Here is a 56,667-nt window from a genome sequence, read left to right on the forward strand (position 1 = left end):
TGCATTGTGTGAAAATTTTAAAAAAGCAGTCGGTTTACTGAATCTTCCAAAGAATAAACCCGTCGCAATTGCAAAACTCAATAATCCAATTAAAGCCTCTGCTGCAGATAAGGCACTTGTTAGAAAGCCGGTTGGACTAATATGTCCGTAGCCTACCGTGGTAAAGGTTTGCGCGCTAAAAAAATAAGCTTGCCCAAATTGGTCCAAAAGGCCGCCAGATGTTGTAATTCCGTCCAGGTGTTCTATGCCGATTGCATAATAAAGAACGGCGAAAACAAAATTGATTGCGATATAAAAACTAAACAAAATAGACAGGAATCTCCAGTTAGGCATGTCGATCATGGTATGGTACCAGCTAATGCGACGCAATAAATGCATGCCTCTTTTTTCTATATTGGCAGTACCGTTTTTGTTTACGAATCTTCCGCCATAACTGTTTGCATTGGTTCCAAAACCGGAGTTTTGATCTGTTTTAGCTTTGTTGTTTATTTTTTTAAGAAGTACCATTGCTGTTTTGTTTGAGGACAAATGTAAGGATAACTTTTAGATGAAATTAAGAGCCCTGTAAAATGAAAAAGCAATCTGCGGTACTTGATGACCACAGATTGCTTAGTGTATTGTTAGAGTGCTGTTAGATACTATTTACAAAAAGTAGCTTTGTTTTTTATAGCGCTTTGGCTGCCTAGCTCAATCGCTTTTGAGAAATCTTTGCAGCAGTTCTTTTTATCTCCAATTTTATTATAAGCCAGACCTCTTAGGTTGTAAGCAATATAATCTTTAGGATTTAAGCCAAGAGAAGCAGTACAGTCCTCTATAGTGCCTTGATAATTTTGTAATTTGTAATTTACATTGGCTCTACCTGTAAAGGCATCTGCATTCATGCTGTCTAAATCAATTGTTTTACTGAAATCGGCTGAAGCTCCTTTTAAGTCATTCAACTTTAGTTTCGCAACACCTCTGTTTTGGTAAGCTTCAACAAATTTGGAGTTCATACTAATTGCTTTGGTGTAATCTGCAATGGCGCCTTTTGTGTTTCCGGCTTCTGCTTTCTTTAGGGCTTTGTCAAAATAACCGGTTGCAGATTGTGCAAAACTCGAAAACGTAATCATCATAAATGATAGAAAAAATAAATGTTTCATAAACTAATTTGGGATTAGTAGGTTAATTAATTAGGAACGAATTTAGGAAAGATTTATTTCTAACAGAAGTGCTTTTGTAAAATTATGGTTAGCAAATGAAAATTTTTTGTGCGTGTAGTTTGTGTGATCTGTTTTACAGTCTGTTCTGGGATCAAATCTAAAAGTTGTGGGGATGTAAAAATCTCGCAAAGTCGCAAAACCGCAAAGTTTTAATGAAAAAGTAGAAAAAACTTGGCGGCTTGACGACTTTGCGAGATCATCAAAGCAAGAAGTTGGGAAATTAGAGCCTTAAAAAGCTGTGGTAAAAAAGTATAAGATCTGCTATTTCTAACAAAAGGAAATTTCTAAAAATTATTCCACAACTTTTGAACTTGATTCTTGTCGTCGCAAAGTTGTTCTTATATGGTTTGGGATTTTAATAGTAAGAGTGTCTCTCCAAAATAGCAGAAATAAAAAAAGGTCAAGTAAAATAAATTACTTGACCTTTTGTGACCCGACTGGGGCTCGAACCCAGGACCCCATCATTAAAAGTGATGTGCTCTACCAACTGAGCTATCGAGTCATTCATTTGCTTTCTGAACGCGGGTGCAAATATAAGGACTTTTTATTGAAGTTTCCAAGTGTTTAGGTGTACTTAATTTTGCATTAGTTCATATCTTTTTTTATTTTTCTGAAAACGTGTGGTTTGGAGTTTTATTTTTTTTGCTTTTTTATTTTAAGATAGGTTCAGATGTAGTTCAATTCTTATTGTTTGCTAGGGTTTAGGAGAATTAGCTTTGTAAGATCGGGAGTTTATGAGCGAAGATTTTAATCTTAAAGTTTAAAAATGAAATTCCAGAGATAAGTTCAGAACTTATTTTCTGAAATCATTTAGCTTTAAAATGAAGTCATACTTTAAAAAAGGGAATAAAAAAGATTAAACCATATAAGTAATATAAGTTCATGTCATTTTAAGCGCTGACACTTTAATGAACTTATATTACTTATATGGTTTAAAAACGATAAGTGTGGAATTGTATTTGGAGAGTAAAAAATTATATTACATAAGAGATGTAAATTTGTCTTTGATTTTCCTTTGCATTCCTTATAGTTAAAAATACTAGTGAATTTAAAGCTGACAGGTTTCAAAAACCAGTCAGCTTTAAATTCGCAAAAGCGAATGGAAATAATTTTGGAGTATAATGTTGTTTTCTGGCGAAGAGGAATTACGAGCGTCTGACCTTTTTTAAACTTCGCGGCTTTGCGACTTTGCGAGATTTTTCATCTCGACACAACTTTTGTACCTTATTTGTTTTTTAATAGTACAAAAAAAAGCTAAACACCTAAAATATTGTTAGTGTTTAGCTTTTTCTAATTTAATGAAGTGACCACGGTGGGAACACGAATTTGTACTAGATTTGCACGAAAACAAATAAAAACTAATGTAAACTGATATTATTAGTATAAAATAATTATATTTGCAGTGCAATATATTTGTATTCGCTTAGCGATGTCGGGATATTGTCGGGATGGATTGCCTTGGGAAAAGCAATTCTATTTATTAAACAAACGAAAAAATGGCTACAGTTAAATACCGAATTGTTGGTAAAAAAAATCCGTCTGAAATCAGATTAAGATATCTTAGTGGAAGAGCTATTGATATTGATGCTGGAATTAAAGTTTCTGTAAATCCTGACTTTTGGGATCAAAAAAATCAGAAAATCAAAAATGTTATTGCTGTACCGGATCGCGATAAAATCAATAGAAAATTAGTTGAATTAAAATTGCATGTTGAAAGTGCTGCTAATTTAGATTTTATGGAAGGTGAAATTTTAAATAAAATTTGGCTTGAAAAATCAATCGCTAAATTTTATAAAAGACCTTCAGGAGAACTTAAAAAAGTAGTTGATTTACATAAAATATATTTAAGCGATTTTGCTGATTGGTGGATGAAAGAAAAAGCACCAAAATTTAAAGTAGCTGCTAATAAATATATGTCTACTGAAACGATACAGCATTATTCTATTTTAAATGACCAGGTTAAACTTTTTGAAGGAAAGGACAAAATCAGGTTTATCCAGATTAATGAACTTTTATTAGATAAATTTTCGGAATTTCTTTCCGGAAAAGGGTACGCTTCAAAAACAGCAAAAAGAATGGTTGGAAGATTTAAGTTTTTTTGTGGTAGGGCAGAAGCAGAAAATATAGTCATTGATCAATCATATAAAAATAGAGTTTTTGTTGAACAATCTACAGTTGATTATAAAGAGCCATATTTCGATGAATTTGAAATAAGTAAAATTTATGCTCATGATTTTTCAAAAAATTCTGTTTTAGATAATGCGAGAGATAATTTAATTATTGGATTATGGACCGGATTACGTGTTTCAGATTTCTTATCAAAATTAAAAATTGATAATTTTGACGACGATTACATAGAAATTCAGACGGAAAAAACAAAAACTTTTGTTTCTATTCCTATTCACTGGATGATAAAGGAAATTTTAAAGAAACGTGAAGGTAAATTACCTGAGAAGGTCTCAGATCAGAAATTTAATAAGCATATTAAAAAAATAGCTGAAGTTTTGGAGTTCAATAAAATGATGATGGGTGGAGTAATGAAAATCGACCCTAATACTGATATAAAAAGAAAAGTAGTAGATTTATATCCGAAACATGAGCTTATCACTTCGCATATTTGTCGCCGAAGTTTTGCAACTAATACTTTTGGTACTGTTTCAAATGCAACGTTAATGTCTATTTGTGGATGGAAATCAGAAGAACAGATGCTGGACTATATTAAGAAAACGAATAGAGAGCATGCTGAGGTATTGAAAAAAGTTTGGGATAACAAATATTTAAAAGAAGCTAATTAGTAAGCATATGGAAGCAAAATATTATACTCCTGAATTTCAAGAATTTCACGAAGGTTTTGAATATGTAGATAATTTATTTCATGTTGACACAGTAAAAATGTTTACTTATAAAGAAGTTGACGGATGGAGGAAAAGTTTCTTTTTAAAAGGTATCGACAATAAACAAATCAGAGTGAAATGCCTTGATAGGGAAGATATTGAAAGTTTAGGTTGGAGCCAAATAGGTCACGACACATATGCTTTATCAGGAAATTTAGAGAATTATGAATTAGAGTTTGATCCTGATTATAAAACATATATTTACGAAACAAGTTTCAGAAAGGAGAATTTTTTTAAAGGAGAGATTAAAAATAAATCTGAACTTAGAAAAATAATGTTACAAACGGGAATTTTACAAAAATAATATAGGGAAATTAAATACAACGAAAATGTCAAAAAACGATTTAAAAGAAAGACCAGATTCAGAAATAATGAAGAGTCTTTTAGCGGAATTAAGATTTTCTGCATTAGCTTTTGCAAATGAATTAGGCTATAAAAGCCATTCAACTATTGCTCATATTTTAAATGACAGGAACAATATAAGCGACGATTTGATTGATAAAATCATTAAGAAGTTTCCAACGGTAAGTTATTGGTATTTAAAGAAAGGTAAGCTTCCAATTATTCAGGAAAACGCAAAACTAGTACAAAGCCAGGCTAATTTATTTGGAACTGCTTTACCAAAGGATGGTATTGATTATAGTCTGGAATCATTTCTAACGCTTAAGAACATCGAAAAAGCTATTAATGAACAGAATGAGCTGACAAGGGAATTGATCGATTTAATGAAACAAAAAAAAGCCGATAATCAATAAAGATTATCGGCTTTTAAGTTCTATAGTTCATTGTATCTTAATTCAGTATTTAAAGCTTTAAGAATCTTTTCCATCATGTCGATAGTGATACCTTTTCTAGATCCTTTTTCTAGATCATACAAGTATTTATTTTTGCGGTTTCCAAAAATAGTTTCAGATAAATCAGCAGTAGAAATTCCTAATGCAGTTCGTTTATCTGTAACAAACTTTGCGAATTTTTGCATTTCAGTAGGCATGATAGTTTACTTTTTATTATATTCTATTAAAGTTTCATCGTAAAATTCTAGTAATTGTTTTGAAAGAACCTTCTTCCAACTTTCAAAAGTTTTTTCTTTAAAAATATCATTTGACCACATCTTTCTTATCATTAACGTAACACTCCCATCTTCATTAAAAACGGGATTTAAGCTTCTAAGTCCATATGCTGATCTTCTCTTAAAGCAATTATGCCATTTTTTCTTAAACGCAAATTGCTTATCAGTCCATTGCCATTCTGGAAACTTGTCTGTTTGTTCTAAAGGTAAATGCCATATTCCGACATTTGACCACCAACACCTTGTTCCGTCTTCAATACTTTCTATTAAAAACTGAGTTGAAAACCTACTTTCAGATGCCTTTATATCTCTTAACCAGCCTAAGTAATATACACTTGTTGGAGCTGATTGCAACATGCACAAACTTCCAATGGGTGGATCTTGTTTGTTAAAATGACTTCCATGAAAAGAGGTTTTTTCCTCACCAAATGAAAATGAATTTGGACCAAAACATTTAACTGTGCAAAACTGGATTATAAAATTTAGTATTTCAATTCTGGCTTGATTTCTTGTTTCTTTTGATTTCATTTTATTTTCTTTTTTAGACTATTAATTACAGTATGTAAGTGTTTAATTTCGGCTTGCATATCTGCAATAGATTCGTTTTTCTGTTTCAGGACAGCATTATATCTCTCTTTTTGAAAATGATGCTCTGTTAAGGGATCAGGACAATGACAGTCAGTTATATCCTTGGTGTCAACCGTGCCATAACACATAGGAATGAAAACTTTTTTAGCCGTTTTTGGATCGAATGTGTAATGGCATTTCATAATTTTTAAAGTTTACTTAATGCTAAAATTACATATCCTTCTTCCAGTCCAAATTGACCACCATGCAATATATAATCTATTCTACGGTGTAAAATTCTGCCTGTATATTCTCTCTTAAAGGCGTCATATTCTTTTAAAAGGACTTCATCGCCAACTTTGAAATCACGATCATTTTTTCGTAATTCAAAGTTTTTCAATCCGCAGAAAATATCAACAAAATATTTCTGCCATGTTTTCAACTCATGAATTTTTACCATGATTTTATTACGTATTTATGTAATAAATTGCTTTATTACGAATTAGTGTAATGAACTACTCTAATTTCTCGAGTAGTTCGCCAGTCTCAACATTAAAAGTTACTTCGTCGCCATGAAAATATAAATTACCTTTATTTTTACATTTTCCACGTCCTGATTTTGATTCATAAGCAGAACATAACGATTTTTTACAATCGCATTTTGATACTGCATCATAGATATTGCACCAGATATGATCTGCTGTATCATTATCCGGATCAGCTTCTAAAACTGTAATTTCAGTTAATTCATCAAGTTTTGCATCGTGTAGAATGTCTTCAATAGTTTCGCAATTTGTAGAATCTACATTTCTGAAATATAATTTTGTCTCTTCTTTTTTCATGACCTTAAATATTAAATTCAACTTTATGAAACTCACAAACAAATTTGAGTTGGCCTTCGAAATCCGGATATTTAAAATGCTCATACTCATAAATTTCAGAATGATGTATTGACATAATTCGAATATATTCTTCTCTTATTGTTTCTTGAAAAGCTTCGTCAGTTACTCCATAGCCATCATCATGATCAAACATTTTTAAATGACTGGCAATATTTTCGCAATGAGTGTGATTCTTCCAAGTATAAGTGTCTCCGTCCTGAACACAAAAGCTACTTTCGTAAACAGTTCCTTTATTTATTTTGCAATTGCACCAATCGCAAATATGATTTTTGAGTGCTTTTGGCTTCGTTCTGCTAATAATTTCCATAAGCTTAGTGAAGCGGTAAAGGCTCCGGTTTTAATGGTTTATAGTGCGTGAAATCATTTTTGTAATGATTAACATCTTCCTTAGAAAGTGGCAAACTCAAATAAAATGTGTGCTGAATGTTTTTAGCGCACAGAAAAATATAAATGCCTGTTTTCTTTGGTAGTCCATCTTTTTTTGGTTTTGACCAACCTAAATTGTCATCAATTCCTCGAAGGGTTCTTGGTCGCAATTCGTTATCATTGTATCGACCATCAAACATGAAAAGTAACTGCGGTGGTATTGGTTTAATCCAATCTTTTAGCCAACCATTTTCATCGATATATTCTTTTATCTGTTGATAAATAGTGTTTCCTACTACTTGAATCCATTGCTTTTCTATAGTTTCTTCTTTCATTGTGCTAAACGGTTTTTAGTTTTTCTAATTCGTGATAAAGAAACTTCTCAATAGCAACACAATCTCTCGTTCCTCTTAAGTTCAGTCTGTTGACAATTTTGTCAATAGTTTTATTTCTTTTTTCTTTCCATTCGGTTTCTTGTTTCTCATTAAACTTATATGGGTATGCCATGAATAGTTCTTTTTCAAACATAGTTCCCAGTTGAGCGAAAGCTTCCGAATAGTGATGATATTTAGGATTCATACAATGAAAAGCTTTTTGCCAATTCATTTTTGAAACATTAGAAACTCCTGCTAATAATTCATTCATTTTAAATCTAACCCTAGTTTCAATTTCTTTTTCAATTTCTTCTTCTGTGTATTCCATTTTTAAAATAATTGTAGTTGTTGATCATTTTCTTTATTAGCTTCCTGACTGAATATTTCAAACTTTTCAGGAGAAGCTGACATATATCTGTTCATGTAGTTTATGGCATCAACTGATAGTTTTGTAAAATCAGGTAAGTAAGAATTGAATTTGAGTACCTGAATACCATTTTCGTCGTAAACAATGCTCGCTGTACGACTGTAAGTTTTATTAGGATCTAACATGATTTTTGTTTTTAACCTCGACACCAGCCAGATTTACAACCTTCAGCGCCAGTGCCGAAATTAAAATCCATCTGTATGCCTATTGTTTTTACATCAAGTAATGACATTTCTTTTTTGAACGTTGCATCTTTTAATACTTCCTGAACGGCTCCCCAATGCATTATTTGCGGGTTTTTATCGAAGTTCTTGCGTAGTTGTTGAACATCTTTCCAAAAGCACATTTGACAATTAGTATCTTCGGCAAAAATGACATCATTCTCATTAGTCCAAAATTTGTTAACATGATAATTTGTAGTAAAGGATTCTATTAATGGATATTCGACGTTTCGCCATTCAACTTCTTTCCAATTTTGCCTTTTTTGTCCGTAATTATTACATGAAAAAGGAAATTCAAATTTGTTGTTTATGGTTTCTCGGCGTTCTTCTTCATCATGTCTAATCCCTAAACGCATTAAGACATCTTCACCAAAATTTATATAGCAATATTCAAAAATGGGAATTAGCTTTAAGTACGTTGTGCAAAACCTCCAGTATTGATTTGGTAAAACCGAAGTTTTATTGATCATGTTTTCAAAAGATAAACCTCGTACCCACTTTATTTCTCTACCAAGTTTTTGCTCTAATTGCATCATGGTGTAGATAATAATTGGATCTTCTGCAGTAGCTCGGAATTCACCGTAATATGGAATGAAACTTTCAAGCTTATCATTAGCGTACTGCAATGCTTTTTTATCTCTCCTTAGCCATCCTGCTGCATTATGATCATCAACACAAACCATAGCAAACATTTCAACGTCTGCCGGATGATGTACTGCTAAATAAGAGCTCGTCGGTCCTCCTGAAAGACTATTGATTGTTGTCATGTTTTATGAATTATGTTTTGTATCTAAATCCCTGAAATCCTTTTCTTTGTTCGTATGGAAATGGTAGTTTCTCAAAATCAATTAACTGTGCAAAATGCTTTGATTTAAGCTCTTTTGAATCGTTATTTACTAAAATAGTATGTCGATCATCCCAACCAATAAAACGAGCACGCCAGCGCACCTTATTTCCTATTACGATATAAACCCAAACAAATTCCCGTTGAGGTTTTAAGTTCATTGACCATACAAAAAAGAAAGGCAGACCGTTACATTTTAAGAAATTCTTAATCTGTTCGCGGTACGGCTTTTCTTTTAATTGGTTACCGCCTAATGTCACATAGATAGCTTCTGAATCTTTCATCACTTTTTAGGTTTACGATTAGATTTTCTTCGTTCTCGTCTTAAATCTCTGCCTGACTTTGGTTCGCCATAGGGAAGCATTGGTTCGATTTCATAAGGCTTGAAAGGAATTGGCGGAGGTTCATTTGATATTATGGTTGGAGAAGCCGTTAAAGCGTTAAATAAATGGGTAGCGACTAAGCCACTACCCGATATTAAAACACGCCTAGAATTAGACACCTTCTACCGTGTTTTCGTTCTCCAAATCGACCTCAATTTCTTCCGTGTACAGCTTCTCAACAATTTTAATGTGTTGTTGAACAGTTTCAAGGTTTTCGGCTATATCATCAGAAATGACAATATTGAATTCCTTTTCAATCTCCATAATGACTTCAACCGTGTCCAGACTGTCAGCACCTAAATGATCGCCTAATAACGAATCGTTTGTTACTTCTTCCAAGTCAACTCCAAGTTTGTCAGAGATTAAAAATTTTACTCTTTCTTCAATTGTTTGTTTTGAATTTCCCATTTTTACGTTTTTGGTATTTAATTAATAGTTGTTTTTAAATTGTAATTGAATTTTCGATTTCGTTTCCGAATACATCCCAGCCTTCATGCTGTTTTCTTGCAAAAACTTCTAAATATGGACCAGAAGAAACCTTTTCTATTAATTCGGAAAAAAACTTAGGTTTTCTAGAATGACAAGGAGCGCCATTCTCATATTCACGTTTAACATTGAACCAAGTGCCAGTATGTTTTTCTTTCGCTTTAAGGCTTCCTTTTGTAGCGAAAATCAGAAACTCAGTAGTAATTCTATAGTTACCGCCTAAACCTCCGCCCATTGCATTTTTCGCCCACACAAGAGTTGTCGAATAATTAAATCCCCATGCCTTAATAACTTTTTCCGCTTGCATTAAATACTGGTTAGTTACCCACATATATAAATGCGCATTGTCTTCGGCAAGTTTCCCAATTGGAAGAGAGCATATTTCATCAACAGTCATTGTTTGATAGCTAAGTTGTCGGCTTGAATTATCTATAGAATTGAAAATTTGTTTACCATCAACGACCTTGTAGCCGTTCATTGCTCGACCCGCTTTTGTTTGCCATGGTGGATCTGCATAAATAGTTTTATATTTCTCCATGGTAAACTATTCGTTGTTCTGTTCTTGGGCAATTTCTGCAAGAGAATCACTTAATTGAGTATAATCACCTTCAACATTATTAATGATGATTTGTAGAGCTTCTGATTTGCTCATTTTCCTTAAATACTCGTTGTACATCGTGATTTCAAAAGCATCTAAGCTTTCAACGTCCACGTTTTCGAGTTTTTTAATAATGTCCATTTTGCTTAAATTTGTGATTGTACATTTCTTTAATCCGTTGTGCATTTGCTTTCAAGGTACTTCCAACTTGAAGCGGAACTTTGTGCAAATTTTCATTAAGCTTTTCAGGTTCTTTCGTAATCATATTACCGCCCATTTCTTTAAACCAATTATAAAAATCATCGGTCTTTGCTAGTGCTTTTGCTGTCATAATTTCTAATAATTAGATAATTGATACTAAAATTGTCAATACGATTAAAATGATAATCGTAATTATCTCTTTTTTCTTTTCCTGCATGATATTTGGAGTTTTCAAATTTATACTAATAGTATAAATAATTGATACTAATTTTAATAAAAGTTTAATTGTTTAAAAAAGTGAAATCCGATTTCAAAAATTATGTAGAGAATAAGAAGCACTCTAAGAGTATCTTGTAAAACACTTACGAGTTTTCTTCTTTCAACTTGCTTTCGTGCTTTTGAACGATCTAATTTTGAAGATTTAAAATCGCTTAAACCTTCTACAATCGTGTCCTTAAGACAATAAAAGGTAGCGGTAAAAATGATAATTCCGATAATTGATAATGTGCTTGTCATGATAATAGATTTTAGATTGGTTAAAAGAATAATTTAGGCAGCTGCTTTTAGTAAATGTTTCTTAAGTGTATCATAGCTACACTTCGAAAGTGCCGTGGCCTGCCAAACATCGACAGCATTTCCAATTTGCTTTTTCTGCTGGGCTTGGTTGCCCATTAATTTATAATGCTTAGAAAATCCCTGAATTTGTTTTAATTCCGGAATCTTAACCATACGCATTTTAATATCAATAATTCCGTATTCTTCCATCAATACATTGATTAAGTAAAGCGGTGCTTTATCTTGTCTTGCAATGATTGTTGGACTTGGTTTATTTATTGACTGCGTGTGTCCTCCGTGAGAAGGATTTAAAATAAAAGTTAATACGTTTTGCTTTGGATTGGTTGTTAATGCTCCAGAAGGTTTATTAATAGAGCTAATTGTACCAGTTTTATATTGGTTAAAAATCAGCTGAATTTTAGCAAATCGATCTTTAGTCGTTACAGTTCCGCAAGGTTTATTTATTGAGCTGTAATTGTCGCCATTACCATAATATTTAAAAAGAAAAAGGTCTTCGCCTTCTTTCATAGCTTTAACAATTCCTTTTCCAATAACGTCCAAAGTATTATCAGCAAGTGGTTTTTTTCTTTCGAAAATGCTTTTTCCTTCATCTTCCAAATCAAGCACATCTTTTACGGCTTTCCATTTTTCCATTGGAAACATTGAACTCTCAACAGGATCTTTAGTATGTGTTTGTTCTGGCCATGCAATTGGATAACCTTTTGAAACAAATTGAATAAAAAGCCTTTCTCGTGATTGATAAGAACCAAAATTTGCTGAGTTTAATATTCTAGGATCTGTTTTAAAACCATATGTTTCAATAACTTTTAACCAACGTAAATAATCTTTTCCAGCATTCCTGGACTCTGGCTTTCCTTTGTCGTCAAGCGGACCCCAAGACATAAATTCACGTACATTTTCAATCCAGAATGAAACTAAATTTAAATGCTCTAAATACATTGGCATGTGATCAGCTAAACTTCTGCTGTCTGCATTTCTGGCCTGACCTCCTTTAGCTTTGCTGTAATTAGTACATTCTAAACTCGCCCAAAGCTGAAGTTTTGAATTAGGAAAAGCCCTTTCTAATTTTTCTGCAAAATATCTTAGTTTGATCACAACTTTAAAATCTGTGATATCTTCTAAGAAATGTAATGAATGAGGGTGATTTCTTTCATGTGATGCCAGTGCGTAAAAGTCATGATTTACACAAGAAGCGACAAAAGAATTAGTTCCTGAATGGTGTATTCCTGAGGATGTACCACCAGCGCCACAAAATAAATCAAACCAGAATAATATAAAATCATTTGGATCGTGTAACGTTTTGACATGAGTTATAAACGTTGCAATTTGCATGTTTAAAACTGCGCGTTCTTTATAAGATAAATGCATTTCCAGTAAATGCTTAGTGCGGTCTTTGTGCCTCTTTTTTTGTAAAGGAGTTCTTCTTTTAACTTGTCTTTTTGCTATCATTTTAAAATCGTATCGTAACGTTATACTCTTGTTTTAAATCCTGTTCAACATGCTTAAAATGTCTCCAATTAGGAGTTAATTTTTTAGGAACATTTCCATATATGTCGACCGCATTGCAAGCAATTTCCTTTAGGACATTAGTTGCAATTAGAATGATAAAATTGTTTTGTTGAATAGAATATTCAATTTTGAATTTATCTTTCTTCCTGCCTTCATTTAGCATTTCCAGCAGATCAATTGCTCTGTCTGTTACCAATCGACTGTGATCAATTGGTACTGCATCAAAAAGGTTTAATTGGTTTGCTGGAATTTGCTGTGTTCTCATTATCTATGCTTTTTAATACTATTTATATCGTGGTTTACTATCGTAATACGATCACGGGTTTTGATTTCTAAGGGTGGAGATGAAATATTATTATTGTCCTTATCTTTTCTCATGTCAATAAGTCCAATCACATTTTTACTGGATTTTTCTCTAATTTCAATTAGCATTAGATGGTAAGGTTTTGTGCTTAAATCATATTCAAACGTGTAGCCTATTTTTTCAAGTTCAACAACCATTTTTTCACAGTCGTCAAAGCTCACTGCGGACAAATCATATTGATCAAAAATTTCGACTACTTCTTGTGGTAATCCGTCAGGGTATTGAAATAAATCTCTCATGATATTTTTAGGTATTAAAAAACCCGAACTTTTTAATTCGGGTTTAGGTTATAAGTTGCTTTTGAAATTTTAGTATAATGAGTTTGCAATACTTGTCGGATTTTGGCTTTGTAATGTTTGTTTGATTTAATGCGATTTGGCGCAAGTCTTACAACCGTTTCGTAAATCTCAGAAAGAGAAGCTTCTTTTTCTAATTCTTCCAGCGCTTCGCCCACTATTACGCGCCAAACTTTATTATTGTCCAATGAAATACCAGCAATAAAAATCCTTTGCTTTAAATAAACGTGATGCCCTTTTAAACCTGATTGCTCGATCATTTGCGAATTAAATTCATCATGACCAATTAAAACAGATGGTGCGCCAGCATTTGAACCCGCTTTTTTGCCCTCAACGTTGTAAAAGGTTAATCTGCCTTCAATAAAAAAAATACTTTCGGCAAATGGGAAAATGTAATTTTGAAAAGCTTGTGTTTCTGTTCTGGCAAAAATTAAAGAAATACCGTTTTGGTGTAATGCCATTTTATGCAAAAACTTTTCCATGTATTTACCGTAAGGAGGATTTAACCAAACCCGACCTTCCCACGGATGCAAAAGGCTTTCATCTTCAATAGTTAAATGATTCTTTGCGGTGTTCCATGGTCGGTTAATAGGTGAGCAGGGGTCTAAGTCAAATTCCCCTAAAGATTTGATCAATTCAGGAGGCGTTAACCACGTTTCATTATTTTCTGTATTGACGTTGAATTTTTGTGTCTTCATTATCTTCTATACTCGTTTTTATCATTAACCGTTACCGGTATGAAAGTGTTATTTTCAGAATCTACTCGAGCATGATTTAAATCATCTATAAAGGTGTCAATGTGATAACTACCTTTAAACTCAATGTCGTAACTCTTCACGGCTTTTTCAAGCTTCTTATAACTTTTGAAGTTCTGACCGAATAATTCCGTTGTCGCTAAGACCGCTTTTTCTGCGGTCTTAGGAATGAAAATAATATATTGCGTGTTCATGATGTTAGTTATTAAATAGATCAGGATTTAATTTAAAAGTTCTTAATACTGTTGGCTTTACTTTTGGACTGTATGCCGTTGGTCGTGGCTGAGATTTTGCTTTCTCTTTTTGTTTCTCCGTGCGTTTGTCGGGTGCTTTTTCATACAACGGATAGCCTTTAATTTTGGCAACCCTTTGATTGAATCTTCCCCATATTTCACGGTCTAAAAATTCAAAATGAATTGTTCCTTTTTTAAAGCATTTAATTCTGAAGTAGTTCCAGTTTATCCATTCTCCCCATTCAACCTTTGATTGCTCAACAGTTGAGCTTTTACCTTCATTTTTTCGATTCATATCATAATCGCAAGCCTTATTTAAACAATCAAACATGGTGTTATAATCTCCGTACTCGTCGTTTATTTTTACTTTAAAAGGATAGCGTATGTGTTGATATAGATCAATCATTTTATCATAGTTATCGCCAGTCAAATAACATAAGGCTTTTAGTAAATCCTCAATTTTATCAAAATTTGAATAACTACTTTTAGAAACTTGACCAGACCAACCAGATTCTACCATGTTTGGTATAATGAATTTTTGATTTAGTAGATAATGACTGTTAGTTTTCCATCCTTCAACACTAAAGCGGTTTTCGTGGTAGTGCATTGTTACTTTGTCAAAAACTTCTAAAATAGCTTTATCCATTCTCTGCTCAGTAGTTGCAACAACAATTTCGAGCATTTTATAAATGTTACGCATTGTAAAAGGTATATGTGATTGAGTTTCCACAAATTTATTTATGTCCTCTTCAAGGCCTTTTGTTGCGAATTTTTTCATGTTCATTTTATTAAAAATGAATTTCCAACCGCTTTTTTGCATTTCCTTTTTAAAATCGGCTCTTTTTACTGGTTTGTCTTTATCAGTTATTGACATACCAATGTTTACAGAAAAATAACCTGTAGTAAGTTTATTCATTCTTTCGGCTTCTTCTAATTGGCAATCAAATATTTTAATACTCTCAACATATCTATTAACCAAATCACGAACTAAGTTATAACTCATTATTCCGTTGCCTTGTGGCTCTTCTTCATCTTCTAAGAAAAAACCTTCGAATTCTGTCGAATAATTTTCACCTGGCTTTTGTAAAACAACCAATCCAATTTCAACGCCTGTTGATCTCTCAGAATCTGCAAAGCAATCGCCAAGGTTTTGAAAGTGTCCATATAAATCAATGGTCTTTTTAAATTCTCTTCTGCTTAAACTATATGTATTTAAGACTGTCTGAGCGTTGCACAGTGCGATAATTTTACAGCCAGCAGGGGCAATATTAAAAGCGTGTGAAATATGCTGTTCGTCTGCGCTAAATGGCGGATTCATTACAATCATATCAATGTGTGAAATGTGCGACGATTCAAGCGTAAGAAAATCAGCCAACATAAATTTTGCTTTATGCTGGCTGATTTTTTGTAAGTCTTCGTTAATCTCACAGAAAAGAACTTCTTTCGCTCCGTTGTCATTCAAATAGTCGATAATATCGCCTTTACCCGCTGACGGTTCTAAAACTATTTTATCTTCAATTGTAACGCCTTCAAGCATTGAAAATATAACATCTTTGGGCGTTGGGTAAAAGTCAGGATTAAACATATTATTATGATTTATTTATTAATGATTATGCAGTTAGTAAAGTTTCTATTTCTGCTAGTTTTGTTTTTGGAAAAATCCAGCCAGCGCCACAAGACAAACGGAAATTAAACTTTCCGCCTAATTCCTTAAGCTTGTCTTTGATTGGTTTTGTATCGCCTATAATTGCTATAGCCTTTTCGCTGTAATCAATGATTTGTATCTCTCCTTCAGCAACCTCTACTTTTTCAAATTCTGCCTTTACGGCTTCGGCTTTAGGTTCTGAAACATTTGACAAATCAAAGCCTAAACAAAATGTATCTTCAATTGCTCCGCTTTTGTTTGTTTCTTGTAACCCCGTAACAACTGCACCAACGGGAATTGGTGACTTTTCAATAATTCTGTATTTGTATTGATTAATTTCGTGGTCGGTAACATCTTCATGAAAATACTTTCTTAGAGCATCAAAAACCACTTTGTTAACGTTGTCGCCTATTTCTCTGCGTGTTTGAACATATTTCGCCTGCGGTAAGGCGTCATTAATAACAGAATAAGAAAGATCTTGCATGCTATCAAAACGACCGTAAGCGTACTTTCTTGAAATGCCCTCGATTTGTTCAGTTGTCGGACCATCTGCCCAAGTAATACTAACACTATCACCGCCAGCAAAATTTGAAGACTTAACCGAAAATTTAACGTTAGGAAAATCTTTCTTTAATTCTTCACGTATTGCAGTAGCGCAGTTTGCCGAACTGGATTTAGTGGGGTTATTTTTAAGATCAGCTTTATAAGCTTTGTTTCTGTCGTGCGAGGCTTTCAACTCTTTTACTTTTTCGTTTGATTGCTCTACGGTTTTGTATCTTTTGTAAACGATTTCTTTTGTTGCTGTGCCTCTAAAAACTTTCAACCAAGTACTAATTTCATCAGTCATGGTGAAAATGTTTAAATCGTCGTATTTTTCAAGCTTATAACCTTTTTGAATCAATCTTTCAAATTCTGCTTGCTGTAATGCTACTCTATTTGCTTTAAGTCCTAATGTTCTCATGTGGAAGTATATTTGTATTATTAGTATCAATTGTTTGTATTAAATAAGGCGCAATTAAGCGCCTCTTTTTAATCTTCTATCAAAGAATTATATTCTTTATCCATTGGAATAAATCCAGCCTCTACAGCGCCTATTTTACGGGCAGATTCCCAAGAGTAACCCTCTTCATCGTGTAAATACTTAATGTGTGCGTTCATTCGCTCTAAACGCTGTTCAAAGTTTAAATCTTGAATCTCACGGACAACAAAACCTAATGCGATAACACCAACCGCAAATGCAACAATTAAAATCTTTTTCATAACAGATAAGTTTAAATTATTTATACATGTAATATTCGTTAGTCATTGAATGAACCTTGTTATAGTGGTTCATTGCATCAATGTATTTTTTAGCTTTGATTTTGCTTTTGAAATCCTTCTCACTAACCACTTTGCTAACCGTGTTCGTGATTAAAATAGTTGTTGGTATCATAACCTAATTAATTTAAAACAGTTAAAACATCGTAGTTGTAAAGCTTCTTAGCTTGCTCTTGTAATCCTACTAATGAATAGCAGGACAAATCGAAACCAACGCCCAACAGGACATAAAGTTTATGTGTTTCGCAATAGTGTACCATAATTGAAAGGATTAAACCATGTTAATAATAAGTGCAGGCTCGGCAGAATCAAACGCATTGTATAAATCACTGAACAACTGCCCCGATTCCGTAGCCAAAGCAGATAAACGGGCGACAGCTTCATTAATTGATACTACACCCGATTTAAAATTAGATTGAAGCGTTTGTACTTCTTTTAATAATTGAGGATTGCTCATGATACATACATGTTAGATTAACTGTTTCGGCTGTTTTCAGCCATCGTCAGACAGCGCACACACGCTGTTACAGTTTTTACGCCTTATACCTATTTAGTTAAGACGAGTACTGCCGTATTACCGGAGAGTGTACCGAACCCGCTTTATCCTGTTTTCCAGTCCGCAACTTTGTTAACTGGCTGTTGTCTCGCCATTGGAACCGCCCGACCCGATTTCCTACATTTCCTACAAACTGAAAGAAGTAAACTACCTCCCTTTTGTGTACTACAAATATAGTACATTGTACTAATAGTACAAACAATTGATACCAGTATTTGCACTATGTTTTAATACTAAATATCGATAGTAACACCTGAATCAATAGGTTTTACTTATAGTTATTTTTCAACACAATCAAATGATCTTTTTTTTTCGACAAAGTGAAATCTTTTTTTTTTTTTTTTCGGCATGCTATATCTATAAAGAATATCACTTTTTTTTTTCGTCAAAGTATATCACCAATCAAAACAACTAATCAATTGACACAATCAAATCAGTATAATATACTCAATCAATAAACCAACAGTCAAACAATTATGACAGTTCAATACTTCAACTCAATTGATCAATACTTTTATTTATATACGATTATATTTTTTTGATTTTGCTGTAAGAGTAACGAGGGCAGACGTAAACGCACTTTTACGCTGTGATGGTGTTCGATATTCCGGACAATGTTAAGATTGTTTTCAAATATCGAAAGCTCAGAGGCCAGGACTTTCGAAATAGTATAATTATAGATCAGTTTCGTAGTGGTCGTGTGTATTGTCGGGATAAAATAGTATAGATTTAAAACTTTCCTTTGATAGTAAGGGTTCGCACAGTATTAGTGTGACCTAAGTAGGAACACAGTAAGATAGTAAAACCTTAAACAGATGGACAGGCGATACAAAACAAAAAGCCAAAAAATTATTTAACGACTGACCAAAATCGACCCCCATACCCCAAATGAATCGAGTTTCCGAAACGCCCAGACCGCGACTTTACCCCTATACCCTCCTAACAAAGAGAATATATAATAAATTTTTATAATTTTTAATGGATTATCAAATAAAGATCAAATAAGATTTATGAGTGCTGCTGTATGATTCTTCCTTGATTGAATTAATATCCGGATTAATAATCAAATAAGAACTATAAGAAGTGGATTACAAAATGATTGTTTTCGATATTAATTGATGTTAAAATCGATTAAAAGTTTGGAATATCCGAAAACTAAAAGTTACTCAAAGTAATTACTATATGATTTATTCGTTGTTTTTAAGGGTTAACTTGTTTAAAAACAAAGCGTTATGATTTTTTATTTGATTTGAAGTTACCACTCAGTGATAACTTTGATGTCGGTAGCTGGTAATTTGGTGTAATATTTTGATACTATTAGTACAAATTAATTATATTTGTGATATCAAAACGAAAGAATAATGGAAAGAATTACTAAAGAGGCTTTTGTTGCGCTAATAGAAGCCATTAGATTGCAAACTCTTAAAGATAGATCAAATGCTATCACTATTTCAGAAGTATTCAATTCTGACGGAATTAATACCTATGACAACAGCATTCTTATAAATGCAATCGTTTCATTTCTACAGTTACATTTTCCTAGAGTACACGGTCATTGTGACATTGAGCATTACATGTTCTGCTTAAACTTTGGTAAGATGGGAGAGCAGGAAGTAATCACTATTGATGATTTATGGGATCAATTGACTAAGGATAAAGTAATATCATGGGAAGAAGCAGTTGCGGCATCTTACAACGGAAATAAACATTTGACTTCTACGCATCCATTGATTGACGATCAAAAGAAATCATTTGTAATGTAATATCAAACCTATGGCATGCTCTACCAGATTTATTAAAAGCTGTGCCGGGAAGGTTCAGCATAAAACACTTCTTGGAGCTGAATATTCATTAGAGCATGATACTAATAATAAGAATGCACAAATATATCCATGCGACCAATGTGGTTTCTTTCACATAGGTACTATTGCATCAAAGAAGTCAAAGAAAGTAAAATTAGATCACAAAAAACAAAAGGGAAAAAATGAACACAAACGAAAGTATCAATCAGTTAGAAAATTCAAATACTGATAACGAAATTATTAAAACGCATGAATGGAAGATTGAAGATCTGCTTCATGGTGTTGTGGGCCATCCAAATGGCTTCTTTTATAAAGTGCTGCCGAAAGACTTGGCGAACGTTTATTTATCGCTTTGCGGTAGAGAACAGCTTACTACCATTCCAATCATTCAATTGCTTCAGCAAGTAAACGACTGTTCGTTTCATTTCTATGAAGCAGGAAACGATTCATGGAAAGAAGTTCCATTGCCTTCGCATATCTTGGAATATCAAAGTAAGGTCTTAAACGCAATGATTTTGAATCAACTTGCACTGGAAGCCAATGATCTTTTGAAAGGTACTCCGGAATACGATAACTATCTGGACAATTTAATCAAAAAAACAAATAAGGCGCTTGAAAGAAAAGCTAAGAAACTTTTAAGTAAGGCTTATGGTGCCGAACAGGAAATGCTGATTAATGTCTTCAATTCGATTGACAACTTCACTAAAAAGTTCGCGATGAAAATGCCGAGTTCTTCATTTTACTTGAATCAGATTATTGACGAGTACGATGCGGACCCGACGAAGTTTTTGAATCGCCAGGTTGAGTTAGATAAATTAGATTCCTAGATATGCCTAATTACACCGTAAGAGTTGGAAACCATGCAGAAACTCCTAAAAGTTACGGTGTTTTAGTTGATTTTCATATTGACAAAGAAAAAGGAATGCATTCCGCTGGCCGACTTGAATGGTTTACAAAGTCGCTCTGTACGCTTGAAAAAGTAGAAGTTAAGGATCGTCTTCCTGAATATTATTTGACTGCTCCTGAGTGGTTATTGAAACAGAAAAAAGTAAAATACGAATTATGAAATATTATCTAGGAATTGATCCAGGCAAACAAGGTGCGTTCGTAGTAATCGACGAAAACTCAAATGTTGTTGAAAAAATTGGTACGCCGCTCATTGGTAAAGAATATGATCGTCAAGGAATAGTTTCTATCCTGACAAAATATCCATATCATAAAATTGGCTTGGAGAATCCGGATATCATTTTTGGTATTGGTAAAAGTGCGGTTGCTTCATTATCACATTGCGTTGGTTTGATTGAAGGAATGATGCTTGGATTGAAAGTTCCATTTATTTTGATTAAACCAAAGGAATGGCAAAAGGAATGTTGGAAACATGTCAAAACTCAAAAGAAAGTTGACGGAAAAACTAACGATACAAAAGCTACTTCAATTATGGCTGCAGTTAATCTTTGGCCGGCGGAGAACTTTAAAGTCACAAACAAAGGTGGATCCTCAATAAACCACAACGAAGGAATGGTAGATGCTGTTTTGGTTGCAGAATATGTTCGTAGAATGTTTAAATAAAAATTTATGTCAAATAAAAAACCAAACCTTCAGGCTGTTAGAGATCAGTTCTCCAGCGCCAAAACCGTAACATGTATTACAAATCAAATCAATATTGATGTTACAGGAATTACTGAATTTGAATACGACAAAGAGGCTGAGATATGGACTTCTGTAGGCGGAGCGATCACATTTTGGAAGAACGGTCAATATGCTGAAATTGTAAATTCAGTGAGTAAGAAGCCTTGCAAATGCGAGAATTGTAATTGTAATAAAGGAAAAACTGTAAAACGTAATCTTAAGAAATAATGAAATATCTAATAAGATTTTCGACTCATGAAGGACGTGATATTTATTTTGAATCAGATAGTCTCTTTTCTTCTTTAAAAAAAGCAATTTTAGAAAAATCAAAGTATTACTACATTACATTGTTTTACACAGTACAAGGAAAAATAAAATTAAAACTTTTGTTTAGTAATGGTTTAAAGGTTAAGCCTAAAGAAAGTAAATTAAGTGGTAGACCTATAGATATTTCTTTATTGAATATCGCTTTGTATGGACACCCATCGCCGGATGATCAATATATTGATTATTCAAAATTACCTGATAACTGTAAACCAATACTTGAAAATAAGTCATTGGGAAAGATGGTTATTATGGGCACTGGTTTGCCTAACCATAACCATTTTTTTGATGTTTTTGAAAAAGGTCATGAAAAATGGGTCAAAGGATTAAGCAGTTTATTTATTCCAGCAAATAAACCATTGTTAGATGAATTTGGTTTTAACGTAACAAACGAATTATGAAATATTTCATAGACACCGAATTTTTAGAAGGACCACAACAGGAGGTTTTTCCAATATCATTATTCAGAAAACAAACTCCACCTACAATTGATTTAATTTCGATTGGAATTGTCGCCGAAGATCGCCGAGAGTATTACGCTATTTCAAAGGATTTTAATTTGAATGAGGCGTGGAATAGATCAGATGGTGCCAAATTAGAGAAAGGTAGTTATATATGGCTTGACGGAGTAGTTGACAATGGAGAGGTTGTTTGGCAACCAGATCCGGAAGGATTCTTTACTATTGAAAAGAAAAACTATTGGATTCGTGAAAACGTATTGCTACCAATTTGGAGAGAATTGTTTTTTAAAGCAGATGATTGCTCAGGACTGTCCAATAAGCAAACAGAGCAGTTTTTCCAAGATGTAAATGCTGGAGGATATGATCATTATTTTTCTTTCAAAAGTTTAAAAGCTTTAATTAGTAAATACGGAAAAACTAATAAGGAAATTGCTGAAGAAATATTAAAATTTTGCAGTGATGAAGTATTCGTTACACAAATAGATGGAAATCTTGTTGCAGGAATTGATTCTGTAAGAGGAAATCCCGAATTCTATGCTTACTACGCGGATTACGATTGGGTTGCTTTCTGTTGGATTTTCGGAAAGATGATGGACTTACCAGATGGTTTTCCAATGTATTGCCGGGATCTTAAACAGATGCTTGATGAAATTCAAGAAAAGAGATTCGGACTATCAATTTTTCAAGGAAATTTAGCGAATGACATTAAAAAACTTCCTAACTATCCAAATCAAGAAAATGAGCATAATGCTTTAGATGATGCCCGTTGGAATAAAAAGCTTTTTGAATTTTTAAGTAAGTTATGAGATTGTCCAATAAACTAAATAATCTACAGGAAACTACTAATTTTTTGTCTTGGCAAGACTTGTCTGCTGACTTGGTATTATGCCTATGCGGTGAAAGACTTGGTGAAGGTGCAAGTAGAACAACATTTGTTTACAATTTAGATCCAAAATACGTGATTAAGGTGGAACCCGGTAATGATGGACATAACATGGTTGAATATTTGCTATGGGATGAAGTAAAAGGGCTTACTGGTCCGTTAGCGTGGGTAAAGGATTGGTTTGCTCCGGTAAAATGGATTAGTCCAAACGGTAGGCTTTTGGTCATGGAGCGCACCTACGATAAGCCGGAAAAAGTAAGGCCACGATATGTTCCGGATTTTTTCACGGATTTGAAAAGAGATAATTTCGGTTGGATTGGAAATAAGTTTGTTTGCCACGATTATGCATTCATTTACAGATTCATAAAATACGGCAAAAAGATGCGGAAAATAAGTAAGGATAAATGGTGGTAATTTAAAGGCAGAATTATGTGTACAATAAGACGAGCTCGTATAAAAAAGTTGATCAAGTATCAAAAGAAAGGTAAAAATAAAGGACATATATTTATTCTCGATTTAGAATGTTTTCCACATAGAGAAATAGATCAAAATAGATGTAAACAAGCATTAGAGTTCTTAAACACAAAAGGTGTTGTGTGGGTAGACAATAGTCCTTCAATTGAAAAAGTTAGAATAAAGCCAAGAATCCTATAATGAAAAAAAAAAGGTAATATCATACTTAAGAAAAGACGTTTCAAGAAGCTACAATGAAAATTTGGAGCTTCTTAAATTTTCGTCTGTATCTATTGAAGCTGCTTTTACCAAAAGGTATTACAATTCTTTGCCATTGCTTATGCGACTTTCAAAATCGGAAAGGATATTTTTAGATTTTGTTACTGAGGAAATGGATGATTACAATTATATTTCCAATAGCGCACTTACCAGGAATAAATTCAATGGACTGTTAAAGAAAATAGGTCAGGATACTTATTCTGAAACTACAATTCACAGATGTTTTTCAAACCTGGCCAAACATCATTTAATTTCAAAGGTTAAAGGTCGTGGTTTATATCAGGTTAGTCCGGTTTTCTTTTTCAGAGGATCAGAGGAACAGCGCGCGAAGGTTTTGCGTGAGATTTTAGAACGAATAAATAAAGAACCAATCAATAAGTTGCGCCATGGCTTACTTAGCGGTATAAAGCCTTCTTCTTTTCAGGAGCCGGAAGTTGATTAAGCGCAGCGATTAAATCCATTTTCTTTTTATCGAATGGTGTTCTTGTTTTCTTTCGGGCCAATGGATTGTTATAATCTTCAGGTATTTTCTTTTCTCCGGAAAGTATTTCATAGAAATGTCGAACTAATTCAGAGCCTTGTCTGTTTACATGATAAATATGCTTACTTAGATTTTCTCCTTTTTGCAAAATTCCTATAAAGCCGGTATCCATTAAATTCTTTATTGAGCAATACTTAAATTGCTTAGGCATTTCTGCATAATCTTTTTGGGTAAAAAACTGTTTTGGAGATAAATAAAGCAAAAGTTCCAATAGTCCTTGATCAATATTATATCTTTTTTGGATGTATGGCCTAGCTACAATTAGAATTTCAAGTAGATCATATCCAGTAAAAAACTCAACATGCAGCACTTTACAATACTTTGGATTTCGTGATTTTCCATTATAGGCGTGCTTGACTTTTATATTTTGCTCCTTCATTGTGTCAACAGTGTCTTTTGACAGCAATTCTTTTACCGGTTTTCGTTTCATTTGGTATCATTTATTTATACTACAAATATAAAAAACTTGTACTAATATAAATATTTTCTATTATCTTTGTTTTTCAATAGATTTCAATTATAGATTCGCTATGGCAAAGATTAATAATAAACTCATTTATGCATTAGAGAATTTACCTTCTCTACTTGATTACCTTATTGGTAGTAAAGACATTAATGGGAAAACTAAAAATTTCTCTTTGCAGTCCATTATTAATCTTATAAATGGAGTAAATGGAGTAAATGTAATTCAATATCAGTTCTTTAGTGAACCAACACCTGATGTAGATTTTACTACTCCAGGTGCAATGTTTACCAATAATAATGAAACTAATGTTAATAATTTTTCTAGTTTAATTTTTAACAAAAGAACTTTAGGTAATTATGATTTGACAGTTCTATTCGAGTTTTTAATTGATCTTGATAACTTATATCTTGGAGTAGCTAATCCAAGTGATCCAAACAATTTCTTTACTTTTAAAGTAACTTCAATAGATGATCAAGGTGATTATTTTATTTTTGAAGTTGAACCTTACAATGATCTATATATTGGAGAATTTGCAGATGAATTAGTTTATAGTATCTATTGGGAAACAAAAGAATGGATGTCTGAAATTACAGATATCGAAGCAGAATTAGATACAAAATTAAATCATGGTGGTTACTCGGGAACCGGCCAAGATCTAAAAAACGAAATCGATGCTGTAGTTACGGACTTAGATACAAATTATTATACAAAACCTGAAGTTGATAGCAAGGTTTCATCTGTTTATAAGTACAAAGGAAATGTAAATACTTATGCAGACCTACCAACATCTGGAAGAGTTGTTGGTGATGTATGGAATGCGTTAGATACTGATATAAACTGGGCATGGACGGGAACTGTTTGGGATAATCTCGGAGGAATGTTTGACGTTTCCGGAAAAGAGGATAAAACCAATAAACAAAATTCTTTAGTTCCTGATGGTACAGGACAAAAATACTTAACTGTTGATGCTGCAATTGTTGGATTAAATGGAAAACTTGACAAAGGAACCTATACTGGAAACGCAGGAGATCTAAAAACTGATATTGATAATATTTTTCAACCAGACACATTAATTTCTGCTGTTCCTCCAACGCGTGTTGTTAATACATTTACGTATCCAGCAGCACAATATCAGGCTTTAATTTCTAAAACAATTAGAACAAATCCTGCTCAACTTGTAACTACTATTGATGTAGCTACTACAGATTATAAAAGGGTGGATTTGATTTATTTTAGATCAGATAATGTACTTGTAAAACTTGTAGGAACTGAAAGTTTAACCGTTGCTCAAAGACCAGATATTCCAGTAGGAACAATTGGTGTTCCTGTTTCTTTTATTAATGTTTTCGGAAATGTTGTTAGCGATCCAACACCAATTGATAAAGAAATATCTATTCAGGATATTTTTGGAACTGAAAGATTCAAAATTAAAGATTATGTTAGGTTTGAAGGTGTTTCATTTAATCCAACACAAAAGCTTTTATCTATAGATCCATTGGTGCCGTTATCAGCGTTTTTGGATATTACAAATGGAAATGATGTGACAGCTGTTATAGAAAACAGTAAAAAGCCATTTAAAACAATAGAAAAATTATTAAGTTCCTTACCTGTTACAACAGGTGAAACTTACACAATTTATATAACTGGAGGTACTGTTCCAGTCAGAAGAAAAATATTAGTTCGAAACTTAAGATTTGTGGCTTATAAGCCTGTAACGTTAGATTTTACAAATTGCATGGAATCTGACGGTGTAACTCACGTAACACAGGTTTTTGATTTAACTGGCGGAATAGCAAGTTTTTGGTATTTCGATAATAAAAACATATCAATACTTTGCACTTATGTAGGTAATAAAGAGTTTAATGGAACCCTTATATCTCTAATTGGGTATATAAATACTCTTGAATGGAGATCAAGAACTACTCAAACATTTTTTTCGTCTTGTGTTGCTAGGCCTGGATCTATTATAGAATTCGGAACTATTTATGATACCGCTCAACTAACACAAGGTTTCGCTATCCCCGGAGTAGCTAACGTTACGGTTAATACTTATATCTGTAATAACAGTCAGACTTTAGTAGGTCCGAGTTTGGCAGGGTCATTTATGGAAATTAAAAACATAGTAGGAAATTCGGCAGGAACTTCGGCGGGAACATCTAGCTTAGGTTATTTAAAAATAGGAAATATAAGTTCTGCTACAAATTTTTTACCATTTTGTGTAAAAGTAGAGTTCTACGGATCAATAAATAGTACATGTGTAATTAACTTATCAAATACCGCTAGAATAACTGGAACTCTCGATACTGTTTTGTTTGCCGTGGCTACAAATGTGGCTACAAAAAGAACTTTTGAAAGTTTTAACGGAAAAATAAATGATATTCAAATCATAAAAGGTGGTTCTCTTGAATTTATAAACTCAAATGTAACTGTATCTACAAATCTATTCAAAAAATATGTTGGAGCTAATGTAGCAGCACAAGTAACTGATCCTAATTTACTATTCTTAAAAGGGTCTAATAATTTTACTCAGGAAATTACAACGAATGATCTAATTACTTACGAAGGCGTCACTAATCCTGATAGATCGGTTATTATACATGATTATGGTTTAGCAGTTACTAACGCAACTTCTTTTGGTACTTATTGTAAATACATTAAGGAATCATTAAGTTTTAAAGAAAAGTCGAAAGAGGTTGTAATACGATCAAAGAAAGACCTATTGAATAGAACATTAGATTCGTTAACTACATATATAATCGATGGATCAATAATTCTTTTAACTGGTGAGTTTATAGAAGTGCCATCTGGAGGTTTGACAATAGTTGGTTATGGATTCAATGCATCATCTATTAGCAAAAATGTTGCAGGACAAAGTATTTTTTCAAGTCCAGCGGGTAATAGTGGATATTTTGTCACAAGAGATATAAGCTATATGCCAGGAGTAGGAACAGTTTTTAATCTTACAGATTCCACAGGAACTCATGCAATAGAATTAAATGATGTTAATTTTCAAGGAGTAACTGGATCTTCATTAGGCACTTTATCTGGCTATAGACAGTTTACTGGAACAACATGTGGCTTGTACGGATTATCAGATGGTTTGATATTAGAAGGCAACTGGAGTGGATTTAAACTAACAAATAGTAATGTTATTGGATTTGGTGGAGCTGGAACTTTATTTAAAAAAGGCACTGCTACTGTATTCTCAAATAGATTTTATATTGATCTAAATTTACAAGTTGCGACTGGCTCTAAAATATGTGATTTCGCACCAGCAAATTTCACCAATGATAAATCATTACAAGTTGTAAACTGTTATGCTAAAGTAAATGGTGTAATTGATGCAACAACTACTTCTGTAACATTCCCTAATATCACTGAAACATCTTCAAAAGCTTATTTCGTAAACAATATTGGTATTAAAAACAGCAATATTACTCCTTTCGGAATATCTACGGCAAACTTACTAACCTATGCGAATGATGCTGCAGCAGCTGCCGGTGGAATTGTGCAGATAGGCGAAACATATATTGAATCAGTTACTGGTTACCATAAAACAAGACTTACATAATCTCATAAATAATTAAAAAAATGAAAAACCTACTAACATTCGCGTTCCCAAAATTTTCTCTCATGGTTTTATTTTTTAAAAAGCCTGTTGTCATATTTACTGCAGTTCCAGTAATCGCTTTATCTCCCGTTGTAGATTTTTATGACGTGGTTTGGATTTTGGTTTGGCTTTTTACTGCAGATTTATTTTCGGGTCTATCTGCTTCATATTTTGAATGGAAAAAAACTGCTCCAGATGGAAAATATTTTTTTGGACAATCACAAGGATTTTCGAGTGATAAATTTAAGAAGTGTTTTGTTAAAGGTATCGTGTATGCTGGTTTTCCAATATTAGTATTAAAATTCCAGCAAACTTTTATGTTGAAAAATATTTCTGTTAAATCGGTAACAGACGCACAGATAGATATAACTACAGTATTCTTACTTCTTTTTTGTGCAAATGAAATATTCTCGATTTTCTGGGAAAACTTGCCAAAGTGCGGTTTGAATATACCGAAAGGAATAAGGAATTTATTTGTTGGAGTAAAAGATATCGCTAAAGAAACTAAAAAAGAAGAATAGTCATGGCAAATATTTATAGTTGGTTAAAAAACGAGAAATCTCCAAAAGTAATTGTTGAGGCACTTAAACTTTTGGGGATAAAAGAAGTTCCTGGACAGGGAGATAATATTACAATCCTTAAATGGGCCGAAGCATTAGGTTTAGAAAAAACCTATCGTAAAGATGATATTCCATGGTGTGGTTTATTTGTGGCTTATGTATGTAAAGTTGCAGGAGTAGACGGAGTGAAAGATCCTTTGTGGGCTAGAAACTGGACAAATTTCGGTACAAAACAAACAGTTGCCATGTTAGGTGATATTTTGGTTTTTGTTAGAGATGGAGGCGGTCATGTTGGATTTTATGTTGGCGAAGACAGTAGTTCCTATCATGTTTTGGGAGGAAATCAATCAGATATGGTATGTATTACCAGAATAAGAAAAGAACGATGTATTGGGATCAGGAGAACCAAGTGGAAAGTTGCTCAACCTGATAATGTACGAGTAATAAAATTAGCTGCATCCGGAGCTATTTCAGAAAACGAATCTTAAAAATAATATTATGCAAATCAATTTATTAAACCCGGGAATAAAAGAGTTTTTCAAACTTTTAGGCTGGCCGTTATTTATTTTGCTATTATGGTTTAACGGATGCTCAAATGATGTAACTACCGTTAAAGTCATGGTTCCTGCAGTTGTTGGAAAACTGGAATCTAAAAAACCGGAATCAAAACCGCTTGAAATAAAACAGACACCAATTTCTGAAGTAAAAAAAGACGGACTGGTTTATGTAGAAAATCCTTTAAATAAAAAATTGCTTGCTGAAAATGTGCAACTAAAAGCTGATTTCGAAAAATTAAAAAGTGATTCGCTCAAATCAAAAGCATATGGCAAGGCAATTGAAATAAATTCATTTTCATATAAGTCAGAGGACAAATATTTAAAACTGAAGATTGACGGATTAGTCCGCGGAGAAGTCCAGGAACTTACGCCAACTTACGAGTTAAAAGAGCGAGAGGTTGAAGCTGCTGCTAAAGAAACATACTTAAGAGTTTTGATTGGTGCTTCACTTGGAATTAATACCGATTTAGATCGTGGAGTATATAAGTTCGATATTGATTTTCAGAATAAGAAAGGAGATATATTTTCTGCAGAGTACATGAGGGTCAATGGTCTTGATTTTGGTGTCGTCGGTATAAAAAAATCTATTTTAAACTTAAAACGATAGATTTCTTATGTCTAATTCAGTACAAATAAATGATACTATTAGTAAAAGCGTTATGGATGAAAATGCAAAATTACAGGCAAGCAGGAGAAAATCTATTCCTGATTTAGTAGCTAAATATCAAAAATTGGTTGACCTAATTTTTGATGCAGTAGCCAAACCTTTACCGGTCTTTGTTGATAAACAACTAGACAATGAAGGAAACGAAAAAACAATTATAACTGCCGAACAACAGATGTTTTCATTTATAAATGTGAGAAATCACGCTCTTGATAATGCAGATGCAATGATGATCAAGATTAATATGCTTGAAATGGAGTTGAACGCTCCAGAATTATTTGCATTACAGTCAAAAGTAGAAGAGGAAGTAAAAGATGATAAGCCAATAATTAATAGAAATCCAACTAAAAAATACGCCCAAAAAGACAAACAATGATATTTTACTTAGGAGATAAAGTTGATGATTTAATAGACAACAAAGTTCGTCTAGCCAGAAACAAGGCAAAGTCTTGGGATTATGGCTATGATGCATCTATTGATGTTGTTATTATTTCAAAAGATGGAACTCTGGGAGAAATTTATAATATCAGTGGAATTAATATTGGATTGCCTCAGCAACCCGAAAAAGAATTCATTTTAAATAATGATAAAACAGCGGAAAATCAAAAATTCAGGCGAGAAGAATTGGTTGAAGAGCTTACTGATTTATCTATTTCAAATTGGAACAGAAAACAAACGGGAACCGAAAAAGAGAAATCTGATAAGGCAGCCAGATACCTAAATTCTCTTTATGAAAAACATGCTGATTATATAGAGACTGAATACGATAGAAGGGAAAAAGGATTGTGGATTTATGTAAAAGGTTTTCCGGTTTATATTCCTGGTACTTACTATTATGGTGTTCAGTGGGTACGTGAAGAAACTGAATATCCAAATTTCAGGGTTATTCAAAACGAATTAATGATTTTTTGGGAAGCATGTAAAGCAGACGACAGATGCTTCGGCATGCAATACGTTAAAAACAGACGTATTGGAGCTTCTTATTTGGCGGTTGTCGAATTGCTTGAATCCGGAACTATAAATGAAGATAAAATTCTTGGAATAGTTTCAAAGAAAGGAGACGATTCAAAAAAGATTTTCAATCGTTTAATCAAAGGATTTAAACGTTTGCCTTGTTTCTTTCAGCCATTATGGGATGGAACCAATACACCTAAAAAAGAATTGATTTTAGATGTTCCAACTAAGCGAAGAGCGAAGAATGAAATTGTTAGTGATGATGGTTTAGGTTCGTCTATTTCTTGGCATAATACGGAAATAAACGCCATGGATGGTGATGCTATTTTCAGATCTCTTTTGGATGAAAGTGGTAAATATCCACCGGATGTTCCATTTGATAAGTACTGGTACATTGTAAAAACTTCACATACAAAAGGTATTAGAATCACAGGGAAATCAATGGTTGTTTCTACAGTGAATGCTAAAAACAAAGGTGGAGATGCTTACGAATCAATTTGGAATGATAGTGATGTAGAAAAAAGAGACGGAAACGGACAAACAACTTCCGGGTTATATAGAATTTTTATTGCAGCTGAATATTGTTTAGAAGGGATGTTTGATGAATATGGATTTACAATTATTGAAGATCCAACGACTGAGGTTAGAACTGATGAAGGTAAAATAACAAAAGTTGGTTCTCGAACTTTCCTAAAAAATAAAGCAGAATCATTAAGTGGCGATCCGGAAAAATTGAACGAGCACAAACGTCAGTTTCCAGATACCGTTTATGATGCTTTTCGTGATGAATCCGGGAACTGTGCTTTTAACTCTATAAAATTGGCAGAGCAGGTTTTTCACAATGAACATGAGATGATGCCGGATGAAATAGAAACTGGAAATTTTTCATGGGAAAATGGAATTGCTGACGGAAATGTAAAATGGAATCCGGACCCGAATGGTCGTTTTTGGATAAAAAAAGGATGCCATCCACCTGAAGAATTCAGAAATAAAAAAGAAAAGAAATATATAAATGGAGTTTTAGCCTGGGCACCAATAGCAACACATATTGGATGCTTTGGAGTTGACCCTTATAACGTTACAAAATCTGCAACAAAAGGATCAAGGGGTGCTATTCATTTAAGCACAAAAATGAATACAAGTGCTTTACCAAATAACACTTTTATTCTGGAATACTTAGATAGAGCACCAAAAATAGAAATGTTTTTTGAAGATGTTTTGATGGCTATGGTGTATTTCTCCATGCCAATGCTTTGTGAATTATCGAATTACGAGTTTTTAAGAATGATTAAAAACAGGGGATATCGACATTTCAGCATGAATAACCCTTTTAAAAACTTTGCCGATTTAATTCCTACTGAATTAGAATTTGGCGGCTGTCCAGCTCAAAATGCAAAAATTGGTACAGCGCAGGCTAATGTTGTGAATTCTTATATAGAGGATCATGTTGGAATTGCAATGGAAGATACTAATCGACCAAAAGGTACAATTGGAAATATGGTTTTTACCAGAACTGTTACTCAATGGCAAAAAGTGGATTTAGATAACAGGACAAATTTCGATGCATACATTAGTTCGTCATTGTCATTAGTAGGAAATCAGAAAATAGAAACAAAACCGATACCACCAAAACGAAGAGGTAATCCGTTCACAAAATATAACAATTCAGGTAATCTATCAACCGCAAAAAATTAAAAGACATGAGTACTGTAAAGAAACTATCCGTATTTAAAATACCTGATCCTCTGGCACCTGATTCAGAAAAAATAACTGATGCTTATGGATTGTCCATGGCGAAATTCATCGATCAGGAATGGTTCAATGGAGGTATCTCCAGCACTTCATGTCAATTTATGACAAGAAGACAATGGATTAGAAATAAAAGATTGTTTGTCCGTGCTAAAGGTGATACTCAGGAATATAAAAATTTGTTTGCCAGAAATAAAGGCGAATTGGATTATATCAATCTTGACTGGACTATGCTTAATATTCCTCAGAAATTTTGCAAAATCGTATCAAATGGAATTCAGGATAGATATTATAATTTGGATATACGTGCTTTTGATGCAACTGCCATTAAGCTAAAACAAGACAGATTAAACGCGTTTAAAACGGCCATGTACGCTAAGCCAATGCTTGAAAAAGCCAATGCAATTTTAGGTATCGATTTAATGCCAAAAGGTTTTGTTCCGGAAGACGAAGAGGAATTGAATCTATACATGGAAATTAAAGATCGTCCTCGCATTGAAATCGCGGAAGAAATCATGATTGATTATGTAAAAAAATCCAGTGATTGGGAGTCAACTGAGAAATCTAAAAATTCTGATTTAGTAGAAATTGGAATTGCAGTTGGAAGAGTATATACTGATAAGAATGATGGTGTCCGAGTAGATTATGTTGATCCGGAAAACTATGGACATAGCTATGTTAGAAAAAACAACTTTAAGGATAAAACTTATGATTTTGTTGTTGATACAATTTCTATAAATGATATTAAGAGAGAGAGTGGTTTTGATGATGAAACATTGAGAAAGATTGCAAGATCAGCAAATTCGACAACATCCACTTCAGCTTATTCTAGCATCAATTTTAAAACTTGTGCAATGAGCAGCATTTTGGATTTACGTATCCATGTTATGCGTTTTGCTTATAAGTCTACCAAAACAATTGCTTATAAAACTTCGGTAAATAAAAAAGGCCAGGTTACAAAAATTAGTCGCAGAAATGACGAGTTTAATACTGCAGAGAACACAAGCGAATTAAAATCTTCAAAAGTATTGGATACTTGGTATGAAGGAAATTATGTTGTAGGAACTGAGCAAATTTATGGATATAAAGAATGTGAGAACTTGGTTCGTGACGATCAAAACAAAGCACAGTCTCCTTTTATTACAGTTGCGACAAATATTTATGATAATGAATTGCATTCGTTTTTAGGGGATATTGAACCTATGTGTAAGCAATTACAACGTGAGCACTTAAAAATCCAACAATTAGTTGCTGAATTAAAACCGGATTTGATTAATATCGATTTGGACCAATTAGCTGATTTAGGTACGGGTGAAGGTGATGCTAAAAAAGAAAATTGGCAGGAAGCTTTAAATTTATTAAGTGCAAAAGGTGTTATCATTTCTCAAAGAATTGATATGGGTGATATGGGTATGAAGGATGGAGCTGGAGCAAGACCTATTGCAAACTCACAAGGAAGCGCATTAACTCCTTTATTAAATACCTGGGCGTTCTATTATAATTTAATCCGTGATGTAACCGGTATAAATCCCGCACGTGATGGTTCTTTGCCTGCAGATGCATTACTTGGAGTTAATCAAATGGCACAATTGGCAAGTAATACCGCTACTCAACATATCGTTGATGCAGCAACTTATTTCAATAAACGTGTGGCTGAGGTAATTTCATCAAGATTACATTCTATTTTCAAATATGATAAATCAGGATATCTTAGAAGAATTTACGAAAATGCAGTTGGAAAACAACATGTTGATGCAATTGAAGTTTTGGCTGATCGAAGCTTGCATGAATTTGGATTTTCTGTAGAAATGGTTCCGGCTCAAAAAGAATTAGAGGAATTGGCAATTGATTTAGGAATTGCTATGAAGGAAGGTACTATTGATGTAGAGGATAAAATGGAAGCTCAACGAATCGCGAGAACCAATATTAAATTGGCTAATGAATATTTGAAATATCGTCGCAGAAAACGTATCAAACAAAGATTGGAAGAACAATCTATTATGGCAAAAGAAAAAAGCCAAAATGATATTGCGGCAGCACAGGCTGCTTCGCAGGCAAAAACACAGGAATATGTTGTTAAATCTCAAATTGATATTGACAAGGAAGCAAAATTATCTTCGATTCGCTTGAATGAAGCTCAACAACTTCAATCTATCGAAGCTCCTGTAAAAGATAAAGAATTTCAACAGGATGTTTATTTAGAACAAATGAAAGTTAATAATAAACTTGATTCTGATAAATATAAAGAAGAGGCAAAAGATATTCGGTTAGATCGCCAGGCTACGCAAAATTCTAAGATGATTTCGCAGAGAAAAGATGATTCTGGTCCTATAGATTTCGAAAATGAATTTAATGTTGAAAATTTATTTCCAAATTAGTATCAATTATTGATACTAATAATGTAAATTTGATTTCAATTAAATATTAATCTAATTTTTTATCAAAATGAAAAAACTATTGACGTTGTTATTGGTGTTTAGTTTTGCTTTTTCTGCTACCGCTTTTAGCGTGGCACATAAATCGAAACCCGAGAAGCCAGCTATTGAGAAATCAATTGTAAAGGTAAATTTCGAAATTGTTGCTGTTGAAGTCCTTTTAAATAAGGATGTTTTGTCGCCACAAGCTACAGAGTCCATATATCAGCATCGGTTTAAACAGGAGTCGTACTTATATAATTTTAAAAGTAAAAACATCCAAAAGGAGCTGCCCAAGAACTCTACTTATTGTTCCAAACTCCCGGATAAAATTACGTAACGAAATACAGAAAACTATATTAAAAGAGTCAGACTTAAAATCTGACTCTTTTTTTTATGATTTTTTTATACTATTAGTGTAAATTATTTGTATTAAATAAATATTATTTATTACATTTGCTTTGACTATAACGAAAATCTATATTATGAGTACTGAAGCAAATAATGAAGAAGTAATTGAGGAAGTAATTAACACTGAAAATCTTGGTGGAGAAGGAAGTTCTAACCCTGAAGAGGTTGTTATTCCTGCTGAAGTAGTTACTCCTGAATTGAATGATGATTTAGTTACAAATTATTTAAAAACTAGATCTGGAGGTAAAGAATTCGGTTCAATTGATGATTTGTTTGTCGAAAAAACTGTTGAGGTTAATCCTTATAAAGATATTCTTGAAGATGCTGAAGCCAGAAGCTTTTTAGATTTCAAAAAAGAAACTGGGCGAGGACTTCAGGATTATTTGAAGCTTCAGGAAAACATTAATGATATTCCTGTAAAAAATTTAGCAATTGCGAAAGCAGAGCACGAATTAGGTGCGGGGTTATCAAGAGAAGATTTAGTCTCTTATATCGAAGAAAAAACGGGTGTTGATATTGATGGTTTGGATGATTTAACTGAACTGGAAATTAGAAAAGTCAACTTATTTACAAAAGATTATAAAGCCAATCTTTTGGCTGAGCAGGAGAAATACAAAACTCCAGTTGTAAAAGAAAAACCAACTACTGAAGAAGTCGAAACGATCACTTTAGATAATGGTGTTAAAATAGATAAAACGGTTTATGAAAACCATTTAAAAATACATCAAGCTTACCAAGAAGACATAAAAGTTGCAGTGAACAGTGTTGCTCCAACTTCTTTGAGTATCAAGATTGATAACGCGGGTCAAGAAGAGGTTTTGACTTTTGAATATGAACATGATGCAGACGATAAAAAGGGCATGGTCTCTTTGGCATCTGATTTAGATCAAACAGTCGCAAATCTATTTAGATCCGAAAAAGGATTTGATCACCAAGCTTTTGCAAAGGCTGTGTGGCGAATGAATCCGGAAAACTGGGAAAAAGAAGTTGGCGCCATTGCCCACAAGGTAAGAGCGCAGGCAGTCGAAGAAATAATGAAAGTTGGTAATAATGTGAACTTAGACACTACTCTAATTCCGGGTCAAACTGGAAAACCAGGTGTGAAAATAGTTCCTATCAAAGAATTATTCAACAGATAAAACCTTAGAAATTATGGCCTTCGATTTAAAAACCAATAATCTTACTGGTGTTGCGGTAATTGATCAACCAGGTGGAGTATTAGCTACTAATGCTAATTTCATCACGTTGTATGATTATGCCATGCAATACATGCCTGAACTTATTAAAGAACTTCACTATGCCAATGGCAAGGGAAGTATCACAGGCTTACTTTCTCTTTTAGCAGGAGAAAAAACCTATGCTTCTGACGTTGTTCAGCACATGGAAATGAATCGCTTACATAACAAACTTAAAAATGTTGCTGTAGTAGGTAATGTTTTTACTTCACCAACTGCTCACAATTTGAGACCAAATATGGTTATCAAAATTTCTGATGGTGTAAAAGAAGCTCAGGCTTATGTTCAATCAATCACGTCTTCTACGGTTTTCGTTGCATTGAATGATAAGGCAGGAGTTTACAATTTCGCCGGAACGGTTGATATTGTAGCTGACTTTGCTAACAGATGGGATAAAGGATCTAAATCTTTTGTAAAAGGAAGAACTTGGAACCCTAAGAAATTCGAAAATTTCTCACACATCACAAAAGAACGTTATGACGTTTCTGAAAGTGATATGGCTCATACAATTTGGTTAGATACGCCAGATGGTCCAAGATGGTGTAATACTGAAATGGAAAGAACTAATACATTGTTTGACAACATTGTTGAGTTAACTCAGTTTTTCCACGAAAGAGCAGATGCCGGTGCCGATTCTACTGTTGCGGGTGTAACTCAGGGTATGAGTGGTATTATTCCAACTTGCGAGAAGTTTGGTAATATCTCTAATAACTATATTGATACTTTGGCAGCTTTACAAAGCATTGCAAAAAGAATCAAGTTACAAACTGATTGTACTGAATATACATTCTGGTGTAACCACGAGCAAATGAATTATTTCAACGCAATCTGCGCTGGAGTAAATGCATCTTTCCTTAATGGAGCAAATTACGGTACGTTTAACAATGATAAAGAAATGGCTTTGGCCTTAGACTTTACTTCAATTTATGTAAGCGGAATCACTTTCCACTTTACATCTTGGAGATTATTGGATGATCCTACTTTAATGTCTGGCGGTAAATTTGATACTACTGGTATCGCTTACTTCGGTGTTCCAATGGGTAAAATGACAGTTCAAAATCCGGAAGATGAAAGTACATCACAAAAACCTTACTTGTCTATTTACAATAGAGTAAAAGCTAATGTAAACAGAAAAAGAAGAGTTAAGATTTTTGGCCTTGGTGGAACTGAGCAAGAAGATGATAAAATGACTATGCAACTTTTGAACGAAAGTACAAACCAAGTTGTTGGTGCTAATGCCTTCTTCGTAGGACGTAGAGGTGCTTACTATACTGGCGCATAAACCTAGAAAGCTAGAGGGTGCAAACTCTCTAGCTTTTTTTTAAATAAAAACGAAATGAGTAATCAAAAAACAGTTATTTTTAGACTAACAGAAGGCAGAACTCCTGCTTCATGGTCTATTAGCGGAGGTTTCTCCGTTAAACCAGGTAAGGGAAGAAAATTAATTAATTATTTCCCGGGTTCGGATAGTTATTTTGTGGAAGATCAAACTTCAGATATTAAAGCTGAGGAAGTTATTTTTATGTATAATGACATTCTAACTGATCCTGCTACAGAAATTGAAGTAAGTGTTGATAATACTGCCTTAATTGGATATTTGAAAGCACATCCTTTTTTCAATTTGCATTATAAAATTCACAACGAAGATATGTTGTCTGAAGAGAAGTTACAAGCACTTGACAAAGTTGAAAGAGCTTTTGAATTGATCAAAGAAACAGATGATCTTAAAATTAAAGCAATGGCTTTAGTTGTTTTCAAAATTGATGCTCACGGATGGTCGGCTGTTAAAGCAAAAGCTGAATTAAAAGAAAAAGCAACTAAGGATCCAGAAGTAATTATTAAAGCTCTTGAAGCAGATAATTACCAGACAAAATATTTAGCAGCTTTAGCATTTTATTCAGGAATTGTAACTGATAATGCTACAAGAACAGCAGTGGTTTGGAATGATGATAATCAATTTGAAATTCTTAAACTTGCAGTTGGCGAAAACGGTATTCAAAAATTAACCGAAAAGCTTTGTGTTAGTGACGATGAAAGTAATTTAATTTTGCAACAAATAGGAACAAAATTAGATGCTTTGAATACTCCAAAAGCGGAAGCAACTAACATTACTCCTGTAACAACTTCGAATGCTGCTCCAACTAAATCAGAAGCAGAAATTGCCGAAGAAGCAATTGAAAGATATAAAGCTTCACTTACTCCAGTAAAATCAGAAGCGGAAATCCGTGCTGAAATTGAAAAAGAGTATGGTGCTAAAAACTTAGGATCTGGAACTTCAGATGCAGAACTTGAAGGTAATGATTTGTCAAGAGCGCAGGCGCAGTATAAAGAATTGTTTGGAAAAGATGTAGCAAATCTTAAGAAGAACGATTTGAAATGGATCAACGAGCAAATTGCTTTAAAAAATAAATAAAATACCATTTTCGTTTGGTTCGACTTTCCCAGTCGCGAAGAAGCCTACTTTTGAGTAGGCTTTTTTGATTTATAAGGTTTTCTTAAAAATTAGTTTTCCGTTCAATCCTTCACGGACTTTTATGTATTTGTCGTCATACAATTTACGTAGTATTACCTTTAAATCTTCATTGGATATATTGGATTCTATCTGAAGATCCGGAATAGGTAAACCACACCGACCTTCAGACGAAATATGTTTTTTGTCAACTATAGACCTCACTTTTTCTACGTTATCCACCATTTCCTTCTTTTTATCAAAAGTATCAATTATTTATACTAATAGTAAAAGTAAATGATACCAAATATTTATTACATTTGTATTTAGTATCAATAATAGTTATTATTAGTGTAAATAAATGAGTTATGATCGATAGAGTTTATCAAACAGTTAGAATGCTTGCTAATACTGAGATTAGGGGTAATATGAAGCCTGCTGACTTTGATAAGGCATTGTACGCAGTAATGATAGAAATTTATGAGCAATATCCTTTTGAATTAAATAAATGGACCAATAGACAAAGTAAAGGTTTGGTTAGTCCTGGACAACAAAATATAGTTGATTTGATTGCTGAAAAAATAGACCATTATTTTAAGTCTGCTCCTTCGGTTGCCGTGGCTGGAAAATTTCCCTTACCTACTGATTTACGATACTTAGATTCTGTCATTTATACAACTAAAAACAGTGAGGTAGTGCCTTGCAAAAATGCTTCTGAATTTAATCTGCTTAAAAGATTTAAACATACACAGCCATCTGTTGATTTTCCTATCGGTTTTATTGAAGATAAAAAAATAGAAATTCTCCCTGCAACTATTACAAATAACATAGTAATCAACTATAGAAGAAACCCTAAAATTCCAAAATGGACTTATATTGTTATTAATGGTGCGGAACAATTCAATCCGGATGCAGGAGATTTTAGCGATATAGATATGCATTTTTCAGAGTTCGATGTACTTGTAACTGGAGTATGTGAAAAGTTTGGAATCAATCTAAAAGAACCTGATTTAAAAGCAGCTGCAGAAGGCGAAGAAATACAAAAATTCAACATCGAAAATTCTAATTAATGGAAACTCCAGAAGAATATTATAACACGCCGGCTTCCCATGGGAGTTATCAATTTACTACACTTAAAGATATTGTAGATGAATTAATGACTAATAGGCTTGAACCTGATAGTTACATTAAAAATACCAACAGAAGCTTATTTGTTTTACATGCCAAAAACGGTATAAAAAAAATGACTAAAGATACTTCTGCGGGTGTTTTAGCTATTGAAATGACTGTTGGTGAAGAAGGATATATTACAGTTCCACAAGATTACGTGCATTATGTTCGTGTGTCTGTTGTACTTGTTGACGACGTTACGGGTACCAGACGATTACATCCTTTAGATGTTAATCAAAATATCAATACTGCTATTGGATATCTACAGGATCACGATGCTAAAATACTTTTTGATGATGATGGTAATATTTTAACCGCTGATGCTTCAAATATATACAACATGCCTTATAAATGCTATGAATTTACTAGAAGTTGTGGTGATGGAAATGCTTTTTTTGATACTTCATTATTAAGTGAATTTGGTGAATGTGTTATAGATACGGAAAAAGGAAAAATAGGTTTTAGTGACAATTTAGTAGATAAAGAAATTGTTCTGGAATATCAATCTGATGGACTACAGTGGGAGTATTTTGGGGAAGGTGATATCAAAGTACATAAATACATTGAAGAAGCAGTAAAAGATTGGGCTTATTTCGGCTGCATTGAAAAAAGAATAAACGTTCCGGCAAATGAAAAGTCCAGAGCATATCTAAAATTTAAATCATCAAGATTTAAATCAATAAAAGACTTGGCTGGATTAGACTTAAATAAAATTTCAAGAGCTATGCGCTCAAAATCAAAATATTTATAATGGGATATGTTTATAGACACATTAGACTTGACAAGAACGAACCATTTTATATTGGCATAGGTTCTGACAATTCATACACAAGAGCTAATACAAAGCATGAACGAAACAATATTTGGCATAAAATAGTGTCTAAGACTGACTATCTAGTTGAAATTGTATTTGAGCATAATGATTATGAAGTAATTAAAGAAAAAGAGATCGAATTAATTTTACTTTATGGTAGAATTAATTTATCAACTGGGTCACTATCAAATTTAACAAATGGAGGTGATGGTATGTTGGGATTCATACCTTCAGAAGAAAGTAGAAAAAATCAAAGTATAAGAATGTCAGGAGAAAACAATCCTGGATTTGGTAAAAGATACGCCTCCGTAACAAAGGGAATGAAAAAACCTAAAATGGTTGGACTTCTTTCTGGAGAAAAAAACCCAATGTATAACAAGAACCATACAGCCAAATCTAGAGAAAAAATTTCTAATGCATTGCTTGGTAAATATGTGGGGAAAGACAATCCAATGTGGGGTAAAGTAAGACCTGAAGTTTCTTTAAATAATAAGCTTTCAAAAGGAAAAAAAGTTTTGGATACAGTCACAGGAGATATCTATAACTGTACAAGAGATGCTTCTGATTTTTATGGTATCGGATACTCTACTCTTAAACAAAAATTAACAGGTTATATTTTTAATAATACAAATTTAGTTAGATACGATGGGTAATTTACGACGTACTTTTGTTTCAGGAAGAATTGAAAAAGACACCGACGAGCGTTTACTGCAAGACGGTGAATATCGTCATGCGGAAAACATTCTTATTTTAGAAAGTGAAGGTTCTGATGCCGGCGCTATTCAAAATTCATTATCAAATAGAAAGCTTACAAATTTAAATTTGGGGCCTAATCCTATTACGCTTGGAACTGGTGCCGATGAAACAAATAAAAAGCTTTATTGGGCGGTCAAATCGGATACTGGTTGTTTCTTTATTGAATATGATGTAGTAAATAGTATTGCGGTTAAAGTTTTAGAAGATACGCGTTCTATCCCGGGAAGAGTTTTGGACTGGAAAGAGGATTATTTAATTACGGCCATGACTAAAGTTGTTACTTCAGATCCATCAAAAGATTTGATGATTATAAATGACGACAATCTGGAGCCATTATGTTTCAATATCGCACGTGCGAAAACTTATGGTACAAATGGATTTGATAAGGAAGATATTTTCTTAATTAAAAAACCACCAAGATTTTCGCCAAAAGTGCAGCCTACATTTATTGCAGGATCAAGTAATGATATTGAAGAAAGATTTTTGACTTTTTCATATAAATACAAATATTTAGATGGCGAATACAGTGCGCTTTCTTCTTATACCAATTATATGTTTTATCCAGGCGCTTTCAAATTAGATTACGAGGTATTGGATAACTTGGGAATGTTGAACGCTTACAATGCACTTAGAATTACAATTAATACGGGAGATAAAAGAGTTACTGATGTAGAATGTGCAGTAAAATCAGTAAATTCAAATAATATATATATAATTCAAACCTTCAATAAGGAGAAAGAAGGGTGGGGCCATAATGAAACGAGATCATTTGTTTTCTCAAATAATAAAATTTATGTTCCCTATCCGGAAAAGGAAATTTATAGAGCTTATGACAATATACCGAGAAAAGCGAAGGCACAAACCTTAATTGGTAATTTACTTGTTATGGGTAACTTTTTAGAAGGTTACGATTTGATTGATCTAAACGGACAAAAAATCAAGCCAGAATTTAATCTTTCTATTGTGTCAGATAATTTGGTAGGTTCTTTAGTTCCTGTTACTTTAGCAACTTCTGGAAGTATTGCGGGAGATATATTAGTTATCGATTTTACTGATAATAATCTAAAAAACGGTAGTAAGATTACTGTTTTTGCAAGTCTTAAAAGCACTACTACACCAGAAACTGAATACAATCAGGATTATCCATTTACATTATATAAAGATTATGTAGATGCTACTGAATTAGCACAAGATGAAGACTTCATTTTTTTTGTAAATGATTTAATGACGAACCTTTTTCTTGCCAATTATTCAGTAGTAGGATTGGATGATTACGTATTACAATCAAATACTCCTTTTTCAATTCAGAGTTTTACTGCAACATCTATTTCAATTCAGTCGCCTCAATTAGTTTTTTATAAGGCTGGTCCTCCTGCTGACACTATTATAGTATATTGGCCGTTTCAGAGCGATTCTAATGTTTTGTATAACGAAATTGGTAATGTCTCCAGTCTTAAATCGAATAGAAGCTTAGAAGTCGGAATAATTTACTTAGATCCTTTTAATAGAGCAAGTACTGTCCAAACACAGTTAAATAATACAATATTTATTGATCACAGTTTAGCTAAATCAAAAAACAAATTAAAAATAAACCTTTCGAGTAATCCGCCGGCTTCTGCAGACCGATATAAATTTGTTATTAAACAAAGGAAATTGGCTTATCAAACAGTTTATGCTACTATTTTTTATGCCGATGGATTATTTCGCTGGATAAAAATGGAGAACGACAATTATGATAAAGTAGCTGTTGGCGATAATTTAATTGTTAAATGTGATACTGATGGATTTGTGCCTACTTTAACAAAGCTTAAAGTTTTAGAAAAAACTGCGCAGCCAAAAGACTTTATTGAAGGGAATGTTGATCCTGATGGAAATGAAATAAAAGAACTGGCCGGTAATTATATAAAGGTAAAACCTTCTGCTGGAATTGCCATGAATTATGCACCAGGCGGATTTCTTGAATATACAGGACAAAGACAGAGTGAAGGTGATAATTTTGATATGGCTATTGGTGCGTTCGCAGATTCAGATGGTGTTGACATTCCTATTAAACAAGGCTCTAGGATTGATATTTTACTTGAAAATGTAAAATATGGAAGTTCTGGAGATAGTAAGAAATTTGAAAAAACGTACTTCGCTAGTGCTGATTATATTAATTTTAAGTTATGGTATGATACTGAAGTAAGTGGTACTGGAGAATTCAATTATCCTACAAATGGTGTTTTTAGAGGTAAGATAATAACGATATTCGGTGCTAAATTCTTTGTGGAAGATCCGGCTGGTAAACTGTATTTAAGAATTCATAACGAACTAAATGGAAACGGACAACACCCTTCATATCTTACGGGATCTGTAAATATTATGGTGGCGACGAGCTTAATTATATTAGAAACCGAAGAAAAGAAATCTACTGACAACGAAGTGTACTTTGAAACGGAACAAACTTTCGAAATTATAGACGGGAAACATCAGGGGAATTTGCAAAATCAAACAAGTGTATTGCCGGCTATAATTGATTTAGATTTCTTTAATTGCTTCTGCATGGGCAATGGAGCCGAAAGTTATGTTATTAAGGATGCTTTCAATAAAGAATATCTGAATGTAGATTTACGTCCTTCTGTAGCAACTATTGAGCAGTATAAAGCCATTCGAAGATCTTCTGATTTGATTTTTAGTGAAGCTTTTATAGAAAGCAGCAATATTAATGGATTGAATGTATTTAATACTGCTACTGGAAATTTTAAAGAATTAGATAAACAATATGGAAGTATTCAAAAATTACATAGTCGCGACAATGATATTTTGATACTTAAAGAGCGTAAAGCTTCGAAGGTAATGTTTCAAAAGGATATTTTGTATAATGTAGATGGAACATCTAACGTAGGTTCTATTGATAAAACATTAGGTTCAGAAATAACTTATTTGGGAAGTAATGGAATTGGAAAGCATCCTGAAAGTTTTGCGGAAAATAATTACCAAATTTATTATGCGAATCCGGAACAAGGAGAAATTACACGTTTGTCGATTGATGGAACTACACCTATTACAAACGGAATGGTTGACTGGTGGAGAGATATTTTAAGAAACCAACCTAATGCAAAAATGCTAGGGGGTTATGATGGTTACACAAAACAATACATGATCTCTATTGGAGAGGAACCGGAAAGATTATTACAATTGCAATGCAGCAACGAAATTATAAAAGACAATCAACAGGGCAGTTTTACATACGAATTTAAACTAAATGATTTAAGTGGAGATATTATATTAAATTACAATATTACTGCCGGAAACGCCACAATAGTTGCTAGATTTAACGAAGTGGACCATGTTTCATCGAATGTTACTGGATTAGGGAATATTACATTTGAGAGAACCAGTTTAGTTCAAAATATAGTAACTGTAACTATTACCGCAACAACTGCTGCAGTTAGTTATTCTATTGGAAATGTTTGTCCAATAGGATCAGAATTAAAAATTGTAAGTATAATTGTGAATGATTCTGAAGATGTTGGAAAAAACACAACTACAAGGTTTAAATGGGGAACCTCAAACTTATATTCTAATGATGATGTTTTTGATAATACGCCTGTAAGTAAATTTTTGACGGAAACAGGAACAGAGGGAGTTGGTAAATTCCCTCTAAATAACTCTATTTTCACTATTCAGGCCTTTAAGGATATGACTACTTCTGGAGAATTTAGTATTGAAGAATGTAATAGAATGGGATTCTTGATCTCGGATGCCGTGTTTACAGAAGCAAATATTGATACCATTTTATCTGCAGCTACTTTTATCAGTATTGCTAGTTTGGTTGAGCCAGGTTATTCAGATACTAAATTTGGAAGTTTCCTATTCAATAGATCAGATACTGATGAAATTCTTTATTTGATTTGGGATTATACCAATAGAAAACCTATTCTTACGGATGATAATGCAAATGCCGTAGTTGGTGGAAGTGTTACAGTAAATGTATTAAGTAACGATGAAGTTGATTCTGATGATACAGTAACTATTTTTACTGCTCCCTTACATGGAGTTGCAGTCGTTAATATTGATAAAACTATTACATATACACACGATGGCAGCGCAAATTATGATGATGTTATTGTTTATAAAGTAGATAATGGAACATGTAGCTCTACGGCTTCTATTTTTATCAGTTTAGGCGTTCCGTGTAGCGCTTCGGTTACGGCTGGTGGTTCTACTGGTATTTATGAATCTGTCATCAATATTGGTACCGCTATGGGTATGACGGGAATAAAATATGATGCACAAAGTGTTCCTGATAGGTTTGAAATATATTTTGACAATGTGAAAGTAGCAGATTCTAAATATGTAGGAGATGGATTGTCTGCAGGGCCGCCAGTAAGCTATGCGGGATTACTAGGTCCAAAAACAGGATTTCATATTTTCAATTATAATGGATCAACTTTTGATGATACAGGATTAATTGAGCCTGATTTTACAGTTGTTCAGGGAGATATTGCGGACAACACTACTGAAGCTACTGATGGAAATGGAACATTATTATTCAATAAGACATCTCCAACGCCAACAACAATGAAAATTAGAACAACAGGTACATCCGGTACTGCTTGGACATTTGCAGGAGTTTGTCCTATACCAGAAGAAAATTTAAAAATAGGTAATGACAAAATCGTTTGGGGATTCTATGATGATGCTAATAAAGCATCATTAGCAAAAACTAAATCAATGAAGTTCTTTTTACAGACTACTCCATTAAGATTTTATACTAACATCAAAGGAGATACTGATTTTGTGTTGTTTGCAATTTCGTCAACAAACAAATTTATCAACGATGGCGTTACTTGGTGGGAGATTGACAATCTTGGAAATATTTTGAGTACTGGAACAATTTAAAAATAATAAAATGTCAGCATATACATTATCACATTCGGAAAAATCAGAGGGATGGACTTCATTTTGGAGTTATCTCCCTGATGGCATGATAAAATTAAGCAATCGATTTTATACTGTAAAAAACGGACAGCTGTATCTTCATAATGAAGATACCGGTGTTCGAAATACTTTCTATGGAGTACAACATTCATCCAAAATAACATTCTTCTTTAATGAATCAAATTCTGAAGACAAGATTTTTAAAACTATGGTTTTGGAAGGAAATAAACCATGGAATGCAATTGTAAATACAAATTACACCAACAGCTCCATTAAAAAAGAGGAATTTGATCTAAGGGAAAGCCGTCACTTTGCATACATGAGAAAAAACGAAAATGCAGAGGATATGCATGGAAATTCAGCGCAGGGAATTGGTGTAATTTCTGCTGCTTCTGGATTAACAATTTCTTTTTCCCAGGTTTCAGAGTTTGTAAGTATCGGAGATAAATTATATCAATTAAATGGGGCTAATAACGAGTTAATTGGAACTATAACGCAAATTAATACTGCGAGAACTTTAGTAACTGTAAATGCAATTACTACTGCTCCAACAGTTGGATTCTATTCATTCTCTAAAAAAGAATCTCGTATCGAAGGCGGTGAAGTTCGAGGTTACTATATGGAAGTTGAACTAGTAAATTCTGATACTGAAAAAGTAGAATTGTTTGCAGTTAATACTAATGCTATTAAATCTTACGTATAATGGGATTTTCTATAAGGTTTTTAAAAGAAGAAGATTACGGTGTATTATGTACCTGGTGGAAAGCTTGGCGCTGGACACCGCCTGAACGAGATTTTCTGCCGGAAAATGGTACAGGTGGATTTATGGTTTCAAAAGATGGAGTGGATATCGTCGCCGGGTTTATTTACTTTACGAATTCAAAAGTTTGTTGGTCCGAATTTATTATTTCAAATTTTGATTTTAAAGATAAGGAAGACCGGAATGAAGCGTTTAAGATATTGATTCACGAAATAAACGAGTTAGCGTATTCAAGAGGCTGTAAATACATTTATACTGTTGTAAAAAACAAAAACCTTGAAACTGTTTATAAAGAAATGGGATTCTCTAACGGCAGTGTCAAGGTTAATGAAATGGTTATGATTCTGTAATTACTTCAAATTGATAATTGAAGACTGATTACTTCCCAATACTGTAGAAGGCATTACACCGTTCCATTTTTGAGCTTTCATATATTCAATATAAATTGGAGATAATTTCTTTTGTTTCAATTCTAAAGCTGCAGCTTCGGCAGAAGCTTTAATTACTACAGCGGCAGAATCTCCACGGGCAACGGCTATTTTTTGTTTCTTTTCTGCGTCTGCTGCTGTTGCTTTTGCAATCCATTTTTGAGCATCGTATTCGGCAGCTGCTTTATCAGCAATAGATTTTGCAATAGAACCTGGCGGAGGCATATTTGTTCTTAATTGAGATACTTTAAACCATTTACCAACTCTTTTATTTGCTTCTACCTGAATTGCTATTTCAAATTCTGTTTTTTTATTGAAAATATCTTCAACCTTCCAACTATTAGTTACATCATTAACAGCACCTAGAATTCCAATTTCAAGCCAACCTTGCTCTATGGTCTCTAGTCCATTGCCCGTTCTAAAAGCTGATCTTAAATTTGTAAACATATCTGCAGTTGAACTAGGCTTTACGGAATAATTGAAAGAAGGATAAATTTTAAGTGCAAATCCTCCTTTAGCAACGCTAGGTTGTTCTCCATATCTAATACTTCTTTGATCTAATGGAATTTGATAAATTTCTTCAGTCCACGTATTATAAAGTTTCCAACCTGAAACTTCTTTTGTTGAACTTGCCCCACGACTATCACCAATTAAATTCACAAGTAAACCCTGATATCCTGCTTCTATTTTTTTAACAGCATATGGCTGAAAAAAGATAATTATTAAAAATACAGAATAGTAAATAAGCAATTTTACGTTTAAGTATCTATCACCTTGTTGATCCTTTTGTAAAAGTTTCAGTTGTCTTTTAGCTGATAGAAAAGCAACTGTAAGTAAAAATAATGCAAGTAAAATTAGTGTTACCATTTTTTTGTTATTTAGGTTATTAATTGATTAACATTTTTAAATTAAATCGGCCTTGATATTATCTCGGCCGATTTGTCTATAGTTAGCGGAATTTCATTGCTACTAATTTTTTACAGGTCATTTTTTTAGGCTTCTATCATTCTGAAATGACTTAATCAAATGTAGACCACTTACGCCGTCTGTAAAAAATCATTACTCTTCCTATTAAGGTTTAAAAAAATGCCGTCTTTCCGGCTGTCAACCTACACTTTGGACTGCTTCGCATTTCGGTTCGCGAACATTAGATCGTGTCCTCTGATCAACTGGGCCTTACCTGATTATTCCCAATCATTACATGCAATACAGGGTAAATAAGTGGAGAGTGAAGGAATTGAACCTCCGAAGCTCCTAGCTGGCTACCGAGACCAGCCTCAGAGCACCTTAACCTACTCAGACAACTCCCCATGTACTAGTCTTTCCTAGTTGTCACGAGTCTGAAACGCTTCGAGTGTCTAGCAACCCGCACTGGTATCCCACCATTTGAGTATTTGCTAATTAATTGCGGGCTTCGTGGACTAAGATGGGCTCGAACCACCGACCTGAGCATTATGAGTGCCCTGCTCTAACCAACTGAGCTATTAGACCTTTTTAGTTTTTAGTTTTGATGTAGTTAAAACAGGGGGATCTCGCCCAAAAAGACTAAGGATAATTTTAAAAGCCCATTCCTTAATGCCTATTGCCTATACCGAATTTTAGGGCTCGCACAGACAATTGCCGCATAACCCTGTGAAGGAATCAGGATTCGAACCTGCATTCACGTCTGATCTTTCTACCTCGGAGGACGATACCTTTATATCTGCTAAAAAACAAATTCCTACACGTTGAAAAGCGTCTACCAATTCCGCCACTCCCTCAATAATCACTTTTCAAAAGTATAATATATTTATATTAATAATACAATAAATTGATACTAAATATTTATTACATTTGTATTTGGTATAGATAATTGTTATTATTAGTATAAATATTGAGTACATGCCCCACGTTTATAAAATAACTTCTCCAACAAATAAGGTATATGTAGGATCTACAACAAATTTGAATAGAAGGTGGCGAACATACAGGAAAGCAAAATGTAAATCTCAAAAAAAGCTACATAGTTCTTTTATAAAATATGGAGTTGAAAAACACAAGTTTGAAATAATAACTGAATGTGATATAGATTCAATGTTAAAATTAGAAACTCATTGGGGATTATTTTATAATGTTCTTGACAAGGAAGCCGGATTGAATTTAAGACTACCTAAAGACGGAGAACTTTATGGAGGTTTTTCCAAAGAAAGAAATACCTCCGGAGATTTTAAAAAAGGTCAAGTTCCTTGGAATAAAGGCACCATAGGTTCGCAGGAGGCTTGGAACAAAGGAATTCCTTGCAAGGAATCGACGAAGGAATTATTGTCAAAAATAAAGGCTGGAGTTCCATCGAAGAAAAAAGGAAAATCATACGGAACTATACCTTACAATGCAAAATTAATTTTGTGTTTAAATACAGGGATTTTCTACTATAGTTCTGTAGAAGCATCAAAAACATATGGCGTTAGAAGAACAACTCTTAACAATATGTTAGACGGAAAAAGTAAAAATAAAACAAGTTTAAGTTATGTTTAATCAGGAGAAATATCACCTTAGAGAAGCTGCCATCACGACAGCGGCAGTCGGTCTTGGAATGGCTGGATTACAGGCATATCAAGGCGCAGAGAACAAACGAAAAGGGCAGAAAGCGTTGCAAGATTACGACCGCCAAGACTTGGCAGGTTCAAATGCATATAAAGGAATTCCAATTAGCACTGTTGGTAGTGATTTATTACGTGAAGAAACTCAAAGAACTTCGGCTAATACAGTTGATGCTATTCGTAATATGGGTACAAGAGGCGCATCGCTTTTGCCTGGTGTAATTTCGGCCAATAATAGAGCAAACCGAGATTCTAGAAACTATTTAGATGATCAGGTTATAAAAAGAGAATATGCTATTGCCGGAGATGAAGGAAATATCAGATCTCTTACTGAAGATCGTGAAAATGCTGATTTGGCTGGTATCGGAAATCAAATTCAAGTTGGACGACAAGATATGTGGAGCGGTATAAGAGGATTAGGTAATTCTGCTATGTATGCTATTAATAATAATGACTGGAAAGGTACTGATCCTGCAAGCGCCGGAAAAGGATGGGTTAATCCTATCGGAACCATAAATCCGGATTTAGGATATAAGCTTCCAGATTTTTCAAAACTTTATAAAACAGGCTTTTAATTATGGCTACTCCCGGAACATTTACCGCTTATAGAGCATTAAAACCACTTGATGGTGATGTATCGCAAGATATTCAGCAACAAGAGGAAAATGGCGTTAGAAGACGTGCTGAAAAACGCGTTGATGATAATATCAAGCAAAATAGGATTGACAAAGCTGATAAGGAAAAACAAGACTTGTGGAATAAGTATGTGAAACCGCTATCAAATTATGATACTGGTTCTACAAGCTTAAATGAAGCGCAAGGTCGTTTAATTCTTGAAGCTCAAAAAGAATATGTTCCATTGATGGGTGTAATTAATAATCCTAAATCGACTGATGAAGAAAAATTAAAAGCAACGTTAAAGCTACAAAACATAAACAGTCTTCCGGAAAATCTTGCTTCAATGACAAAGAGCTTGACTGATCGAGATCTTGCAATTAAAAAAGGCGTTGCTGATGGAACTCTATTTCCAGATAAAGCTTATGATACTAATTTTCAAACTGGATATCAGAATAAATTATTGGCTTTGGACGAACATGGTATGCCGCTAATTGCATTTAAAAATCCAGATGGCACAACTGATTTTGAAACCTATGATAAGATTCAAAATGTTGTACCAAAATATGATATCCAAAAGCGTTTTGATCGTGATAAAGAATTACTAGAAGCTTCAACAAAATTACAACCTGAAATTAATCAAACAGACGATGGTACTCAGCAAGTTAAAACTACTGCTATTAATCCTGCTTTATTAAAAGAATATGTAAATAACCAACTGTATGAGGCAGATGGTGTTACTCCGACAACAAAATTAAAATCATTCGCTAGAGAGGCCGGAATTACTGACTTTTCAGATGCTAAAGCTTTAAAAACTGTTTCAGATGCTTTTGAAAATGACATTAAACTTCGTGTAAAAGGTGGTAAAGAAGTTACTAAGAACTTTAACAACTTAGATGTGCAAAAAGAAAAACGTCAAGCTGCCAAAGATGCCAGGTCAGAGCAAAAAGAAAACGAGAAAACAGAAGTAGAAAGATCACCTATAACCTTTGATTCTTCGATGCGTAAAGATGATTTTACAAATAAAGTTTTGGAAAAAGGCGCTGTTAGACCAAATATGATTGGAATTAAAGGCGATAATTTAAAATTCAAAAACATTGGTGGTAAAAACTCAGGTTTGAACGATGGTTTTGTAACTGGTTTTGCTTTGGACAACAAGGGAGACATTGTTGTAACTGGTAAAGCTATTGTTAGTAAAGGAAATAAATACAAAAAAGGTTCAGACGGATTATCTTTTGATGAAGGAAGTACTGATCCAACTTTAGATAGTTACTCTACTGGAAACACTTATGGTAATTTCAGAAGAATAGTAAAAGGTGCTGAACTAAATGATTTAGTTACTCGTGCTAAATATTCAAATGTAGAAGAGCTTAAAGCTGAATTGAAAGAATTAAATAAGAGTAGTAAATCAAAAACTTCTACTTCAAATAAAATCAAAATCGACTATTAATCATGCCAGATCCAAGAAAAAAACTATACCAAGCATTGACATCAAATAATTTTGATTTAGGTTCCTATGATGAATTCAATTCAAAAATGGATAACCCAGAATCACGAAAAAAACTTTATGAGGCTGCCGGTTCAAATGATTTTGATTTAGGCTCGTTTGATGATTTTGAATCAAAAATAGGCGGTAAAAAAAAAAGCGATTCTTCATCTACCTCTTCAGGCACAAAATCGGATTTGGCACCGGAAACTGGTTCTTCGGCTGGACAAACCAATTCGAAGAATTCTAACGGATTTCCTAAAATTGAAAGTAACAACCCTTTAGATCAATTTATTCCACAACCAAGTAAGGCAGGAAAAAATAAAGAAAGAGAGAAAAAACTTCAAAAGGAATTATCTACAATAAAAGTTACTCCTGAAAATATGGATCTCGTGTCGGCTAAAACGGACGAGCTTTCCGCATTACAAAAAGAATCTGAAAAAACAATTCAGGCTGAAAGAAACTATAAAGTAAATCAACTTGAAAAGTCTTTCTATGATGCAACAAAAGACAATAATGACGATGCTGTTGCAGAACAACGTCTTCAGGATGCTATCCAGGTTAAGGGTGTTTGGAACAATGTAAAAAATATAGCCAAAAACGCATATAATACAGCAGTTCAAAGTATCGCTACCACACAACCTGGAGCAATAGGTTTAATTAAATATAAATCTGATACAGATCCATTGGCTGATCAAAAAAAACAAGTTATTACAGAAGCCAAAAACAATAAAGAGAAACTTACTGATGGTGAAATAAATCAGCGTGCTCAGGAATTATTTAAAGCCAAAGAAAAAGATAATTTATTTATTGATCGGGCCAATTCCTTTTTAGATAATCTTCCGGAAAAAGACAAAGAGGTATTAAAACAGGATAGAGCCGTAAAAGCGGACCACTTGGAGGAAGATAATTTAAAAAGAGTAAAAGTCGTTTCAGCCATGCGTGCTGTTGCCGAAAGTAAAATATCTGAATACAAAAATATTGAAAGCCAGTTAACAAAATTAAAGGACAAAAATCAGGAATTCCCAGAAGATCTTTATCAAAGGTATCAGTCATTAGGTAATGAAATTAAAAATATTGGTTCTGAACTACAGAAAAATGAAGATTACATTCTTAAAAACAAAAAAGATTTAGGTACTGCCAAACAAGAGTTTGATTTATTCAAGCGTGAGTATGGTGATTTTGAAAACTTTATTGGAAATATTGGGGCAAGTGCTTCTGAATTAGGTACAGGTTTACTAGGAGCAACAAATTATGTTGCTAGTTTTAGTCCTAACACTATTGATCGTGTAAGAGCGCTTCAGGGCCAAGAAATTGTTAATGATTTGAATAAAGGTATTGAGGAAAATAGAAGTAATTTACGAAAGCCTGTTGAAAGCGTTGAAAGCGCAGAAGGTTTTATTAATTATGCCTCTGATTTAGTTGCTAATCAAATTCCAATATTAGTTGCCACATCTACTGGAATTGGCGGCTTATCTACTATAGGAGCATCTTCTGCAGGTAAAAAATTCACTGATATGAACAACGAAGTTCTTAAAGGAAAAGCGCAATATTCTCCTTTGGAAATGGCAGTTGCTCCATTGTTGTATGGTGGTGCCGAAGTAGTGTCTGAACTTCCAACAATGGGTATTCTTAAAAAGGGAGGTCGTGTTTTAGAATCTGTTGCTAGGAATGAAGCAAGTTTATTGACAAAAACTGCAAAACAGAAAGCGAAAGATTGGGCAGAAGATTTTGGTATTGATATGAGTAAAGAAATGGCCGGAGAACAATTTACAAACTTCGCCCAAAATTTCAATGATAAATATGTTCTCGGTAAAAAGGATGTGAATCTACTTGATAATACGGGTCAAGTATTCAAAGATACTTTTACTTTAACTTCTATATTAAAAGCAGCACCTCATGCTTTTGGTGCTGTTGTTCAGCCATTTCAATCAAAATCAGATTTAGGCAAATTAGATGAAAATTCAAGAAAAATAATTGAATTTTCTAAACAGTTAAATTCTGAGGACCTAACGCCTACTGAAAAACAAGTTATCCAAAAACAAATTGAAACTGCTACGGCAGAAAGTTCGAAAATTGTAGCAAATACCATTGGTAAGATAGATAGTATGCCTTCTGAATTGTATGATGAAGTTGTAAACCTAAATACTAAGGCTGGTGAAATAAAATCGCAAGCCCGGGAAATCGCTGATGGTAATTTATCCAATAAAAAACAACTTTTAGAAGGATTACAAGAAGAATATAAATCAGTTCAGGAGCAAAGAAATTCGATTATAGAGGGGAAAACTTCTGCAGTTGAGGTATTGCCATTAAAAGAACAGGAAAAGCTTAAAAAACAAGCTTTAGAGGATTTGGTAACTGAATTGAATCCAGATGGTAAAAAGAATATGACTATTACCAACGAACAAATTTTAGAACGTGCAAATGAAATTTATTCTGATTCCAAAAAGAATGAAAAAGTTTCTAGTAATAACGAGGTAAGCAATTCTAAAGACCTACAAGTAGTTGAGAAAACTACTCCAGACACTAAGAAGCCGGCTATTGAATTAGATCCGGCTCCTAGTGTATCAAAAAGTGAAGAAAACCGTGTTGTTGAATATACTAATGGCAAAGGTGAAAAAGCGACATTAAATACAAATGATATTGAATTAAATGAGAAGGGAAATAAATTCTTATTTACTGAAAACGGTAATCGTATTGGTCACATTGAAATAAAGAACCAAGAAGGCAATGATGTTAGTGTATCTCTTTCTGGAATTTTCAATCCTTCTTTGGAAAAAAAAGGTATTGGAACTATCATGTATAAAAAAACTGCTGAGTTTTTAAAAGAAAACTATAACAAAGATTTGGTTTCTGATAAACAGAGAACTCCGGATTCTGAAGCTTTATGGGCCAAATTGGAACGCGAAGGAAATGCCGAGGTTATCGGTGATAAAAGCAAAGGTAAAATTGCTGATTATCAATATAAATATGTTTTTAATGAAGCACCAACAAAAAATGATGTTGTTACTGATGAAAACCTTCGATCTCGAATTGACGAAACAGGAGGTCAGGGGGAAGACACACGAGTACAAGATACCGTTAACGTTCCAACTAGCAAAGGAGAAGTTACTGAAAAACTCCAAAAAATAAACCAAGAAACTTTTGGATTAGACGAAAAACAGTCTAAAGCCAATACAGTTGTAATGGAAAAAACACTGGAAACAATCGCTAAAAGAGCAGGTATTTCCAAAGAAGAAATGTTTGATAAAATAATTTTTGAGAAAGGAAATTCTGAAACTGTTGCCGAACTTAGTAAGAAAGGAAAAGCGTTGTTTCAGATCGCCGGACAGAATGCTAATTTAAAAGAAGAAATTAGAGATAACTTAAAAAGAGCTCAGGAATTAGAAAAAAACGGAAAGTCAGATAAAGAGATTTGGATCGCAACAGGATGGCAAAAAGGTGCGGATGGGAAATGGAGAGTAGAGTTTGATGATTCTAAAATGGAATTGAATGATGGTTATCAATCCATGAGAAATTATACTTTAGATGAAGCAATTGAATATGATGAATTATTCGATTTATATCCTGAATTAAAAGATGTAAAGTTTTCAGTTATTCCTCGATTGGGTAGTATGAAAGGCGCTTTTATGCCTGCTAAAAATCTGATTATGATCAATGGAGAGTTAAGTCCTGAAGAAGTTAAATCTACTTTACTTCACGAAATTCAGCACATAATACAAAGTAAGGAAGGTTTTGCTACTGGTGGAACGCCAAAAATGGCAGTTGATTATCTAAATTCTAAAATTAGCAGATTAAAACTAGCAAAGAACTTACCAAGTTCTGTTATAAAAGCTGCTGATAAGTTAAGCAAAAGTCTTTTTGATGGAATTGACGTGAACGAATCTAAAGATAATTTTGTTAAGGAATTAAA

The 56,667-nt window shown here is 33.4% G+C and carries 64 protein-coding genes and 4 tRNA genes (2 of these 68 cut by a window edge); 33 read left to right on the forward strand and 35 right to left on the reverse strand.

Annotation, left to right across the window (positions count from 1 at the left end; genetic code table 11):
* From ACHRV3_RS11410 to ACHRV3_RS11420, 3 genes are all read right to left on the reverse strand, one after another.
* On the reverse strand, positions 1-507 hold the 5' portion of the coding sequence (locus ACHRV3_RS11410; protein ID WP_395434735.1) for an ion channel. The gene continues 456 nt to the left of window position 1, outside the view; the window shows 507 of its 963 coding nt (coding positions 1-507); its start codon is at positions 505-507; its stop codon lies beyond the left edge, outside the window.
* A 131-nt stretch (positions 508-638) separates the two neighbouring features.
* Positions 639-1,139 carry a tetratricopeptide repeat protein gene (locus ACHRV3_RS11415; protein ID WP_230003032.1) on the reverse strand — a complete coding sequence of 167 codons (501 nt, stop codon included), beginning with the start codon at positions 1,137-1,139 and terminating at the stop codon, positions 639-641.
* 489 nt (positions 1,140-1,628) lie between these two features.
* Positions 1,629-1,701, reverse strand: a tRNA-Lys gene (locus ACHRV3_RS11420).
* A 994-nt stretch (positions 1,702-2,695) separates the two neighbouring features.
* Here ACHRV3_RS11420 and ACHRV3_RS11425 point away from each other — a divergent pair.
* The 3 genes from ACHRV3_RS11425 to ACHRV3_RS11435 are packed head-to-tail and all read left to right on the forward strand — an operon-like array spanning position 2,696 to position 4,848.
* Positions 2,696-3,994 (forward strand): phage integrase SAM-like domain-containing protein, encoded by a 1,299-nt coding sequence (locus tag ACHRV3_RS11425; RefSeq protein WP_395434736.1) that lies wholly within the window; start codon positions 2,696-2,698, stop codon positions 3,992-3,994.
* Between the two features lie 7 nt (positions 3,995-4,001).
* Positions 4,002-4,397 (forward strand): hypothetical protein, encoded by a 396-nt coding sequence (locus tag ACHRV3_RS11430; protein WP_395434737.1) that lies wholly within the window; start codon positions 4,002-4,004, stop codon positions 4,395-4,397.
* A gap of 25 nt (positions 4,398-4,422) precedes the next feature.
* Positions 4,423-4,848 (forward strand): hypothetical protein, encoded by a 426-nt coding sequence (locus ACHRV3_RS11435; RefSeq protein WP_395434739.1) that lies wholly within the window; start codon positions 4,423-4,425, stop codon positions 4,846-4,848.
* Between the two features lie 20 nt (positions 4,849-4,868).
* Here the strand turns inward: ACHRV3_RS11435 and ACHRV3_RS11440 are convergent, their stop codons facing one another.
* The 26 genes from ACHRV3_RS11440 to ACHRV3_RS11565 all read right to left on the reverse strand — a co-directional run bounded on the left by ACHRV3_RS11440 (position 4,869) and on the right by ACHRV3_RS11565 (position 17,683).
* Complete coding sequence (locus ACHRV3_RS11440; RefSeq protein WP_395434741.1) at positions 4,869-5,084, reverse strand: hypothetical protein; 216 nt, start codon at positions 5,082-5,084, stop codon at positions 4,869-4,871.
* 6 nt (positions 5,085-5,090) lie between these two features.
* Positions 5,091-5,690, reverse strand: coding sequence for a hypothetical protein (locus ACHRV3_RS11445; protein WP_395434743.1), 600 nt, complete (start codon positions 5,688-5,690; stop codon positions 5,091-5,093).
* Positions 5,687-5,932, reverse strand: coding sequence for a hypothetical protein (locus ACHRV3_RS11450; protein WP_395434744.1), 246 nt, complete (start codon positions 5,930-5,932; stop codon positions 5,687-5,689). The genes ACHRV3_RS11445 and ACHRV3_RS11450 overlap by 4 nt, the downstream gene beginning before the upstream one ends.
* Before the next feature lie 5 nt (positions 5,933-5,937).
* Positions 5,938-6,189, reverse strand: a complete 252-nt coding sequence (locus ACHRV3_RS11455) for a DUF3850 domain-containing protein (RefSeq protein WP_395434745.1) — start codon at positions 6,187-6,189, stop codon at positions 5,938-5,940.
* 55 nt (positions 6,190-6,244) lie between these two features.
* Positions 6,245-6,571 (reverse strand): hypothetical protein, encoded by a 327-nt coding sequence (locus ACHRV3_RS11460; RefSeq protein ID WP_395434746.1) that lies wholly within the window; start codon positions 6,569-6,571, stop codon positions 6,245-6,247.
* A gap of 4 nt (positions 6,572-6,575) precedes the next feature.
* A complete protein-coding gene (locus ACHRV3_RS11465; protein ID WP_395434747.1) occupies positions 6,576-6,938 on the reverse strand; it encodes a hypothetical protein in 363 nt (120 codons plus the stop codon).
* A gap of 4 nt (positions 6,939-6,942) precedes the next feature.
* On the reverse strand, positions 6,943-7,332 hold the full coding sequence (locus ACHRV3_RS11470; RefSeq protein WP_395434748.1) for a hypothetical protein: 390 nt from the start codon (positions 7,330-7,332) through the stop codon (positions 6,943-6,945).
* Positions 7,333-7,336: 4 nt separating this feature from the next.
* Complete coding sequence (locus tag ACHRV3_RS11475) at positions 7,337-7,699, reverse strand: hypothetical protein (RefSeq protein WP_395434749.1); 363 nt, start codon at positions 7,697-7,699, stop codon at positions 7,337-7,339.
* A gap of 2 nt (positions 7,700-7,701) precedes the next feature.
* Entirely contained in the window at positions 7,702-7,923 is a 222-nt protein-coding gene (locus tag ACHRV3_RS11480; RefSeq protein ID WP_395434751.1) for a hypothetical protein, read from the reverse strand.
* An 11-nt stretch (positions 7,924-7,934) separates the two neighbouring features.
* Entirely contained in the window at positions 7,935-8,786 is an 852-nt protein-coding gene (locus ACHRV3_RS11485; RefSeq protein ID WP_395434752.1) for a hypothetical protein, read from the reverse strand.
* A gap of 10 nt (positions 8,787-8,796) precedes the next feature.
* Complete coding sequence (locus ACHRV3_RS11490; protein WP_395434753.1) at positions 8,797-9,147, reverse strand: hypothetical protein; 351 nt, start codon at positions 9,145-9,147, stop codon at positions 8,797-8,799.
* Between the two features lie 210 nt (positions 9,148-9,357).
* Entirely contained in the window at positions 9,358-9,654 is a 297-nt protein-coding gene (gene acpP, locus ACHRV3_RS11495) for an acyl carrier protein (RefSeq protein WP_395434754.1), read from the reverse strand.
* A gap of 34 nt (positions 9,655-9,688) precedes the next feature.
* Positions 9,689-10,270: an MT-A70 family methyltransferase gene (locus ACHRV3_RS11500; RefSeq protein ID WP_395434755.1), complete on the reverse strand. Its 582-nt coding sequence runs from the start codon at positions 10,268-10,270 to the stop codon at positions 9,689-9,691.
* 6 nt (positions 10,271-10,276) lie between these two features.
* Complete coding sequence (locus ACHRV3_RS11505) at positions 10,277-10,444, reverse strand: hypothetical protein (protein WP_395434756.1); 168 nt, start codon at positions 10,442-10,444, stop codon at positions 10,277-10,279.
* Positions 10,445-10,457: 13 nt separating this feature from the next.
* Positions 10,458-10,661, reverse strand: a complete 204-nt coding sequence (locus ACHRV3_RS11510) for a hypothetical protein (protein WP_395434757.1) — start codon at positions 10,659-10,661, stop codon at positions 10,458-10,460.
* Positions 10,662-10,801: 140 nt separating this feature from the next.
* Entirely contained in the window at positions 10,802-11,047 is a 246-nt protein-coding gene (locus ACHRV3_RS11515) for a hypothetical protein (protein ID WP_395434758.1), read from the reverse strand.
* Between the two features lie 33 nt (positions 11,048-11,080).
* On the reverse strand, positions 11,081-12,556 hold the full coding sequence (locus tag ACHRV3_RS11520) for a DNA cytosine methyltransferase (protein ID WP_395434759.1): 1,476 nt from the start codon (positions 12,554-12,556) through the stop codon (positions 11,081-11,083).
* Between the two features lies 1 nt (position 12,557).
* Positions 12,558-12,881 carry a hypothetical protein gene (locus ACHRV3_RS11525; protein WP_395434760.1) on the reverse strand — a complete coding sequence of 108 codons (324 nt, stop codon included), beginning with the start codon at positions 12,879-12,881 and terminating at the stop codon, positions 12,558-12,560.
* Positions 12,881-13,219 carry a hypothetical protein gene (locus ACHRV3_RS11530; RefSeq protein WP_395434761.1) on the reverse strand — a complete coding sequence of 113 codons (339 nt, stop codon included), beginning with the start codon at positions 13,217-13,219 and terminating at the stop codon, positions 12,881-12,883. The genes ACHRV3_RS11525 and ACHRV3_RS11530 overlap by 1 nt, the downstream gene beginning before the upstream one ends.
* 32 nt (positions 13,220-13,251) lie before the next feature.
* Entirely contained in the window at positions 13,252-13,974 is a 723-nt protein-coding gene (locus ACHRV3_RS11535) for a DNA N-6-adenine-methyltransferase (RefSeq protein WP_395434762.1), read from the reverse strand.
* Positions 13,974-14,225: a hypothetical protein gene (locus tag ACHRV3_RS11540; RefSeq protein ID WP_395434763.1), complete on the reverse strand. Its 252-nt coding sequence runs from the start codon at positions 14,223-14,225 to the stop codon at positions 13,974-13,976. Before ACHRV3_RS11540 ends, ACHRV3_RS11535 begins: the two co-directional genes overlap by 1 nt.
* Positions 14,226-14,229: 4 nt before the next feature.
* Entirely contained in the window at positions 14,230-15,849 is a 1,620-nt protein-coding gene (locus ACHRV3_RS11545; RefSeq protein WP_395434764.1) for a DUF4942 domain-containing protein, read from the reverse strand.
* 25 nt (positions 15,850-15,874) lie between these two features.
* Positions 15,875-16,870: an LPD29 domain-containing protein gene (locus tag ACHRV3_RS11550; RefSeq protein ID WP_395434765.1), complete on the reverse strand. Its 996-nt coding sequence runs from the start codon at positions 16,868-16,870 to the stop codon at positions 15,875-15,877.
* Positions 16,871-16,938: 68 nt separating this feature from the next.
* Entirely contained in the window at positions 16,939-17,169 is a 231-nt protein-coding gene (locus ACHRV3_RS11555; RefSeq protein ID WP_395434766.1) for a hypothetical protein, read from the reverse strand.
* 16 nt (positions 17,170-17,185) lie between these two features.
* Entirely contained in the window at positions 17,186-17,341 is a 156-nt protein-coding gene (locus ACHRV3_RS11560) for a hypothetical protein (RefSeq protein WP_395434767.1), read from the reverse strand.
* Positions 17,342-17,497: 156 nt separating this feature from the next.
* Positions 17,498-17,683 (reverse strand): hypothetical protein, encoded by a 186-nt coding sequence (locus ACHRV3_RS11565; protein WP_395434768.1) that lies wholly within the window; start codon positions 17,681-17,683, stop codon positions 17,498-17,500.
* Positions 17,684-19,143: 1,460 nt separating this feature from the next.
* Here ACHRV3_RS11565 and ACHRV3_RS11570 point away from each other — a divergent pair.
* From ACHRV3_RS11570 to ACHRV3_RS11610, 9 genes are all read left to right on the forward strand, one after another.
* The gene (locus tag ACHRV3_RS11570; RefSeq protein ID WP_395434769.1) at positions 19,144-19,545 is read left to right on the forward strand and encodes a hypothetical protein; all 402 of its coding nucleotides are present in this window, start codon (positions 19,144-19,146) and stop codon (positions 19,543-19,545) included.
* A gap of 221 nt (positions 19,546-19,766) precedes the next feature.
* Complete coding sequence (locus tag ACHRV3_RS11575; protein ID WP_395434770.1) at positions 19,767-20,411, forward strand: hypothetical protein; 645 nt, start codon at positions 19,767-19,769, stop codon at positions 20,409-20,411.
* 2 nt (positions 20,412-20,413) lie between these two features.
* On the forward strand, positions 20,414-20,650 hold the full coding sequence (locus ACHRV3_RS11580) for a hypothetical protein (RefSeq protein ID WP_395434771.1): 237 nt from the start codon (positions 20,414-20,416) through the stop codon (positions 20,648-20,650).
* Entirely contained in the window at positions 20,647-21,153 is a 507-nt protein-coding gene (locus ACHRV3_RS11585; RefSeq protein WP_395434772.1) for a hypothetical protein, read from the forward strand. Before ACHRV3_RS11580 ends, ACHRV3_RS11585 begins: the two co-directional genes overlap by 4 nt.
* Before the next feature lie 6 nt (positions 21,154-21,159).
* Positions 21,160-21,441: a hypothetical protein gene (locus ACHRV3_RS11590; protein WP_395434774.1), complete on the forward strand. Its 282-nt coding sequence runs from the start codon at positions 21,160-21,162 to the stop codon at positions 21,439-21,441.
* Positions 21,441-21,938, forward strand: coding sequence for a hypothetical protein (locus ACHRV3_RS11595; RefSeq protein ID WP_395434775.1), 498 nt, complete (start codon positions 21,441-21,443; stop codon positions 21,936-21,938). The genes ACHRV3_RS11590 and ACHRV3_RS11595 overlap by 1 nt, the downstream gene beginning before the upstream one ends.
* Positions 21,935-22,804: a hypothetical protein gene (locus ACHRV3_RS11600; protein WP_395434776.1), complete on the forward strand. Its 870-nt coding sequence runs from the start codon at positions 21,935-21,937 to the stop codon at positions 22,802-22,804. The genes ACHRV3_RS11595 and ACHRV3_RS11600 overlap by 4 nt, the downstream gene beginning before the upstream one ends.
* Complete coding sequence (locus ACHRV3_RS11605) at positions 22,801-23,295, forward strand: hypothetical protein (RefSeq protein WP_395434777.1); 495 nt, start codon at positions 22,801-22,803, stop codon at positions 23,293-23,295. Before ACHRV3_RS11600 ends, ACHRV3_RS11605 begins: the two co-directional genes overlap by 4 nt.
* A 301-nt stretch (positions 23,296-23,596) precedes the next feature.
* Positions 23,597-24,055 (forward strand): hypothetical protein, encoded by a 459-nt coding sequence (locus ACHRV3_RS11610; protein ID WP_395434778.1) that lies wholly within the window; start codon positions 23,597-23,599, stop codon positions 24,053-24,055.
* Here ACHRV3_RS11610 and ACHRV3_RS11615 read toward each other — a convergent pair.
* The gene (locus tag ACHRV3_RS11615) at positions 24,009-24,584 is read right to left on the reverse strand and encodes a hypothetical protein (protein WP_395434780.1); all 576 of its coding nucleotides are present in this window, start codon (positions 24,582-24,584) and stop codon (positions 24,009-24,011) included. The genes ACHRV3_RS11610 and ACHRV3_RS11615 overlap by 47 nt on opposite strands.
* Before the next feature lie 100 nt (positions 24,585-24,684).
* On the opposite strand from ACHRV3_RS11615, the gene ACHRV3_RS11620 reads away from it, so the two are divergent.
* The 11 genes from ACHRV3_RS11620 (at position 24,685) to ACHRV3_RS11670 (ending at position 39,187) form a co-directional block, all read left to right on the forward strand.
* A complete protein-coding gene (locus tag ACHRV3_RS11620; RefSeq protein WP_395434781.1) occupies positions 24,685-28,191 on the forward strand; it encodes a hypothetical protein in 3,507 nt (1,168 codons plus the stop codon).
* A 20-nt stretch (positions 28,192-28,211) separates the two neighbouring features.
* A complete protein-coding gene (locus tag ACHRV3_RS11625) occupies positions 28,212-28,751 on the forward strand; it encodes a phage holin family protein (RefSeq protein WP_395434782.1) in 540 nt (179 codons plus the stop codon).
* 2 nt (positions 28,752-28,753) lie between these two features.
* The gene (locus tag ACHRV3_RS11630; RefSeq protein WP_395434783.1) at positions 28,754-29,278 is read left to right on the forward strand and encodes a TIGR02594 family protein; all 525 of its coding nucleotides are present in this window, start codon (positions 28,754-28,756) and stop codon (positions 29,276-29,278) included.
* Between the two features lie 10 nt (positions 29,279-29,288).
* Complete coding sequence (locus ACHRV3_RS11635) at positions 29,289-29,954, forward strand: hypothetical protein (RefSeq protein ID WP_395434784.1); 666 nt, start codon at positions 29,289-29,291, stop codon at positions 29,952-29,954.
* Between the two features lie 7 nt (positions 29,955-29,961).
* Complete coding sequence (locus tag ACHRV3_RS11640) at positions 29,962-30,387, forward strand: hypothetical protein (protein WP_395434785.1); 426 nt, start codon at positions 29,962-29,964, stop codon at positions 30,385-30,387.
* On the forward strand, positions 30,384-32,660 hold the full coding sequence (locus ACHRV3_RS11645) for a hypothetical protein (RefSeq protein ID WP_395434786.1): 2,277 nt from the start codon (positions 30,384-30,386) through the stop codon (positions 32,658-32,660). Before ACHRV3_RS11640 ends, ACHRV3_RS11645 begins: the two co-directional genes overlap by 4 nt.
* Before the next feature lie 5 nt (positions 32,661-32,665).
* Positions 32,666-35,092, forward strand: coding sequence for a hypothetical protein (locus tag ACHRV3_RS11650; RefSeq protein WP_395434787.1), 2,427 nt, complete (start codon positions 32,666-32,668; stop codon positions 35,090-35,092).
* Between the two features lie 67 nt (positions 35,093-35,159).
* The gene (locus ACHRV3_RS11655; protein WP_395434788.1) at positions 35,160-35,468 is read left to right on the forward strand and encodes a hypothetical protein; all 309 of its coding nucleotides are present in this window, start codon (positions 35,160-35,162) and stop codon (positions 35,466-35,468) included.
* A 145-nt stretch (positions 35,469-35,613) separates the two neighbouring features.
* Positions 35,614-36,678: a hypothetical protein gene (locus ACHRV3_RS11660; RefSeq protein ID WP_395434789.1), complete on the forward strand. Its 1,065-nt coding sequence runs from the start codon at positions 35,614-35,616 to the stop codon at positions 36,676-36,678.
* 13 nt (positions 36,679-36,691) lie between these two features.
* A complete protein-coding gene (locus ACHRV3_RS11665; protein ID WP_395434791.1) occupies positions 36,692-38,056 on the forward strand; it encodes a hypothetical protein in 1,365 nt (454 codons plus the stop codon).
* A 54-nt stretch (positions 38,057-38,110) separates the two neighbouring features.
* On the forward strand, positions 38,111-39,187 hold the full coding sequence (locus tag ACHRV3_RS11670) for a hypothetical protein (protein ID WP_395434792.1): 1,077 nt from the start codon (positions 38,111-38,113) through the stop codon (positions 39,185-39,187).
* Positions 39,188-39,256: 69 nt separating this feature from the next.
* On the opposite strand, the gene ACHRV3_RS11675 is transcribed toward ACHRV3_RS11670, so the two are convergent.
* Positions 39,257-39,469, reverse strand: coding sequence for a hypothetical protein (locus ACHRV3_RS11675; protein WP_395434793.1), 213 nt, complete (start codon positions 39,467-39,469; stop codon positions 39,257-39,259).
* 122 nt (positions 39,470-39,591) lie between these two features.
* Between ACHRV3_RS11675 and ACHRV3_RS11680 the strand changes: the two genes are divergently transcribed.
* The 6 genes from ACHRV3_RS11680 to ACHRV3_RS11705 are packed head-to-tail and all read left to right on the forward strand — an operon-like array spanning position 39,592 to position 47,996.
* A complete protein-coding gene (locus ACHRV3_RS11680; RefSeq protein WP_395434794.1) occupies positions 39,592-40,293 on the forward strand; it encodes a hypothetical protein in 702 nt (233 codons plus the stop codon).
* On the forward strand, positions 40,293-41,144 hold the full coding sequence (locus ACHRV3_RS11685) for a hypothetical protein (RefSeq protein ID WP_395434796.1): 852 nt from the start codon (positions 40,293-40,295) through the stop codon (positions 41,142-41,144). Before ACHRV3_RS11680 ends, ACHRV3_RS11685 begins: the two co-directional genes overlap by 1 nt.
* Positions 41,144-41,860 carry an NUMOD3 domain-containing DNA-binding protein gene (locus ACHRV3_RS11690; RefSeq protein ID WP_395434797.1) on the forward strand — a complete coding sequence of 239 codons (717 nt, stop codon included), beginning with the start codon at positions 41,144-41,146 and terminating at the stop codon, positions 41,858-41,860. Before ACHRV3_RS11685 ends, ACHRV3_RS11690 begins: the two co-directional genes overlap by 1 nt.
* The gene (locus ACHRV3_RS11695) at positions 41,853-46,847 is read left to right on the forward strand and encodes an Ig-like domain-containing protein (RefSeq protein WP_395434798.1); all 4,995 of its coding nucleotides are present in this window, start codon (positions 41,853-41,855) and stop codon (positions 46,845-46,847) included. Before ACHRV3_RS11690 ends, ACHRV3_RS11695 begins: the two co-directional genes overlap by 8 nt.
* Before the next feature lie 10 nt (positions 46,848-46,857).
* Positions 46,858-47,589 carry a hypothetical protein gene (locus tag ACHRV3_RS11700; RefSeq protein ID WP_395434799.1) on the forward strand — a complete coding sequence of 244 codons (732 nt, stop codon included), beginning with the start codon at positions 46,858-46,860 and terminating at the stop codon, positions 47,587-47,589.
* Positions 47,589-47,996 (forward strand): hypothetical protein, encoded by a 408-nt coding sequence (locus ACHRV3_RS11705; protein ID WP_395434800.1) that lies wholly within the window; start codon positions 47,589-47,591, stop codon positions 47,994-47,996. Before ACHRV3_RS11700 ends, ACHRV3_RS11705 begins: the two co-directional genes overlap by 1 nt.
* Here the strand turns inward: ACHRV3_RS11705 and ACHRV3_RS11710 are convergent, their stop codons facing one another.
* The 4 genes from ACHRV3_RS11710 to ACHRV3_RS11725 all read right to left on the reverse strand — a co-directional run bounded on the left by ACHRV3_RS11710 (position 47,997) and on the right by ACHRV3_RS11725 (position 49,834).
* Positions 47,997-48,941, reverse strand: a complete 945-nt coding sequence (locus ACHRV3_RS11710) for an SPFH domain-containing protein (RefSeq protein WP_395434802.1) — start codon at positions 48,939-48,941, stop codon at positions 47,997-47,999.
* 355 nt (positions 48,942-49,296) lie between these two features.
* Positions 49,297-49,384 (reverse strand) — tRNA-OTHER (locus ACHRV3_RS11715).
* A 107-nt stretch (positions 49,385-49,491) separates the two neighbouring features.
* Positions 49,492-49,565, reverse strand: a tRNA-Ile gene (locus tag ACHRV3_RS11720).
* A 142-nt stretch (positions 49,566-49,707) separates the two neighbouring features.
* A tRNA-Ser gene (locus ACHRV3_RS11725) sits at positions 49,708-49,834 on the reverse strand.
* Positions 49,835-49,955: 121 nt separating this feature from the next.
* Here ACHRV3_RS11725 and ACHRV3_RS11730 point away from each other — a divergent pair.
* The 4 genes in view from ACHRV3_RS11730 to ACHRV3_RS11745 are tightly spaced (at most 2 nt apart) and all read left to right on the forward strand, a layout consistent with a single transcriptional unit that may run on beyond the window.
* Entirely contained in the window at positions 49,956-50,588 is a 633-nt protein-coding gene (locus ACHRV3_RS11730) for a GIY-YIG nuclease family protein (protein ID WP_395434803.1), read from the forward strand.
* Entirely contained in the window at positions 50,581-51,228 is a 648-nt protein-coding gene (locus ACHRV3_RS11735; RefSeq protein ID WP_395434804.1) for a hypothetical protein, read from the forward strand. The genes ACHRV3_RS11730 and ACHRV3_RS11735 overlap by 8 nt, the downstream gene beginning before the upstream one ends.
* A 2-nt stretch (positions 51,229-51,230) precedes the next feature.
* On the forward strand, positions 51,231-52,718 hold the full coding sequence (locus ACHRV3_RS11740) for a hypothetical protein (protein WP_395434805.1): 1,488 nt from the start codon (positions 51,231-51,233) through the stop codon (positions 52,716-52,718).
* 2 nt (positions 52,719-52,720) lie between these two features.
* Positions 52,721-56,667, forward strand: the start of a protein-coding gene (locus ACHRV3_RS11745) for an LPD23 domain-containing protein (protein WP_395434806.1). Its footprint extends 4,783 nt past the window's final position; only the first 3,947 of its 8,730 coding nucleotides appear in the window; the start codon lies at positions 52,721-52,723; the stop codon falls past the right edge of the window.

The sequence above is a fragment of the Flavobacterium sp. FlaQc-49 genome, from assembly GCF_044005985.1.
Taxonomy (GTDB): domain Bacteria; phylum Bacteroidota; class Bacteroidia; order Flavobacteriales; family Flavobacteriaceae; genus Flavobacterium; species Flavobacterium cupriresistens.

Excerpts from the sequence above, each read along its gene's own strand:
- ACHRV3_RS11585 (WP_395434772.1), top strand. The coding sequence starts at position 20,647 with ATGAAATATTATCTAGGAATTGATCCAGGCAAACAAGGTGCGTTCGTA.
- ACHRV3_RS11535 (WP_395434762.1), bottom strand. The coding sequence starts at position 13,974 with ATGAAGACACAAAAATTCAACGTCAATACAGAAAATAATGAAACGTGG.
- ACHRV3_RS11450 (WP_395434744.1), bottom strand. The coding sequence starts at position 5,932 with ATGAAATGCCATTACACATTCGATCCAAAAACGGCTAAAAAAGTTTTC.
- ACHRV3_RS11575 (WP_395434770.1), top strand. The coding sequence starts at position 19,767 with ATGAACACAAACGAAAGTATCAATCAGTTAGAAAATTCAAATACTGAT.
- ACHRV3_RS11600 (WP_395434776.1), top strand. The coding sequence starts at position 21,935 with ATGAAATATTTCATAGACACCGAATTTTTAGAAGGACCACAACAGGAG.
- ACHRV3_RS11705 (WP_395434800.1), top strand. The coding sequence starts at position 47,589 with ATGGGATTTTCTATAAGGTTTTTAAAAGAAGAAGATTACGGTGTATTA.
- ACHRV3_RS11545 (WP_395434764.1), bottom strand. The coding sequence starts at position 15,849 with ATGTTTAATCCTGACTTTTACCCAACGCCCAAAGATGTTATATTTTCA.
- ACHRV3_RS11700 (WP_395434799.1), top strand. The coding sequence starts at position 46,858 with ATGTCAGCATATACATTATCACATTCGGAAAAATCAGAGGGATGGACT.
- ACHRV3_RS11635 (WP_395434784.1), top strand. The coding sequence starts at position 29,289 with ATGCAAATCAATTTATTAAACCCGGGAATAAAAGAGTTTTTCAAACTT.
- ACHRV3_RS11645 (WP_395434786.1), top strand. The coding sequence starts at position 30,384 with ATGATATTTTACTTAGGAGATAAAGTTGATGATTTAATAGACAACAAA.
- ACHRV3_RS11730 (WP_395434803.1), top strand. The coding sequence starts at position 49,956 with ATGCCCCACGTTTATAAAATAACTTCTCCAACAAATAAGGTATATGTA.
- ACHRV3_RS11565 (WP_395434768.1), bottom strand. The coding sequence starts at position 17,683 with ATGAGCAATCCTCAATTATTAAAAGAAGTACAAACGCTTCAATCTAAT.
- ACHRV3_RS11530 (WP_395434761.1), bottom strand. The coding sequence starts at position 13,219 with ATGAGAGATTTATTTCAATACCCTGACGGATTACCACAAGAAGTAGTC.
- ACHRV3_RS11630 (WP_395434783.1), top strand. The coding sequence starts at position 28,754 with ATGGCAAATATTTATAGTTGGTTAAAAAACGAGAAATCTCCAAAAGTA.
- ACHRV3_RS11435 (WP_395434739.1), top strand. The coding sequence starts at position 4,423 with ATGTCAAAAAACGATTTAAAAGAAAGACCAGATTCAGAAATAATGAAG.
- ACHRV3_RS11540 (WP_395434763.1), bottom strand. The coding sequence starts at position 14,225 with ATGAACACGCAATATATTATTTTCATTCCTAAGACCGCAGAAAAAGCG.
- ACHRV3_RS11675 (WP_395434793.1), bottom strand. The coding sequence starts at position 39,469 with ATGGTGGATAACGTAGAAAAAGTGAGGTCTATAGTTGACAAAAAACAT.
- ACHRV3_RS11740 (WP_395434805.1), top strand. The coding sequence starts at position 51,231 with ATGGCTACTCCCGGAACATTTACCGCTTATAGAGCATTAAAACCACTT.
- ACHRV3_RS11665 (WP_395434791.1), top strand. The coding sequence starts at position 36,692 with ATGGCCTTCGATTTAAAAACCAATAATCTTACTGGTGTTGCGGTAATT.
- ACHRV3_RS11570 (WP_395434769.1), top strand. The coding sequence starts at position 19,144 with ATGGAAAGAATTACTAAAGAGGCTTTTGTTGCGCTAATAGAAGCCATT.
- ACHRV3_RS11560 (WP_395434767.1), bottom strand. The coding sequence starts at position 17,341 with ATGATACCAACAACTATTTTAATCACGAACACGGTTAGCAAAGTGGTT.
- ACHRV3_RS11525 (WP_395434760.1), bottom strand. The coding sequence starts at position 12,881 with ATGAGAACACAGCAAATTCCAGCAAACCAATTAAACCTTTTTGATGCA.
- acpP (WP_395434754.1), bottom strand. The coding sequence starts at position 9,654 with ATGGGAAATTCAAAACAAACAATTGAAGAAAGAGTAAAATTTTTAATC.
- ACHRV3_RS11680 (WP_395434794.1), top strand. The coding sequence starts at position 39,592 with ATGATCGATAGAGTTTATCAAACAGTTAGAATGCTTGCTAATACTGAG.
- ACHRV3_RS11590 (WP_395434774.1), top strand. The coding sequence starts at position 21,160 with ATGTCAAATAAAAAACCAAACCTTCAGGCTGTTAGAGATCAGTTCTCC.
- ACHRV3_RS11430 (WP_395434737.1), top strand. The coding sequence starts at position 4,002 with ATGGAAGCAAAATATTATACTCCTGAATTTCAAGAATTTCACGAAGGT.
- ACHRV3_RS11605 (WP_395434777.1), top strand. The coding sequence starts at position 22,801 with ATGAGATTGTCCAATAAACTAAATAATCTACAGGAAACTACTAATTTT.
- ACHRV3_RS11455 (WP_395434745.1), bottom strand. The coding sequence starts at position 6,189 with ATGGTAAAAATTCATGAGTTGAAAACATGGCAGAAATATTTTGTTGAT.
- ACHRV3_RS11460 (WP_395434746.1), bottom strand. The coding sequence starts at position 6,571 with ATGAAAAAAGAAGAGACAAAATTATATTTCAGAAATGTAGATTCTACA.
- ACHRV3_RS11595 (WP_395434775.1), top strand. The coding sequence starts at position 21,441 with ATGAAATATCTAATAAGATTTTCGACTCATGAAGGACGTGATATTTAT.
- ACHRV3_RS11550 (WP_395434765.1), bottom strand. The coding sequence starts at position 16,870 with ATGAGAACATTAGGACTTAAAGCAAATAGAGTAGCATTACAGCAAGCA.
- ACHRV3_RS11670 (WP_395434792.1), top strand. The coding sequence starts at position 38,111 with ATGAGTAATCAAAAAACAGTTATTTTTAGACTAACAGAAGGCAGAACT.
- ACHRV3_RS11415 (WP_230003032.1), bottom strand. The coding sequence starts at position 1,139 with ATGAAACATTTATTTTTTCTATCATTTATGATGATTACGTTTTCGAGT.
- ACHRV3_RS11615 (WP_395434780.1), bottom strand. The coding sequence starts at position 24,584 with ATGAAACGAAAACCGGTAAAAGAATTGCTGTCAAAAGACACTGTTGAC.
- ACHRV3_RS11580 (WP_395434771.1), top strand. The coding sequence starts at position 20,414 with ATGCCTAATTACACCGTAAGAGTTGGAAACCATGCAGAAACTCCTAAA.
- ACHRV3_RS11515 (WP_395434758.1), bottom strand. The coding sequence starts at position 11,047 with ATGACAAGCACATTATCAATTATCGGAATTATCATTTTTACCGCTACC.
- ACHRV3_RS11640 (WP_395434785.1), top strand. The coding sequence starts at position 29,962 with ATGTCTAATTCAGTACAAATAAATGATACTATTAGTAAAAGCGTTATG.
- ACHRV3_RS11480 (WP_395434751.1), bottom strand. The coding sequence starts at position 7,923 with ATGTTAGATCCTAATAAAACTTACAGTCGTACAGCGAGCATTGTTTAC.
- ACHRV3_RS11485 (WP_395434752.1), bottom strand. The coding sequence starts at position 8,786 with ATGACAACAATCAATAGTCTTTCAGGAGGACCGACGAGCTCTTATTTA.
- ACHRV3_RS11500 (WP_395434755.1), bottom strand. The coding sequence starts at position 10,270 with ATGGAGAAATATAAAACTATTTATGCAGATCCACCATGGCAAACAAAA.
- ACHRV3_RS11555 (WP_395434766.1), bottom strand. The coding sequence starts at position 17,169 with ATGAAAAAGATTTTAATTGTTGCATTTGCGGTTGGTGTTATCGCATTA.
- ACHRV3_RS11690 (WP_395434797.1), top strand. The coding sequence starts at position 41,144 with ATGGGATATGTTTATAGACACATTAGACTTGACAAGAACGAACCATTT.
- ACHRV3_RS11445 (WP_395434743.1), bottom strand. The coding sequence starts at position 5,690 with ATGAAATCAAAAGAAACAAGAAATCAAGCCAGAATTGAAATACTAAAT.
- ACHRV3_RS11520 (WP_395434759.1), bottom strand. The coding sequence starts at position 12,556 with ATGATAGCAAAAAGACAAGTTAAAAGAAGAACTCCTTTACAAAAAAAG.
- ACHRV3_RS11695 (WP_395434798.1), top strand. The coding sequence starts at position 41,853 with ATGGGTAATTTACGACGTACTTTTGTTTCAGGAAGAATTGAAAAAGAC.
- ACHRV3_RS11490 (WP_395434753.1), bottom strand. The coding sequence starts at position 9,147 with ATGAAAGATTCAGAAGCTATCTATGTGACATTAGGCGGTAACCAATTA.
- ACHRV3_RS11685 (WP_395434796.1), top strand. The coding sequence starts at position 40,293 with ATGGAAACTCCAGAAGAATATTATAACACGCCGGCTTCCCATGGGAGT.
- ACHRV3_RS11660 (WP_395434789.1), top strand. The coding sequence starts at position 35,614 with ATGAGTACTGAAGCAAATAATGAAGAAGTAATTGAGGAAGTAATTAAC.
- ACHRV3_RS11735 (WP_395434804.1), top strand. The coding sequence starts at position 50,581 with ATGTTTAATCAGGAGAAATATCACCTTAGAGAAGCTGCCATCACGACA.
- ACHRV3_RS11475 (WP_395434749.1), bottom strand. The coding sequence starts at position 7,699 with ATGGAATACACAGAAGAAGAAATTGAAAAAGAAATTGAAACTAGGGTT.
- ACHRV3_RS11470 (WP_395434748.1), bottom strand. The coding sequence starts at position 7,332 with ATGAAAGAAGAAACTATAGAAAAGCAATGGATTCAAGTAGTAGGAAAC.
- ACHRV3_RS11650 (WP_395434787.1), top strand. The coding sequence starts at position 32,666 with ATGAGTACTGTAAAGAAACTATCCGTATTTAAAATACCTGATCCTCTG.
- ACHRV3_RS11710 (WP_395434802.1), bottom strand. The coding sequence starts at position 48,941 with ATGGTAACACTAATTTTACTTGCATTATTTTTACTTACAGTTGCTTTT.
- ACHRV3_RS11425 (WP_395434736.1), top strand. The coding sequence starts at position 2,696 with ATGGCTACAGTTAAATACCGAATTGTTGGTAAAAAAAATCCGTCTGAA.
- ACHRV3_RS11510 (WP_395434757.1), bottom strand. The coding sequence starts at position 10,661 with ATGACAGCAAAAGCACTAGCAAAGACCGATGATTTTTATAATTGGTTT.
- ACHRV3_RS11465 (WP_395434747.1), bottom strand. The coding sequence starts at position 6,938 with ATGGAAATTATTAGCAGAACGAAGCCAAAAGCACTCAAAAATCATATT.
- ACHRV3_RS11625 (WP_395434782.1), top strand. The coding sequence starts at position 28,212 with ATGAAAAACCTACTAACATTCGCGTTCCCAAAATTTTCTCTCATGGTT.
- ACHRV3_RS11620 (WP_395434781.1), top strand. The coding sequence starts at position 24,685 with ATGGCAAAGATTAATAATAAACTCATTTATGCATTAGAGAATTTACCT.
- ACHRV3_RS11440 (WP_395434741.1), bottom strand. The coding sequence starts at position 5,084 with ATGCCTACTGAAATGCAAAAATTCGCAAAGTTTGTTACAGATAAACGA.
- ACHRV3_RS11655 (WP_395434788.1), top strand. The coding sequence starts at position 35,160 with ATGAAAAAACTATTGACGTTGTTATTGGTGTTTAGTTTTGCTTTTTCT.